This window comes from Sphingobium sp. TomMM35A (assembly GCF_054771735.1).
In genome coordinates this window covers 2,025,902-2,082,106 of the sequence record NZ_BSRC01000001.1, presented here as the reverse complement: position 1 = coordinate 2,082,106, position 56,205 = coordinate 2,025,902, and the positions used below count along the sequence as shown (strand labels likewise).

Here is a 56,205-nt window from a genome sequence, read left to right as displayed (position 1 = left end):
GCCGCAGTCTGCGTCACCACCGGCTGTCCGGGCGCAGCGGCGACAGCCACCGGTGCCGGCGCTGGAGCGCTCGCTGATGGGGCAGGGGACGCGGCATTGCTCGCACTCGCGCTCCCGCGCCCGCCATTGTTTGCCAGTGCGCTGGTCAGCGCCTGTATCTGCGCCTTCAGCTCGTTGATCTGGCGCTGCAACTCCTCATTGCTCTGCGCCTGCGCCACCTCCGGCATCAACGCCAGCATGCTCACTGCCAGAGCCATGCGCTTCCTGTTTGAACCTGTCACCACGAATCCCCTGTCTCAATCGAGGTGCGGCCTATGAAATTTCGATGACAAACAAGTGACAGCTATATTTCGATTGGGTGACACAATGTATCACCCGCCCCAATCAACGTCATCCCAGCGAACGCCCGGATCTCAGATCCCGTCAACCGCACTCCACCGTGACGTGCTCCATCCGGGGCAGGCTGCGCACCCGCGCACGAACCGCCGCCGCATCACCGCCGGGCGCCAGGCTGATGATCGCCGCATGGGCATGCGGCCCGACCCGCCAGACATGCAGGTCATGAATGGTGCCGCCCTCCGCCTCCACCAGCGTCTTGATCCGCTTCATCAGCGCGGGCTCCGCGCTGTCCAGCAGGATGGCGGCAGTGTCCTTCATCAGTCCCCAGGCCCAGCGGGCGATCACCACCGCGCCCAGGATGCCGACCGCCGGATCGAGCCACAACCAGCCCATATAACGCCCGGCAAGCAGTGCCGCGATCGCCAGCACCGACGTCAATGCGTCGGTCAGCACATGCACATAGGCCGCGCGGAGGTTATTATCTTCATGGCCATGCTTATGGACATGTCCGTCCTGATGATCATGGCGGTGCCCATCATGGCCGTGACCATGATCATGGCTATGGTCATGACCCAGCAGCAGCGCGCTGATCAGGTTGATGGCCAGGCCGACCACCGCGACTAGCGTTGCTTCCCCGAACTTTACCGGCACCGGCTCGAAGAAGCGCAGCACGGATTCAACCAGGATGAACAGCGCGGTCACGCCCAGCAGAAGGGCGGACGCAAAGCCCGACAGGTCGCCGACCTTGCCCGTGCCGAAGGTGAAGCGGGGATTGCGGGCATGGCGCTTGGCATAGCTGTAGGCCGCCGCCGCCACCGCCAGCGCGCCGGCATGGGTCGCCATGTGGAACCCATCGGCCAGCAGGGCCATCGACCCGGTGATCCAGCCGAAAGCGATCTCGACCACCATGGTCGCGGCGGTCAGCCATACGACCCACAACGTCCGCCGCGCGTTCTTGTCATGCCCGGCGCTGAGGTAGATATGGTCGAAATAATGGCTTTCCTCCTCGTCCCCATTGACGGGAGAGGGGGGGAGGGCGCTCGATGGCCCATGGTCTCCGTGGTGATGGTTCCCGTGATGGTGGCCATGGTCGTGCATCGTCATTTCCCATACCGCCGGATCAGTGCCAGCATCTCCTCCGACGCAGCCTGCCGCTCCGCGTCGGTCAGGCCGGGGCGGGCGACATGATCGCGCATATGCTGCTCGATCAACTCCTCCATCAGGCTCCCCACCGCGCCGCGCACCGACGCGACTAGCTGCAATGTCTCGGAACAGTCCGCCTCGCCGCCCAACTGCCGCTCGATCGCGCCCACCTGTCCTGCAATGCGCCGCACCCGCGCCAGCAGCTTGTCCCTGTTCTCGATAATATGCATAGGATACCCCCCTATACTATCTCTTCTTTTTCGTCAAACGCCGCCAATTCACCATTTGCTTCATGAATTCGCCCTTCCTAACAGAACAGCATGGCCAAAAGCTTCGACTGCGACCTCGCGATTCTGGGCGGCGGCCTTTCCGGTACTCTCACCGCTCTAGCCTTCACCCGCCTGCGCCCCGACGTGAATGTCCTCCTAATCGAAAGCGGCCAAACGCTCGGCGGAAACCATCTCTGGTCCTTCTTCGACAGCGATGTTCGGCCCGCCGATCGATGGCTGATCGATTCCTTCGTTACCCACCGCTGGCCCCAGGGACACCAGGTCCGCTTCCCCGCCTATCAGCGCCAGCTGGACACCGCCTATAACAGCATCTCCTCCACTCAACTGGACGCCCATGCTCGCCCGTTGCTCGGGGAGCGCGCCCTCCTCAACGCCGATGCGGCCAGCGTCACATCCACCTGCGTCACCTTGAGCGACGGCAGCCAGATCAAAGCCGACGCCGTCCTCGATACGCGCGGCGGCGGCGATCTGTCGGCGCTTGATTGCGGCTGGCAGAAGTTCGTCGGCCAGGTCCTCCGCCTGGCTCAACCCCACGGCCTGGAACGCCCCGTCATCATGGACGCGACCGTTCCCCAGATCGACGGCTATCGCTTCGTCTATCTGCTTCCCTTCGACCAACAGACGATATTCGTCGAAGATACCTATTACAGCAACGACGCCTCACTCGACGTCCCAGCGCTCGCCAGCCGGATTGCCAGCTATGCCCAGGATCAGAACTGGCAGGTCGAAGAAATCGTCCATCAGGAAAGTGGCATCCTGCCAGTGGTGCATGGCGGCGACTTCGATCGCTTCTGGCCAGCGCAGGATGCCGTCGCTCGCGCCGGCGTCCGCGCCGCGATGTTCCACCCGATGACCGGCTATTCACTTCCCGACGCGATCTCCACCGCGCTCTGGCTCAGCGGTCAGCCGCTTGAAACGCTTGGCCCCGCGACCCGCAAACGCGCCAAGGCGCACTGGCAGGCAGGGGGCTATTACCGTCTGCTGGGCAAGATGCTTTTCCGCGCCGCCCAGCCGCATCAGCGCTGGCGCATCTTCGAGCGCTTCTACCGGCTCAACCCGCATCTGATCGGCCGCTTCTATGCCGGGCAGTCCAGTTGGGCCGATCGCATCCGCATCTTGTGTGGACGCCCGCCCGTGCCCATAAGGAGCGCCATGCGCGCCTTGTTGACCCCCTCCGCCTGATGAACCGCAAAGCGATAGTCATAGGAGCGGGCTTTGGCGGCCTGGCTCTGGCGATCCGCCTTCAGTCCGCGGGTGTCGACACGACGCTCGTCGAAGCGCGGGACCGCCCGGGCGGCCGTGCCTATATGTGGGAGCGGGACGGCTTCGTCTTCGATGCCGGTCCCACCGTCGTCACCGATCCCGATTGCCTTGCGGAACTCTGGCGTCTGTCCGGTCATGACATGGCGGAGGATGTCACCCTAGTGCCCGTCACGCCCTTCTACCGGCTGAACTGGCGCGACGGCACCAACTTCGACTATTCGAACGACGAAAATGCCCTCCGCGCCCAGATCGCCAAGCTGAACCCGCAGGACGTCGCAGGCTATCAGCGCTTCCTCGACTATTCCGACGGCGTCTATGAGGAGGGCTATCGCAAGCTAGGCTCCGTCGCGTTCCTCGATTTCGCGTCGATGATCCGCGCCGCTCCGGCGCTGGCCAAGCATCAGGCATGGCGGTCGGTCTATTCGATCGTCTCATCCTATGTGAAGGACGAGCGGCTGCGCCAGGCCTTGTCCTTCCACACGCTGCTGGTCGGCGGCAACCCGATGCAGACCAGCGCGATCTATGCGCTCATCCACAAGCTGGAAAAGGATGGCGGCGTCTGGTTCGCCAAGGGCGGCACCAACCGCCTCGTGCAAGGCATGGCGACGCATTTCGAACGGCTCGGCGGCACGCTGCGGCTGGCTGACCCGGTCGTGCGGATCGAGACCCATGGTGACCGCGCCGTCGCCGTGTCTACTGCTTCAGGCTGGCGCGGAGAGGCCGATGCGGTCGCTACCAACGGCGACCTCATGCACAGCTATCGCGATCTTCTCGGCCACCATCCCCGCGGCCAGAGGCAGGCGGAAAAGCTTGGCCGAAAGCGCTGGTCGCCCAGCCTCTTCGTCCTGCATTTCGGGATCAAGGGCAGCTGGCCCGGCATCCCGCACCACATGATCCTGTTCGGTCCGCGCTATGATGGGCTTCTGACCGACATCTATGATCATGGCGTGCTGCCGAGGGATTTCTCGCTCTACCTCCATCATCCGACCGTCACCGATCCGTCGATGGCGCCCGATGGTCACTCGACCTTCTACGCCCTTGCGCCGGTGCCCCACATGGGCAAGCTGCCGATCGACTGGAAGCAATTCGGCCCCGTCTATGCCGAGCGTATCCTGGACGAGATCGAGCATCGCCTCATCCCCGACATCCGCTCTCGCATCGTCACGCAATTCCATTACGCGCCGCCCGATTTCCAGAGCGACTTGTCCGCCCATCTCGGCAGCGCTTTCAGCCTTGAGCCGCTGTTGACCCAGAGCGCCTGGTTCCGCGCTCATAACCGGGATGACGTGATCCCCAACCTCTACCTCACCGGCGCGGGCACCCATCCGGGCGCAGGCATCCCCGGCGTTGTGGGGAGCGCAAAGGCGACCGCCGCGCTGATGCTGCAAGACCTGCTGTGAAGCGCCTCGCCGTTTATTGCGGCTCGGCTTTGCCTGCGGACCCGGTTTATGTGGAGGCGGCCCGCCAGGTCGGCCGTACCCTTGCCGGGCGAGGCATCGGCGTCGTTTATGGTGGCGGAAGGCTCGGCCTGATGGGTGCGGTGGCCGACGCTGCCCTCGAAGCAGGCGGGGAGGTGATCGGCGTCATCCCGGAAGCCCTCGTCAGGGCCGAAGTCGCGCATCAGGGCTGCACCGAGCTCCATGTCGTCCAGACAATGCATCAGCGCAAGGCACTCTTCACCGACCTGTCGGATGGCTTCGTCACGCTGCCTGGCGGCGTCGGCACGATGGATGAGCTATGGGAGGCGATCAGCTGGGCGCAGCTTGGCTACCATGCCAAGCCTGTCGGTCTGCTCAACGTTGCGGGCTTCTATGACCAGCTTATCGCCTTCAACCAGCATATGATCGCCACCGGATTCATCCGGCCTCAACATGCCTGCATCCTCTCCCATGCCGACACGATCGATGGACTGCTCGAAAAAATGACAGCCTATGAGGCGCATGAGCCGATCTTCGCCATGAAAGCCGACCGGTTGTAATTTTCGTCGCCCTTGCGGCAATCACCGTCGCGAGGCATGTCGGCGGCGTGACCCATCTCGATCGTCCCGCCCTCGTCGCCCATGCGCGCGACAGTATCGCCCGTGGCTCCAAATCCTTTGCCATGGCGTCCAGGCTGTTCGACCGGCAAATCCGCGAGCGGGCCTGGCTCCTCTACGCCTGGTGCCGCAAATGCGACGACATCGCCGATGGGCAGGATCATGGGGGTGTGATGACGGGCGTGGCCGATGGGCAGGTCCGTTTGGCCGCCATGCGAGCGCAGACCGATGCAGCTTTACGCGGCGAAGCTACCGGAGACCCTGCCTTCGACGGCTTTGGCCTCGTCATGCGCGAATGCGCCATTCCTGCGCGCTACGCCCATGACCTGCTAGAAGGCTTTGCCCTGGATGCGCAGGATTGGCGGCCCGTCACCCAAGCCGACATGCTGCGCTACTGCTATCATGTCGCTGGCGCGGTGGGTTGCATGATGGCTGTGCTCATGGGCGTCAGCCCTGAGGATGAAGCCACGCTGGACCGGGCCTGCGACCTTGGTCTGGCATTCCAGCTGGCCAATATCGCCCGCGACATCGGTGAGGATCAGCAGGCCGGCCGCTGCTACCTGCCCCAGCAATGGCTGGCGGAAATGGCGATCCCGCCGGGAAGCCAGATGGAGCTAGCATACCGCCCGCAACTCACCCTTTTGGCGGGCCGCCTCACGAACCTTGCCGCTGACTATGAAGCAAGCGCGCGCCATGGCACCGGATCCTTGCCGCCGCGCGCCGCCTGGGCAGTTCTGGCTGCGGCAGGCATTTATGGCGACATAGCGCGGGAAGTCGCAAGGCGTGGAGAACGCGCTTGGGACGCCCGGGTGATGACGCCCAAGAGCGAGAAGCTGGGATGGGTGTGCCGGGGGGGATTTCAGATGTTCGGCCGTTCGTCCCGCTGGCCCGCATCCGCGCCTCGCCCACCGCATCTCTGGACCCGGCCTAGAGGCTGATCCACAAAAAAAAAGGCCGGCACTTTCGTACCGGACCCAAGGTGTGTTCGCAGGAGGAACATCGTGTGGCGGGCGGGCCATCCTTTGCGGCCCGCTCTTCCGAATAGGATCAGGGGTTGTAGGCGCGCTCGCCATGCTCCCCGAGGTCGAGGCCTTCCAGTTCGACGTCGCGGCTGACCCGCAGGCCGGTGACGGCTTTGGCGACGAAGATGGCGATCGCGGTGCCGATCGATGCCCAGACGATGGTCGTGACGGTGGCCAACAGCTGCGTGACGAGCTGGCTGCTCATCGAGAAGTCAGCGCCGCCCGGACCGCCCAGCGACGGTGAGTAGACGATGCCGGTGCCGATCGCGCCGATCATGCCGCCGATGCCGTGGATGCCGAAGGCGTCCAGCGAGTCGTCATAGCCAAGCTTGGGCTTGATGACCGTAACCATGTAGAAGCAGATGATCGACGCGACCGCACCCAGCACGATGGCACCGAACGGGCCAGAATTCCCCGCGGCAGGCGTCACGGCAACCAGACCGGCGATGATGCCCGAGCAGAAGCCGAGGGCCGAACCCTTGTGACCGTTGATGCGCTCGGCGATCATCCAGAACAGGCCGCCAGCAGCCGTTGCAACGAAGGTGTTGATCATCGCCAGGGCCGCAGAGCCATTGGCTTCCAGAGCCGAGCCTGCATTGAAGCCGAACCAGCCAACCCACAGCAGGCCGGTGCCGACGCCGGTCAGCGTCAGGGAGTGAGGCGGCGTCGGTTCCTTGGGAAAGCCCATGCGCTTGCCGAGGATGAGGCAGGCGACCAGCGCCGAAACACCGGCGTTGATGTGCACGACAGTGCCGCCAGCGAAGTCCAGTGCCCCCATTTCGAAGAACAGGCCGCCCGTAGCCCAAACCATATGGGCGATCGGGAAATAGACGATCGTCAGCCAGACCGCTGCGAACACCATGACCGCCGAAAATTTGATGCGCTCGACAACTGAACCCAGCACCAGCGCGACGGTGATCGCGGCGAAGGTCATCTGGAAGCTGACGAACACATATTCGGGGATGACGACGCCATCGGTGAAGGTGGCAGCCGTCGAATCCGGCGTGATGCCCTTCAGGAAGGCTTTGGACAGGTCGGAAATGAAGCCGTTGCTGGGACCAGCGAAGGCGAGGCTATAGCCGTACATCACCCAGATCAGCATCGCGAGGCACGCGACCGCGCCGATCTGCGTCATGACCGACAGCATATTCTTGGTACGAACCAGGCCGCCATAGAAGAGGGCCAGGCCGGGGAGGATCATGGCCAGCACCAGCACGGTGGAGGTCATCATCCAGGCAGTATCGCCCTTGTCTGGCGTCGGCGCAGCGGCCGCCGCCGTTTGTGCCCAGGCGGGCAGCGCGGCGAAGAGGGAAAGGCCAGCCGCTCCCATCACGCCGGAGAATTTCTTGGCAAAGGTCATTATTCCCCCCTTCTTACAGCGCGGTTTCGCCGGTCTCGCCAGTGCGAATGCGCACGGCCTGACCAACATCGAGGACAAAGATCTTGCCGTCGCCGATCGCGCCGGAATTCGCGGCTGTCTGAACCGCCTCGACTACGCGCGGTGCAAGATCGTCGTCGCAAACGACCTCGATCTTGATCTTCGGAACCATGTTCGTGGAATATTCGGCGCCCCGATAGATTTCGGTTTGCCCCTTCTGGCGGCCGAAGCCCTTCACCTCGGACACCGTCATACCGGCGATGCCCAGCGAGGAGAGTGCCTCGCGGACATCGTCAAGCTTGAACGGCTTGATGATAGCCATGACAAGTTTCATGTCGCCCCCTGTTAATGGTGTGCGACGACATGTCAGCAAGAGCCGTGCCAAATTAAAAAAGCAGCCGTGATCTGGGCTTTTTCGACAAGCGCGATCGTTCAGTCGCTAAAAAAATGGGCAGGTGAGGGGCGCTGCCTAAAAATTGAGCATCCCCTGTTACCAGTCGGCAGCGGCGCGGATCGCATCTTCTTCTTCGGGCAAGGTGGCCCGGCCAAGCACGGCATTGCGATGAGGAAATCGGCCAAAACGAGCGATGACTGCATGATGTTGACGCGCAAACTCCATCGACCGTTCGTCGCCCGCCGCCTCGAACAGGCTAAGCGATAGCGCCTGATCCTCAAGCTCTTCGCTGTGCTGGAACGGCATGTAGAAAAATCTGCGTCCGGCCCCGCCAATCTGGATGTCATAGCCATGGGCAATCGCGCCGCGCGCAACAGCCCGGGCAAGCTCATCGGTCTGGTATTCCTTGGCCGTGCCCCTGAACATATTTCGCGGCAACTGATCGAACAGGAGCACGGCTGCCAGCGCATCGTCGGCTCGCTCCAGGAACGTTTCAGAGGCTAAGGTCCGCTTCTCCTCCCACAAGGAGCGAAAGCGGCTGGTGCATTGCCGGTCCAGCTCCGGATCATGCTTCCACCATCCCTCCTCCCCAACCTGATTGAACCAGAAGTCGAGCAGAGCAGCCGCCCAGTCGGCGGTCACCGCGTCATGGCTGTCGGTGAGCATGTTCATACAGGAAGAAAAGATCATGCAGGCTGCCGGTTCCGCAGCCCGTGGCGCGTTGAGATCAGGTCGCCGTGCCGCCGACCGTCAAGCCTTCCATCAGCAGGGTAGGTTGTCCGACGCCGGCAGGGACGCTCTGTCCCCCTTTGCCGCACATGCCGATACCTTCGTCCAGCGCCCAATCATTGCCGACACCGACCACCTTGGTCAGCGCCGAAGGTCCATCGCCGATCAACGTCGCGCCCTTGATCGGATCACCCAGCTTCCCGTTCTCGACCTTATAGGCTTCAGTGCAGGAAAAGACGAACTTGCCCGACACGATGTCCACCTGTCCGCCGCCAAAGCTCTTGGCGAAGATGCCCGACTTCACACGAGACAGCAGTTCCGCGGGATCGTCCTCGCCACCCTTGATGAACGTGTTCGTCATGCGCGGCATAGGGGCATGGGCGTAGCTTTCTCGCCGGCCGTTGCCCGTGGGTTCAACGTCCATCAGACGGGCATTGAGCCGATCCTGCATATAGCCTTTGAGGATGCCGTCTTCGATCAGGATGTTCTCGCGCGTCGGCGTGCCCTCGTCATCGATCGACAGCGACCCCCGGCGATTGAGGATCGATCCATCATCCACCACCGTGACGCTCGGCGCCGCGACGCGTTCGCCAACCCTGCCGGAAAAGGCGCTGGTGCCCTTGCGGTTGAAATCGCCTTCAAGGCCGTGGCCGATCGCCTCATGCACCAGCACGCCCGGCCAGCCAGGCCCCAGCAGCACCGTCATCTCGCCTGCAGGCGCAGCCACCGACCGCATATTGACCCGCGCCTGCGCGAGCGCTTCGTCAATCGCCCGGTTCCAGATGGCCGGGTCCATGACCTGATCATAGAGATAGCGCCCGCCTATGCCGAAACTACCCGTTTCACGACGGCCATTTTCTTCGAGGATCAGCGAGACGTTGAGGCGCACGAGCGGGCGGATATCGGATGCGGTGAATCCGTCGGCCCGCACGATCTCGACCACCGACCAGCTACCGGCAAGGCTGACCGAAACCTGCGCAACGCGCGGATCACGCGCGCGCGCCGCCGCGTCAATCGCCGCGCACAGCGTAACCTTTTCCGCGAAAGGCACGATCTCGAGAGGATTGGCGTCCGTATAGAGATGCCGGTTCGTCCGCTGCGGCGGCGGGGCAGGCTGACCCTTGGCCGGATCCAGCAAGGTCAGCGTCTCGGCAGCCCGGCGGATCGCCGCCTCGCTGATGTCGTTGGCATGGGCAAAGCCGGTCATCTCGCCCGACACGCCCCGCAGGCCAAAGCCAGCATCGGTTGAATAGTCGGCCGTCTTCAGCCGACCATCGTCGAACCCGAAGCTCTCGCTCGCCCGATATTGGAGATAAAGCTCGCCATCATCGCAATTGGCGAGTGCCTGCGCGGTCAGCTGCCGCGCGCCATCGGGATCAAGCAGGCCCGGCCGGTAAAGAAGGCCGCGCGCATCGGTGAACTGGGAAGCGATGTCCGTCATGCCGCCCGATATAGGGGCGCAGCTTCCCAAGCCCAATCAAATTCGCGATGGCGAAACCCGTTTCACATGCTGGCGCCGGATGGGATGTCAGGCAGGCCCGCGACTTCGGGCGTGTCAGCCGGACCGCCGATCAGGACGAAGCGCCGGTCGCAATAGCCGCAATCGACATAGCCATGCTCGTCAATCTCCAGGAACACGCGGGGGTGGCCCAGAGCAGCGGGGATGTCGCCCGAACCATCGCACGCGACGCGGGGCTTGGTGACTCGAAGAATTTCAGGCGGCTGTATCATGACGCGTTCGATTAGCAGCGGCTCCATCGCACCGCAATATCCGGCACGGCTTTCTGGCAGCGATGGGAATATGGTGGGCGATGACGGGCTCGAACCGCCGACATTCTCGGTGTAAACGAGACGCTCTACCAACTGAGCTAATCGCCCGATGCCGCATCATGGCGATGCAGCCGGAGCGCGCTATCTAGGCCAATCCGCGCGCCGGTCAAGCCTTGATGATAGCGGCCCGTTTACCCGCACAGGAAACGGCGGCTCGCGGTGAACCATCTTGTCAGCGCTTCGGCGGTATCGTCAGTCAGCGCGATGAACACGCGGCGCCCGTCATGCGGGTCTGCCTGCCGGTGGACGATGCCCTTGTCGGTCAGCGTGCGGATCCAGCGCAACGCGGTCGTCGGCGGCACGGCCGAAGCGATGCAGAGGCTCGACACCGACACGCGCTCCTGCTCCAGACGCGCTGCCAACAGGTCGAGCAGCATGTCCCATGCAGGATCGGCGAAAAGGTCAGCAGGCAGGAAATCCTCCCGCAGCCGCCGCGCGCGCAGCATGTCCCGCACCTGCGCCGCGCCGGGCGTTGCTTCCTTGGCGGGCGCTTGCTGCTCGCCCATCGGTTCGACAGCGGGCATGCCGATATAGTCGCTCGCACGATCCGATATGCGGGGGCCCAAGGCAAAGGAAGGCATGGCATGGCGCGGGCGCGCCGTCAGCGCCTCCAACGTCCGGGCGAGGCGGCTGACTTCTTCGCTCAGTTGCTGCAGGCGAACGCCCTCGCTTTCCTGGTTCACCTCATGAAGTGTCCGCTGCGGCGTAGTGCCGCCCGCCGTCAGCAGCGCGGCGGCAAGATCGGCATGATCGGGTGTACAGAGCAGCTGCGTCCGCTCACTTCGCATGCAGGCGAAGGCTAAGTCCACGGTGTCGAGACCTGCGACCAGAATGACGGCCATGTCATTCTGCACCGCCAGCGTCTCCACTTGCACCAGCAGCCGCTCGAGCATGACAGATGGATGGGTGCAGAAGAGCAGAATGACATCGCAGCCCACCTGCATGTCGAGCCGCAGCATCGCCTGATCGAGCGCGACGATATCCAGCAGCCTGAACTGTGCGGCCTGCGCGATCCCGGCGACATCGTCGAGGAAGATATCGTCCGCAAGAATGAGCAGGCCCGCCCGCATATCCCTCACGCGATATATATCTTCGCCAGCGGCAACAAAGTCAGTCCGGGATCGATCCATTTCCACCTGATAAACTCCTGTCCCTGCTTTGTTCCTAACCTACCGCAATATCTCGGTTGCGCCGCTTCTCTCTCCTCCAAATCGGAGCATGCAAGCTTGTTCCTGATGTTGATCGTGCGTTTTGCCGTTGCTTTTCACAGAGTTGAGTACGGCTACCGCCAAAATGGTCCGGCTTTTCCCCGAAATGGCGGGATGACAGACCTAAGGAAACTGCATCCGGAACGGATGATCTTTCCGCTTTTTTGATTTCAGACTGCCGTCCGCCGGGCAAAGTCGATGTAGAGTTCGCGCAAGCGGGTCGCGATCGGCCCAGGGCTGCCATTGCCGATAATGCGCCCGTCTATACGCACGACGGATTGGCAGAGCGTAGACGCGCTGGTGATGAAAGCTTCGCGTGCTCCCACCGCTTCGGCAACTGTAAAGGGGCGATGAACGACGGTCAGTCCACTTTCCTCCGCCAGCGCGGTGATGGCAGAGCCGGTGCACCCCGCCAGCACGGCTTGCGAATATGCGCGCGTGATGATGCCTTCATCCGTCACCAGGAAGGCCGTGGACGACGCGCCTTCGGTGACGAAGCCATCTTCCACCATCCAGGCTTCTTGCGCGCCCGCTTCGGCCGCAATCTGTTTCGCCATGGCTTGGGCCAGAAGGCCCACGCTCTTGATGTCGCGCCTTGCCCAGCGGAGGTCGGGCGTCGTGACCACTGCGATCCCGCTCTGTACAGCCGGAGAGTCGAGGAAGCGCTTCGCCTGCGTGAACATCACCAGAGTGGGCTCCAGACCGGGCGAGGGCAGGAAGTCCCGGCCGGAGTCCGCACCCCGCGTCAATTGCAGATAGATCAGCCCTTCCTGAAGTCCGTTGCGGGCAGCCAGTTCTTTCTGCGCGGCTTCGATCTGTCCGGTTGAAAGGGGCAGCGAAAGACCGATGGCCGCTGCCGAGCGCTCAAGCCTTGCCAGATGCGACGCGCTGTCGATCAGCCGTCCGTCGATGACGGCCGTCACTTCATAGACTGCCTCGGCAAAAAGAAATCCGCGATCGAGTACCGAAACCCGCGTTTCGGCAAGGGGCAGAAACTGACCATTATGATAGGCGATCGACATGAAGCGGCAAAATCCCTCGGCCAACATCGGCGGGTCGCGATGTTGCCGTGGCAGGGCCGTTGGTCAAGCAATGATCATCGGGCAAGGGCCTTCACTCTCTCGCCGATGTCGCGCAAATCCTCGACAAAGCGCGCCCTCTCTTGCGCTTTGCGCGCTTCATCCGGCACCCGCAGCAGGAAACTGGGATGCACTGTTACCCAGGCTTCAACGCCACTCTCTAGCGGGATGGGGGCGCCCCGGGTTCGGCTGATCGTCACCGCCTTTCCCAAGATGGCCCGTGCCGCTGTCGCGCCCATCGCAAGCAGCACGCGCGGACGGATCAGGTCCAACTCCTGATCCAGCCACCAGCGGCAGGCGTTGATCTCCGGCGTATCCGGCGTCTGGTGGATGCGCCGTTTGCCGCGCCTCTCATGTTTGAAATGCTTGACGGCATTGGTGACGTAGATGCTTGCCCGGTCGATCCTTGCCTCTTCCAGCGCATGGTCAAGCAACTGTCCCGCCGGGCCGACGAAGGGCCGTCCCGCAAGATCTTCCTGATCGCCCGGCTGCTCCCCAACGATGACGAGCGCAGCGTCTAGCGGCCCTTCGCCGAACACAGTTTGGGTGGCATCGCGATATAGATGACAGCGCGTGCAGCCTGCCGCTTCCTCGCGCAGGGCCGCCCAGGCGGCTGTCACGTTGCTGGGGCGGGCGGGTGCTTTGGGCGGGGTGGCGATCATGGCCGCCTCCCTTGCCTGCGCTCCGGCGACCAGGCCGGGGATGAGTGCCGCCTCGGGCAGATTGCGCCAATATTTCTTAGGCATCTCCGACAGCATGGCGCGCTGTTTGAGCCTGACTGGATTGAATATTGAGGCATAATAGCTTTTCCACATGTCCTCGACCGGGTCCCCGTCAGGAGCATCTGCCTTCGATGCGCCTGGCCCTTCGCTCAGTCTTTCGCCGTCCCAGAAAATGCTGATTTCGGGCGTCAGGATGGACCAGCGCATCGATGCAAAGCGGCGCACGAAAAAGCCCGCGTTCGCGCGGACGATATGATGGTCGGGTTCAAACCAGGCGACAAAGCGCGCGCCGTCGTCATCCTGCACCTCCCGGAAGCGGACGAAGGCGCGCATCTTGTGAATGTCGCGGCGAACCGCTTTCGCCAGCACCTCCACCCTGCGGACCAGAGGATCGGCCTGGTCATCCATGCGCGTGCGCTGCTCGCGGACATCCAGCAGCAGTGCATAGAGGAGGGCAAAGCGCTCCGGATCGCCATGCAATATGGCGCTTTCCGCCAACTCCAGAAAAGCGCGCGGAACGGAAAATGCGCCACCGCCTTGATTGGCGGGCGGCGGCTTGTCGAACGCCAGCAGCGATCCCGCATCTCCTTCGACCCGCCAATCTATGTCCTGAGGCGGCACGCCAGCCAGAGCGAAACTACGGGCAGCATCGCGCCACCCGTCGAAATCGTCCGGCCCGCTCAGCAGCGCCTGAAACATGGCGAAATCAGTCGGACGATTCCGCCCGCTCCAACTCGGCGGGCTTGCGCCGCGCAAAGGTGGCGGCAAGCTTCACTTCTTCCTCGTCCGTCAGTTCAGCCGCCGCGTCGGGGAACATCTCCTCTTCTTCTTCCTCGATATGGTGCAGATAGCGCTTCTTGAGCTTGGCAAAGGTTTCACGCCATTCCGGACTATTGAAGGTCTGCTCCTCCAATTCTTCCAGATAATCGTCGATTTCCTTATGTTCCGCGACGCTGTGCTGCGCATCTTCGCGCAGGTCGGGACGGGCGAGCATCGTTGCGTAAAGCGTCTCTTCTTCGGCAGCCGCATGCGCGGTCACCTCGACGCGAAACTGCTCGAACAGTTTTTCCAGCCGGTCATGATCATCCTGAGCATCAGCCATCTTCTCGAACAGCTGACGATGGGCATCATGATCCTGCTTCAATTTGTCAAAAATCGTGGCCTTGGCCATGGGCGTGCTCCTCTTGGTCTAGAGGGCACAACGACAGGCAGGACGCTTTGGGTCCGCGGGTCAGCCGAACAGGAAACGGAAGATGATGGCGACAGGAAGCCATAAAAGGCTGCAGGCAATGCTGCTCAGCCACACCTGCGCAACATCCCGGCGGAAGCGCAAGCCCAGACCCGACATCGACAGTCCGCTTTGATCCAGCATCTCCCAGCGGCGCTCGATGCCACGGGCGATCATGGCATATCCGCCGATTGCGGCAATAAGAGCGAGGTGCAGTACCAGCGAGCCGCCCATCCGGGCGACGATAGCGATCTGAATGAGGCAGAAAACAACGAGTGCAGCGGCCAGATGGCTGCTCATGCGCTTGGCATAACGCCCGCCATGAGGCCGTACTGAATCACCATTGAATGCCGTTGCCACCAGCGCTGTCCCCTCGACTTTTATTGTTCTCAAGAAATCACGAAGCGCGGCACTTATCAACAGGGAAAACGGCTGTTCAACCGAAAAGCTCCAACTGTGCCGCGGGAGGAGTGAGCTGCCGCCGCAGATCGACCTTGTCGATCAGGTGCACCGGCCTCCAATCACTCGCGATCAGAAAGGGCCGCAATTTCACGATCGAGCTGGTCAGCCGCGCAACGTCGTCCAGCCGGAGACGGCGCACCCTGCGGCTGGCCAAGATGCGATCGACCGCCTTGACGCCAAGTCCCGGCACCCGAAGCAACAATTCGCGGGGTGCGCAGTTCACGTCCACGGGGAACATGTCCCGATGCGCCAAGGCCCAGGCGAGCTTGGGATCGATGTCGAGTGGCAGATGTCCTGTCTGTGGATCGGTTGCCTGCTCCAAATCCTGCACTGAAAAACCATAGAAGCGCATCATCCAATCCGACTGATACAGCCGATGCTCGCGCAGCAGGGGCGGGCGTTTGAGCGGCAGCACGCTACTGGCGGAAGGGATCGGCGAGAACGCGCTATAATAGACGCGGCGCAACGCATGCCGGTCATAAAGCGAGCGCGCACGCCGGATGATGGCCCGGTCATCCGCTTCGTCGGCTCCTACGATCATCTGCGTCGATTGCCCTGCAGGCGCGAAGCGCGGTGCATGGCGATACCGTTTTTTCGCATCGGTGGTATCTTCGATCGCCGTGCGCAGCCCCTTCATCGCCCCTTCGATGCGCTCGCCATTCTTTTCGGGCGCCAGTCGCCGCAAGCCTTGCTCTGTCGGCAATTCGACGTTGATCGAGAGCCGGTCGGCATAGAGCCCCGCCTGATGGGTCAGTTCCGGGTCGGCATCGGGAATAGTCTTGAGGTGAATATAGCCGCGAAAATCATGCTCCTCCCGCAAGGCGCGGGCAACGCCGACCAACTGCTCCATCGTATAATCGGACGACCGTATGATCCCGGAGGACAGGAAAAGCCCTTCGATATAATTACGCCGGTAAAAGCTGAGCGTCAGGTCGACCACCTCTCGCACGGTGAAGCGCGCCCGGCGAACATCGCTCGACCGGCGGTTGATGCAATAATGGCAGTCGAAGATGCAGCTATTCGTCAGCAGGATTTTCAGCAGCGATATGCATCGTCCGTCAGGCGCATAAGCATGGCATATACCCATTCCTTCGGTCGACCCGATGCCACCTTTGCGCCCGGACATGCTATCGCGCTTCTTCGTCCCCGACGATGCACATGACGCATCATATTTTGCCGCGTCGGCGAGGATTTCCAGTTTCTGCCGGATCGAAAGAACAGCCATGCGTTCACATTATGTTCTTTGTTTGCGCATGTCCTTGATCTAGATTGATCTGGCGCACCTGTTTCTTCAGGTCTTCCAACTCGGATCGATCTTGTCGATCAGCCGGACCATGGCTTGAAAGTCGGGCACGCCCGGCCCTACCGGCAATTGCACCCCCCCGATATCGCGCTGATGGACCGCAATCACCTCTTCCGGAATATCGACCGGCGTCCCTGCCGCGCCCGTGGCGACCTGGATCTCGCAAGCGCGCTGGAGCATCCAGTGCAGGAGGAAAGCCTTGGGCAGGGTATCGGCCATGACCAGCGAGCCATGGTTGCGCAGCATCATCAGCCGCCGTTCGCCCAGATTTGCTATCAGCCGCTCGCCCTCTTCCGGCCGCAGCGTGATGCCTTCGAAATCATGATAGGCGATCCGGGCCGCGAACGCTGCCGCATAGAAATTGGTCGGCCGCAGCCCTTCCCTGGTGGCGCTGACCGCCATCGCGGCAGTGGTATGCGTATGGATGACGCAATGCGCGTCGGGCAGGTGCCGGTGAAAGACGCTGTGCTGCGTGAACCCGGCCCGATTTACCGGATAGGCGCTGCCGTCCAATATGTGGCCGTTGATATCGATCTTGACGAGGTTGGACGCGGTCACTTCCGAATAGAGCAGCCCGAATGGATTGATCAGGAAAGCGCCATCCTCATCAGGCACGCGCAAGGTGATGTGGTTGTAGATCAACTCCGACCAGCCCATATGGTCGAATATGCGGTAGCAGGCAGCGAGCTGCTGGCGTGCCTCCCATTCGGCAGCTGACATCCCGGCAACAGGAACGGCGGTAGCCATGGCGATCCTCCTTTATCTTCTGCCCTGACTATCCACCCCACTGGCGCTCCTGTCGAGTGAAACGGCTTCGGGGTTGAATTTGGCCGAATCTGCTGGTAGGGCGCGCCCCACACGGCGCAGGCTGCCCTGCGACGACTCATCGCTATTAGTTTCGGTAGGCCCGTCGGGAAGGGTTTTGTTTCCGGCGAACCGCCCGTTTTCGACTGGAGTTTGACTGGCTTATGCAAATCATCGTTCGCGACAACAATGTCGACCAGGCCCTGCGCGCGCTCAAGAAGAAGCTGCAGCGTGAGGGCGTGTATCGCGAGATGAAGCTGCGCCGTCACTACGAAAAGCCCTCGGAAAAGCGCGCCCGCGAAAAGGCGGCTGCGGTTCGCCGTGCGCGCAAGCTGGAGCGGAAGCGCGCCGAGCGCGACGGCGTCCGTTAAGACGTTCGTTTCCATGGGGCGGCGGACTGCCGCTCCATCCTTCTGATCATCCGCACCTGCGAGGCTAAGGTCCATGTCCACGACCGCTGTTCCCCTTCGTCCCATCGCCAAGGGGTCGCTGACGCGTCTCTGGATCGGCGTTGCCGCAGTGGCGATCGCCGCCGCTGGCCTCGCCTGGGCCGGACAGCGCGGCGTTGAGCCGTCACCTGCCAGCTATCTTGCCAGCAATGCGGGTGAAGACGGCGTGATCACGACCGACTCGGGTCTCCAGTACAAGGTTCTGGAAGAGGGCACCGGTCCCAGCCCGACCGCTGCGGACGTGGCGCTGGTCGGCTACAAGGGCACGCTGCTCGACGGCACCGTCTTCGATGAAAATGCCCAGACCGCGATGCCCGTCGACGGCGTCGTGCCGGGCTTTTCCGAAGGCCTGCAGAAGATGAAGAAGGGCGGCAAGTATCGCCTGTGGATCCCGCCGCAGCTCGGCTATGGCGAGCAGGCGGCCGGTCCGATCCCGGCGAATTCCGTGCTGGTCTTCGATGTACAGCTGCATGATTTTAAGTCGAAGGCCGACATCATGCGCATGCAGCAGATGATGCAGCAAGGCGCGGTGCCGCCGCCGCTGCCGGGCAACTGATCGATTGGATTGGAAGTCAAAAAGGAGGGCCAGCTAGTCGGGCCCTTTTTCATTTAGCGACGACGATAGCCTTGGCGTCATCGCTGTCATTGATCGCTTTGGACCGCTCCTCCAGGTAAACCTTGATCATCGCGATGATCGGGTCGGCCAGGAACAGGCCCAATATGCCGAACAAGGCGCCGAATATGATCTGCGCGGCAAGAACCAGTGCGGGCGCCAGATCGGTGGCGCGCTTGGCCACCATCGGGACGATCAGATAGCCGTCCACGATCTGCACCACCAGATAAACGCCGAATGCATAAAGGCCCGCATCCACACCCGCCGAAAAGCCGACGAGCACGATCAATACGCCCGAAATGATCGACCCAATATTCGGTAGAAAGGCAAAGAGCCCCGTCAGAATGCCGAGAAGCCCCGCCATCGGCACGCCCCCGGCAAGCAGAAGCAGCCATGTTCCCACGCCCTCGACAGCCATGCCGATCAGCCGCCCGAACATCAGGCGGCGCAACGTCCAGCCCATCTTGTCCGCGACATTGTAGAAGCTGACCCTGCTGTTCATGGGGAGCATCCAGGCGACGCCTCGTTCGTACAATCGCGGATCAACGGCGATGAAGATGGCGAGGACCAGCATCATGACCCCACTCGTCACCGCACCCATCAGCGTGCTGACAGCGGCGGTCACCCGGCCGATCGAACTGAATGCCTGCGTCGCCAGGCTCTTGAAGTCATCAGGCGTGGTGGTGACGCCCAATTGCTGCATCCAGCCGCCGATGCGCGTCACCTGTGCTTCCACGATCGTGCGCATGGCTTGGGCCTGTGCCGCCAGGCTCGCTCCGGTCAGGTAGAAGGTATAGCCCATGAAAAGCAGTGCGGAGAGGAGGACGATCGCCAGCCGCCAGCCGCGGCCAATCGGCAATACCCGGCCGAGCAGGCGCGTGCCTCCGTCCATCATCGTCGTCAGCACCAGCGCGCCCAGTATCAGCATGATTGGTTGTGCCAGCAGAACGACGAGTGCGACCGCCACGGCCATGGCGATCCATACGCCAGCCCGCTTTATCTCATGCTGGACAAGCGGGCTGCGCAACTCGCTTGGGCCTGGCTCCTCGATGTGGACGTTTTTCCCGCTCAATCACCAGCCCCTTTGCGAATACATTATTTCGGGGGTGCAACGCTCTCCGGGCGCAAGCTGTTCCCTGCGCGGCCGCTGCGGAAACCGTGGACCCAAGTCATGGGATTCCAGCTGGAATCACCTTCCAACGAGAAGGTGATGAACTCCGCGCGTCCGCCGATCGCTTCCCAGGGCACAGGACCGCCGAGCCCATTTTCCTCAAGCGGGGCGCGGCTGTCGGCGCTGTTGTCCCGGTTATCGCCCATCAGGAACACATGAGTTCGTGGCACGCGCACCGGACCGTACCAATCCAGCGCGCTGGGTCCCATGTCGATCGTCAGATAGCTTTTGCCGTTGGGCAACGTCTCTTGCCGTACGGGCAACTGGCAATAGTCCCGCCCGTCCGCACCTGTCGTGCGCGCTCCGGGAAACTGGGTGGGGGAGCAAGGGGCGTTGCCATCGATCGGGATCAGGATCGGCTTGATCGCCTTCTGCGGCACCGCGACGCCGTTCAATATCACCTGTCCGCCCCGCACCTCGATAATGTCGCCCGGCAGGCCGATCACGCGCTTGATGTAATCCTCGCGCCGATTGTGCGGCGACACGATGACGATGTCGCCACGGTCGGGCAATCGGCCGAAAATCCGGCCCTTCAGGAAGGGCAGGGGGTGGAAGCTCGGGGAAACATAGGACCAGCCATAAGGGAATTTGCTGACCACCAGCCTGTCGCCCTTCAGCAGCACCGGCATCATCGATTCGCTGGGAATGTAAAAAGGCTTGGCGACGAAGCTGTGAAAGGCCAGCACCGCCAGGATCAAAAGCCCGATGCTCTTCACCTCATGCCACCAATCGACGGAACTCCTGTCCGTCCGTACCGGCGATGCCGCCGCTGGTTCTTCTGTGGCAAGCGGGTCGTTATCGCTCATGGGGGCTGCCGTTGTGGTGGGCGTTTCGGATAGTGGCGGGATAGCCGTCACTGGGGTAGGGCCTCAATGATGACGAATGCCTGCGCCCATGGATGATCATCGGTTAGCGTCAGGTGAATGACCGGCTTGTGACCATCGGGCATCATCGCCTGCAATCGTAGAAGCGCGCCCCCGGTAAGCTCCAACGTGGGCGCGCCGCCTGCGCGATTGACGACGCCGATATCCTTCATGAACACGCCACGGTTGAAACCAGTGCCAACGGCTTTGGAGAAGGCCTCTTTCGCAGCGAACCGCTTTGCCAGCGTCCCCGCCTTGGTGAAGGGCCGCCGGTCCGCCTTGGCCCGTTCAATCTCGGTGAAGACCCGCTGTTCGAACCGCGCTCCGAACCGATCCAGCGAATTCTGGATACGCTCTATATTGCAGAGATCTGATCCAAGGCCGATGATCAACGTACCAAGTCCATCTGCCGCCGCATTTCTCGGATGCTGCTCTCCAGCCCTCTGAATATCGCCTCGCCGATGAGGAAGTGGCCGATGTTGAGTTCGGCGACTTGCGGAATCGCCGCCACGGGGCCGACATTGTCGAAAGTCAGCCCGTGGCCGGCATGGGGTTCGATCCCGTTCTTGGCCGCCAATGCCGCAGCGTCCGACAGGCGCCGCAACTCGTCGGCGCGCTCTGATCCCGACAGATGGGCATAGCGACCCGTGTGAAACTCAACGACTGGCGCGCCAAGGCGCATCGCCGCTTCGATCTGGGCCGGATCAGGTTCGATGAAAAGGCTGACGCGTATCCCGGCGTCGCCCAGCGCGCCGACGATCGGCCTCAGCATCTCGATCTGGCCCGCCGCGTCCAGACCGCCTTCGGTCGTCCGCTCTTCGCGCTTTTCCGGCACGATACATGCGGCATGCGGGCGATGCTTGAGCGCAATGCCCAGCATCTCCTGCGTCGCCGCCATCTCCAGGTTGAGCGGCACGGTAAGCGCCGCCGTCAAAGTGGCGATGTCCTCGTCCCTTATGTGCCGACGGTCCTCGCGAAGATGGGCCGTGATGCCGTCTGCACCCGCCTTCACGGCCAGCAGCGCAGCCTTGACGGGGTCGGGATGCTCTCCCCCCCGCGCATTCCGGATGGTGGCAACATGGTCGATGTTGACACCCAGGCGCAGGTGGGCGGGGGCTTGCTGCATGATGCCTATTGTTTCCGGCTTCCGGGCTTGATTGCGGGAATGGCCGCCAGTTCGGGCGGCACATCCTCGGCTTCATAGACCGGGAAGTTGATGCTGACGAGCGGGTAGAATGGAACGCCCAGGTCCACTTCACCTGCGGATCGATCGACCAGCGCGACTTCCGCGACGACGATGCCGCCTTCGGCTTCCACGGCTTCAATCGCCTGGCGCGACGACAGGCCGGTGGTCACGACATCCTCTACCATCAGCACCTTCTGGCCCGGCGTGATGCTAAAGCCTCGCCGCAGTTCAAACGTGCCTTCCGGCCTTTCGAGAAAGACGGCATCCTTATCAAGCGCGCGGCCTACTTCATGGCCGATGATAAGGCCGCCCATTGCTGGGGAAACGACAAGGTCGATCTCCTGCCGCATTTCACGCGGCAGCTGCTGCACGACGGCCCGGGCGAGGCGGCCTGCGCGCTCGGCGTTCATCAATACGCGCGCGCATTGCAGGTAATTGGCGCTGCGGCGGCCCGAGGACAGGATGAAATGCCCTTCCAGCAAGGCTCCTGCCGCCCTGAATTCTGCCAGTACTTCCTCGTCGGTCATCCGGTTTATCGATCCATCAGCACTTGCCCCGGCCGCTTTGGGCCGTCCGGCACATATCTTTTAACATGGGTAACCATGATCGCGCCCCTGTGCGCGAGGTGCGAGATAGGCGGACGGCCGGGGCGTTGCAACAGCGAAGAAAATCTGCTCCTGCCCGCTTGAGGCAGGAAAAAAGCATGCCTATAAGCCGCGGCAGACCGACCGGGCGGAGGGGGACGTGTATGCGCGCGCCTTCGTTGCAGCGGCGCCAAGGGGTTACGGGGTAAGAAGACGCTTATGAAAATGGTGAAATCGCTCGTTCTCGCCGGGTTGCTGGCCTTTGCGCCTGCATCGGCGTTGAACAGTCAGGCGCTGGCGCAGGATAATTCTGCCGTCGCTGCCGCTGCGGACAATGCTGCCGCCCCGGCCGAATCGGCTGGCAACGCTGCGGCCCCCGCTGCCGAAACTGCGAAGGTAGCCGCGCCTGCCCGGATGAAGCCGACCGAAGGCATCGGCATGCCGCGTCCGGGTGAAATCACCTTGCAGGAACAGTTCAGCCCGACTGGCCACACCGCCCGTTGGTTGCATGACGTGCTGCTCCTGCCGCTGATCACGATCATCTCGGTCTTCGTCCTGCTCCTGATGCTCTATGTCATGGTGCGATTCCGCCGCAGCGCCAATCCGGTGCCGTCCAAGACGTCGCATAACGCCTTGATCGAGGTGCTCTGGACCGTGGTCCCCGTCATCATCCTCCTGGTGATCGCGGTGCCCTCGATCGGCTTGCTGGCCGATCAGTACAAGCCTGCTCCCAAGGATGCGGTTACGGTGAAGGTAACTGGCTACCAGTGGTACTGGGGCTATGAATATCCCGACAACGGCATCCCCGAATTCGTCTCGAACATGCTGCCCAAGGAAAAGGCCGAGGCGAATGGCGAGCCCTATCTGCTGGCGTCCGATACCCGCTTGGTTCTTCCCGCTGGCCGCCCGATCAAGCTGATCATCACCGGCGCCGACGTGATCCATGCCTTCGCCGTGCCTTCGCTCTGGGTGAAGATGGACGCTGTGCCGGGCCGTCTCAATGAGAAGACCTTCACCATTGAGAAGCCGGGTGTCTATTACGGCCAATGTTCCGAACTGTGCGGCGCGCGTCACGCCTTCATGCCGATCGCGATCGAGGCGCTGCCTCCCGCCCAGTTCGACCAGTGGGTCCTCTCGCAGGGTGGCAAGCTGCAAGGTGCTGCCCCGGCGGCTTCCGCCGCTGCTGCTCCGGCAGCACCTGCCGCCGCCCCCGCCGAAAAGCTTTGATGTAAGGGCATAACGCCATGACCACGATTACTGCAGATCATCACGGCGATCATGCTCATGATCATCATGACGCCGATCACAAGCCAGCCTTTTTCCAGCGCTGGTTCATGTCGACGAACCACAAGGACATCGGCACCCTCTACCTGATCTTCGCGATCCTCGCCGGCGTGATCGGCGGCGCGATTTCAGGCCTGATGCGCGCGGAACTGGCTCAGCCGGGCATCCAGTATCTTCATACTTGGGCCCAGATGACCGACGGCCCTTCGGCCACGCTCGACCAGGCCTATCACCTCTGGAACGTGCTGATCACCGCGCACGGTCTAATCATGGTTTTCTTCATGGTTATGCCCGCGATCATCGGCGGCTTCGGCAACTGGTTCGTGCCGATCATGATCGGCGCGCCAGACATGGCCTTCCCGCGCATGAACAACATCAGCTTCTGGCTACTGATCCCGGCCTTTGCGCTGCTGCTTGGTTCGACCTTCGTGCCTGGCGGTACGGGCAACGGTGCGGGCACGGGCTGGACGGTCTATGCTCCGCTTTCCACCAGCGGCTCCGCAGGCCCCGCCGTGGACATGGCTATTCTGTCGCTCCACATCGCGGGCGCCAGCTCCATCCTGGGCGCGGTCAACTTCATCACCACCATCCTCAACATGCGCGCGCCGGGCATGACCCTGCACAAGATGCCGCTATTCGTATGGTCGGTGCTGGTCACCGCTTTCCTTTTGCTGCTCGCGCTGCCGGTTCTGGCTGCTGCGATCACCATGCTGCTGACCGATCGCAACTTCGGCACGACTTTCTATGATGCTGCCGGCGGTGGCGATCCGGAACTGTACCAGCATCTGTTCTGGTTCTTCGGCCACCCCGAAGTGTACATCATGATCTTGCCGGGCTTCGGCATCATCAGTCAGATCGTTTCGACCTTCAGCCGCAAGCCGGTATTCGGTTATCTGGGCATGGCATATGCCATGGTCGCGATCGGCGTGGTCGGATTCGTTGTGTGGGCGCACCACATGTTCACCACCGGCATGTCGGTGAACGTGAAGATGTACTTCACTGCCGCAACCATGGTGATCGCGGTGCCTACGGGCATCAAGATCTTCTCCTGGATCGCGACGATCTGGGGCGGTTCGATCAGCTACAAGACTCCGATGGTCTGGGCTTTGGGCTTCATCTTCCTGTTCACCGTGGGCGGCGTCACGGGCGTGGTCCTCGCGAATGGTGGTGTCGATGACGTGCTGCATGACACCTACTACGTTGTGGCTCATTTCCACTATGTGCTGTCGCTGGGTGCCGTCTTCGGTCTCTTCGCTGGCTTCTACTACTGGTTCCCGAAGATGTCGGGCCGCATGTACAGCGAATTCCTGGGACACCTGCACTTCTGGGTGTTCTTCGTCGGCGTGAACCTGCTGTTCTTCCCGATGCACTTCCTTGGCCTGTCGGGCATGCCCCGCCGCTATCCTGACTATCCGGAGGCATTTGCCTACTGGAACAGCGTGGCGAGCCATGGATATGAGATCATGGCGGTGGGCGTGCTGATATTCTTCGTGAATGTCTTCTGGTCGCTTGCATTCGGTAAGAAAGCGGAAGGCAATCCATGGGGTGAAGGTGCAACGACGCTGGAATGGACGTTGCCCAGCCCGCCGCCGTTCCACCAGTTCGAAACGCTGCCGGTCATCGACTGACGGCTGGTCAGAAGGAAAGCATCCAGCAGGATGCCGGGTAGCGATAAAGATCGCAGGCCCAAAGTTAGCAGTCCCGGCGCCCCTGATGGCGCCGGGCTGCCGCATGAGGAGCATATGGCAAGTTCGCCGTTCATGACCGGGAGCGCCGCTTCCACGATGCCTGCACATTGGCGGGATTTCGTCGCGTTGACCAAGCCGCGTGTAATGACCTTGGTGGTCTTCACGGGCCTGTGTGGGCTTCTTGCTGCGCCGGGCCATATTCACCCCGTGCTGGCCTTCACGGCTATTCTTTGCATTGCGCTCGGAGCGGGAGCGGCTGCCAGCCTCAACCAATGGTATGAGGCGGACATTGACGCCAAGATGAAGCGGACTGCGAACAGGCCGTTACCTGCCGGACGGATGGATCGCCAATCGGCGCTGCACTTCGGCGTCGGCCTCTCATTCTTTTCGGTTCTGCTGATGGGTGTGGCGACCAACTGGCTCGCGGCTGCCATTCTGGCCGTATCGATCCTCTACTATGTTTTTATCTATACCATTTGGCTGAAGCCTCGGACCGCCCAGAACATCGTAATCGGCGGCGCTGCTGGCGCCTTTCCTCCAGTGATCGGCTGGGCGGCGGTGACGGGCGATATCGGGGCTCTGCCGGTCGCGCTCTTCATGCTCACCTTCTTCTGGACGCCGCCGCACTTCTGGGCTCTCGCGCTGTTTGTGAAGACCGATTACTCCGCTGCCAATATTCCGATGCTGCCGGTGGTATCCGGCGAGCTCGCCACGCGTCGGCAAATCTGGTTCTACACAGCTATCATGGCGGCTGCGGCTATGGCGCCAGTTCTGCTGCGCCTTACCGGTTTGATCTACGGCCTCACGGCGCTGCTGGGGACGGGTTTGTTCGTGATATTTGCGTTTGACGTGTTCCGGCGCCGTGAGACTGATCCCAGCCGGATGGGGCCTGAACGGCGGCTGTTCAAATATTCAATCCTTTACCTGTTTGCGCTGTTCGGCGCGGTCGTCGTTGATCGTTGGGTGTTTGCATGACGCCTGAAGAGGAAAAGCAGGTCCGCAGCCGACAGAAGTCGCGTGCCCTTGTGACGGGGCTACTGCTGGCCGCGCTTGTGATTCTCTTTTACGCGATCACGATTGTGAAAATCGGCGGAGGGCATTGATGGCCAGTCTGCCGCCCTCGCCATTCGATCGCGACCGGCGTAACCGGCGTACACTGGTCGTGATGGCCGGCGTGGGATTGGCTATGCTGGGACTCGGGTTCGCTTCGGTTCCGCTGTACCGGATATTCTGCCAGCAGACCGGCTTCGGAGGGACGACCCAGCGAGCAGCCGCTGATGTCAAGTTGCAGCCGGTTGCTGGTCACACATTTTCAATCCGCTTCGACTCCAATGTTCAACCGGGCATGCCTTGGAAATTCTATCCTGAGCATCGCACCGATACCGTCACCGTGGGCGCGCGCGACATGGCGATCTTCATCGCGAAGAACATGTCGGACAAGCCCGTCACCGGCACGGCCAGCTTCAACGTGACGCCTACGCAGGCTGGCGCTTACTTCACGAAAATCCAGTGCTTCTGCTTTACCCAGCAAACTTTGCAGCCGGGTGAGCAGGTGCGCATGCCGGTTATTTATTATGTCGATCCGAAAATCCTGAATGATCCCGACAATAGAGACACGCAGGAAATTACGCTGAGCTACACCTTCTATCCTGTTGAGCAGGACAAGAAGCCGAGCTAAGGCAATCCACGATAACGCGAACGCGAACAGGGAAGAGTACGTCATGGCAGGCGCCAAGCAGCACGATTATCATATTCTACCGCCCAGCATCTGGCCGCTATTCGGTTCCATGTCGGCGCTGGTCATGGCGATGGGCGCGATCATGTGGATGCACCCCGACGCCATGCCTGCTGGTGGCGGATGGGTATTCCTGATCGGCGTCGCGGGCGTGCTGTTCACCATGTACAGCTGGTGGGCCAATGTTATCGCGGAAGCGCATGCCGGTGACCATACGCCGGTCGTGCAGCTGCACCTGCGCTATGGCATGATCCTGTTCATCGCTTCGGAAGTCATGTTTTTCGTCGGCTGGTTCTGGGCCTTCTTCGACTTCTCGCTGTTCCCGAGCCAGCTCGCGCCGATCGAAGGGATGTTCCCGTCCAAGGGCATCGAGGTGATGAACGCTTTCGAGTTGCCCTTGCTCAACACGCTGATCCTGCTCTGCTCGGGCACGACTGTGACCTGGGCGCACCACGCGCTGATCCACGGCGACCGTGAAGGCCTCAAGAAGGGGCTGTGGTTGACCGTCATTCTTGGCCTGCTGTTCTCTTCGATCCAGGCCTATGAATATGCGCATGCCCCGTTCCCGTTCGGCGGCAGCCCCTATAGCTCGGCCTTCTACATGGCGACCGGCTTCCACGGCTTCCACGTTCTGGTCGGGACGATCTTCCTGATCGTCAATCTCGTGCGCGCCTATAAGGGCCACTTCACCCCGCGCCAGCATTTCGGCTTCGAGGCTGCGGCCTGGTACTGGCACTTCGTCGACGTGGTGTGGCTGTTCCTGTTCGTCGCCATCTATGTATGGGGCGGCTGGGGCGCTCCGATGCACGGCGGCTAAGGACTGCACCTTATTCATCAAGCGAACGGCCGGTATCACCCGGCCGTTTTCTTTTGGGCGGAAGATAATTATGCCTACCCTCATGCTTCCCTCCGGCTCCGCTCCGCCCGCTCCATCTTGCCTGCCTCGGCTTTGGGACCAGATGTCTTCTGTGTGCGGAGTTGCTGTACGAAAAGCTCGCCCATTGGCGCTGGTCGAACAAACCATGCCGCAGGCGAGCTGCTGGCGGGTAGCCGGTCGAACACCTTCGTCTCTCGCTTCGCTCTTCCTATGGGGGTTTTGGGAGTGTCCAACACTATGACCTCGCGCCGCATTCCCCTTTTCGCCAGCATCATCGTTGCGGGCGCCGTGTTGGTCATGATCGGTCTTGGCATCTGGCAGTTGCAGCGCCGCGGCGAGAAAGAAGCGATGCTGGCCCTTGCCTCGGCCAATCCAACCAAGCCGACCGTCAGCTTTCCGCAAATGGCGCCTGTTCCCGTCGAACTGCTCTTTCGGCGGTCATCCCTACACTGCCTGAATGTTGTGGGCTGGCAGACCGAAGCGGGCCGGGCGGCCGATGGATCGGTTGGCTATCGCTATATCGCGCAATGTTCGACAGGAGCAGAGGGCCCAGGAGCGCTCGTCGCGCTGGGCGTCGCCAAGCAGCCGGACCTGAAGCCCGATTGGAGCGGCGGGCAAGTCAAAGGCTGGATATCGGAGGAGCCGGACCACCGCACATTGCTGTCACGTTTCGCCGCCAACGCCTTGCCGCTGCGCCCGATGCTGATTGCCGGGAGCGCGCCGCAAGGCCTGAAGCCGATCGCTCCGCCAAGTGTCAAGGATGTCCCGAACAATCATCTGGCCTACGCGATCCAATGGTTCTTCTTCGCCGCCGTCGCGGTGATTATCTATGTGCTTGCCCTCCGCAGGCGGCCCACTCCGCCGCCCGATCCTTCGTAAAGGCTTGCTCCCGGGCCCCGGGCCCGTTACCGCGCTTCCCCATCATGCAATATGTGAGCACCAGGGGAAGCGCGCCTGCGCTGGGTTTCGAGGATGTGACGCTGGCAGGGCTGGCGTCCGATGGCGGCCTCTATGTTCCGGAAAGTTGGCCGCGCTTTTCGGAAGCGGACATAAGGGCGCTCGCTGGCCTTTCCTATGTCGAGACGGCTGTGCGCGTCATGGCGCCCTATGTCGCCGGCTCGCTCAGCGAAGACGAACTGCGCGAGCTGTGCACCGCCGCCTATGGCCGTTTCAGCCATAAGGCGGTTACGCCGTTGGTGCAGTTGGATCATCAGCATTGGCTGCTGGAACTGTTCCACGGGCCGACCCTGGCTTTCAAGGATGTCGCGCTCCAACTGCTGGGGCAGTTGTTCGAGCGGTTCCTGTCCCGCCGCGACGATCATCTGACGATTGTCGGCGCAACCTCGGGCGACACCGGCTCTGCCGCGATCGACGCCGTTGCCGGGCGTGAGAAGATCGACATCTTCATGCTGCATCCGGAAGGCCGCGTATCTGACGTGCAGCGCCGCCAGATGACCACAGTGCGCGCACCGAACGTTCATAACATCGCGATCGAAGGCAGCTTCGACGATGCGCAGGCGCTCGTAAAGGCGATGTTCAACGACCCGGCCTTCTCGACGAAGTTCAACCTGTCGGCGGTGAACAGCATCAACTGGGCGCGGTTGATGGCCCAGGTGGTCTATTATTTCTACGCCGCCGTAAGGCTGGGGGCGCCGGAGCGGCAGGTCGCCTTTTCCGTGCCCACCGGCAATTTCGGCGATGTGTTCGCGGGCTATGTCGCGGCGCAGATGGGTCTTCCGGTTGCCAAGCTGATGGTCGCGACCAATGTGAACGACATTCTGCACCGCGCGCTGGCCGACGGTGACTATAGCCAGGGCCAGGTCGTTCAGACGTCCACGCCCAGCATGGACATCCAGATCAGTTCGAACTTCGAACGCCTGCTGTTCGATGCCGGTGGGCGCGGCGGCCCAGCCTTGGCCGAACAGATGAAAGGGTTCGAAACGAGCCGGGCGATGCGCCTTACGAATGCGCAGAGAGCCGGAGCGGCGAAGCTGTTCTCTTCGGCGCGCGTCGATGGCGACGCGATGAACATGGCCATTCGCTGGGCCTTCGATGGCGCTGGCCAAGTCATCGACCCTCATACCGCCGTCGGCCTAGCCGCTGCGCGCGAGATGGAGGTCGAGGCAGGCGTGCCGATCGTCACGCTTGCGACCGCGCATCCCGCCAAGTTCCGGGAGGCCGTGGAGCGTGCCACCGGGCTTCGTCCGCCTCTGCCTACGCGCATGGGTGACCTGTTCGCCCGTGAGGAGGCCTATGCCAAGCTGCCCGCGACCTTTGAGGCGATCACCGCCTATGTCGCGGAGCGTGCTACGCCGCGAGCATGAAGCTCGACACGCTCATCGGTGAGCCGTGGGCGGACTATGGCCTGATCGATTCGGGTCATGGCCGCAAGCTTGAGCGCTATGGCCGCTATCGCTTCATCCGGCCCGAGCCGCAGGCGATGTGGGCCCCCGCGAGTGCCGACTGGCAAGCCGATGGCGAATTCGTGCCGGGATCGGACGAAGAAGGCGGCGGCCGTTGGTTCTATGATCGGCCGGTGCCTGCCGAAGGTTGGCCGCTCAGCTGGAACGACGTGACGTTCCAGGCGAGTTGCACGCCCTTCCGGCACCTTGGCTTCTTTCCCGACATGGCGCCCGTGTGGAACTGGATGCGCGAGCAGACAGCCGGGCTGGATCAGCCGCAGATCATGAACCTGTTCGGCTATACCGGCGTCGGCACCTTGGCGATGTCGGCCAGCGGGGCGCAGATGGTGCATGTCGATGCATCCAAGAAATCGGTCGCGCAGGCGCGGTCCAACGCCGCCGCATCGGGGATGGAAGACCGCCCGGTTCGCTGGATCGTCGACGATGCCGCCAAGTTCGTGGCCCGCGAGGTCCGGCGGGGGCGGCGCTATGACGGCATATTGCTCGACCCCCCCAAATATGGGCGTGGGCCGGATGGCGAAGTCTGGCGCCTGGAAGAGGATCTGCCCCGGCTGATCGCGGATTGTCGCCGCCTGCTGGATGCCGACAGCCGGTTCCTGTTCCTGACCGTCTATGCCGTGCGCATGTCTGCTTTGGCGATCGGGGAGTTACTGAAGCAGGCCTTTGCCGACCTTCCGGGTGCGGTGGAAGCGGGCGAATTGGCGGTGCGCGAAGAAGCGCGAGGGTTGGAGCTGCCCACGGCTATTTGGGCGCGCTGGCGGCGTTAGGGTGCGTGCTTTGGATCGGCGATTCGCTTAATGGCGTGCACCGTGGGAGGCTCGACTCTTTAAAAGAAAGGGGCTTCGACAAGCTCAGCCCGAACGGGTTAAGTTATTGGGATGGGTCGCGCTCCGCTTCAAATTGAGGCGGATGAAGGCGCCTTCAGCCAAGCCCGACCAGCGGCACGATATCGACAGGGCGGCCATTGCGGCGCAGTTCGACGGTGATGCTCGGGCGGCGACTGGCAGCGTTGCCCAATGGATCACCCTGCCGCACGCTGTCGCCCACTGCGGCGGAGAGGCGCTGCAAGCCAGTGATCAGCGTCGTCCAGCCGCCACCATGATCAAGGATGATGATCTGGCCATAGCCTCGATAAGGCCCTGCAAAGACCACGCGTCCCGCCGTTGGGGCGACGGCAAGCGCGCCGGATTGCGTGGCGATGGTAAGACCGCGCGACCGTACGCCGCTTTCCGACAATTCTCCCATGCCCGTGACGAGTTGACCCATGACCGGTAGGCGATAGGGCGGCGGCCCTCCGGGATCGCGCTGCCGGGCGGGTGACGATGCCATGGCGAGGTCCGGCCGTGCTGGCCGCAGCAGCGGGCCGGGGAGCGCCGCCAATTCCTCGCGCAGGTCGCCCGCAGCCTGGAGCCGGTCCATCAGGTCGACGATGTCGCGCGCGCGTTCGCCCAGCGCCAAGGCGCGGTCGCTCTCCAGATTGGCGTTGGAGCGGTAGTCCTTCTCCGCCAGCCGCTTTTGCGCTTCGAGCGTCCGCAAGGCGGCTTGGCCCGTGCGCAGGTCTGCCTGGCTCTGCGCCAGTGATGCGGCCGCTTGTTCGGCGGTGGCGCGCAGGGCACGGCTGCGCTCCAGCTCGGCGCGCAAGCCAGCGGTTCGTTCCTGGATGACAGGCAGGATCTGGCCGAGAACAGCGCGCATGTGGACAGCGTCATTCAGCGACCCAGGCTGGACAAGCGCAAGGGCGATCGGCCGGCGCGCCATCATCTGCAGGGCTGCCGTCAGCCGGACGACCGGCTCCTGCCGGGCGGCGAGGCGCGCCGCCTGGGCGCGTTGCATCCGGGAGATGATGGCGATGCGCGCCTGCGCTGCCTGAATATCGGCCTCAGCCTGCTGAATGCGCGCGGCCATGGCAGCGGCGCGGCGGCGTGCCTGTTCGGCCTCGTCGCGTGCGGCGGTTGCCTGTTGCTCAAGGCGCCGGGAACGGTCCCGGGCTTGTTCGGATTGGATGCGCGCGGCTTTCAGCGCCGCCTGTTCCTGGCGCAGGCTGGTCTCGCCCGTGCCGCTCAGGATGATGCCCGCTCCGGGCGTGGCAGCCAGGCGCGCTGCGGTGAAGACCACTGCGCTACCGATGACCGCTGCCAAGACCGCTGACCTTTTCACCCCTTGCCCCCTGCCGGGTCGGTTGGCGACCGGCTACATATGAATAGGCGCAAAGGGCCATCCCTGTCGAGCAGTGGCGGCATCAGCCTTCGCGATGATAGGGGTGGCCCGAAAGGATGGAGCAGGCGCGCCACAATTGTTCGGCCAGCATGGCGCGGGCCATCATGTGGGGCCAGGTCATGGCGCCAAAGGCGATCAGCAGGTCGGCGCTTGCCCGGGCCTCATCATCAAAGCCATCTGCTGCGCCAATCAGGAACCGGCATTCGCGGGCCCCCTGATCACGCCAGCCCTCCAGCCGTTTGGCGAAGTCCATGGAAGTGAGCTGGTGGCCCTTTTCATCGAGCAGCACGGTGATTGTACCCGCCGGGGCAAGGGGCAGCTTGCCGCCGCGGTCAGGCAGTTCGGTGATTCTGTGCGGCATGGTCAGCCGCTTCACATAGCGTTCGACCAATTCCGCTTCGGTCGAACGCCCGATCTTTCCGCGCGCGATGATGTGGAGGAGCATGGATCAGGCTCCTAACGGGTCAGCGCGCGCTTGTCGAAGGTCTGCATGCATCGGCGAAACGAAGCCGATGGCGCGCGCCTTCAGGCCGTGCCAGCCACCGGCGCGTCGACAAAGCCCCACATCCGTTCCAGATTGTAGAAGCTGCGCACTTCCGGCCGGAACAGGTGGACGATCACGTCGCCCGCATCGATCAGCACCCAGTCGGCGACCGGCAGTCCCTCGACCCGCGCGGAGCGGCCAGTGGCCTGCTTGATGCGCTCGGCGAGCTTCTGCGCCATCGATGCGACCTGGCGGGATGAACGCCCGCTGGCGATCACCATATGGTCGGCAATGCTGCTCTTGCCTTCCAGGGGGATGGAGATGGTTTCCTGCGCCTGGTCATCGTCGAGCGATTTGAGGACAAGGTCGTGCAGGGCGGCAACGCTGTCGGCATCATGGGCCGGGTCGTTGGCAGGATTAGGTCTGGTCAAAAATGCTCCATTCTAGACAATCAACCGGCGCGTGAGCGGATCGCGCACGCGTGCATGTTCATATTCGCGATGCCAGAGGGGTTTCGCCTGCCGCAGCAGGGTCGCCGATCTTGGATCAGGACGAAAGCGCAGAAGCACAAGCGCCGGCGGTCTCCAATCCGTCCAGTCTGCACTCTGGCGCGCGGGCCGGACGAAACGCCGCAGCCAGGCCATGGCCCCAGAGCCACGGGCAACGCTATCATAGCCGGGACGGGCGATGACGGCAATGGGCATCTGTCGCGCGATACCGCGCCAGTCCTTCCACTGGCCGAACTGGGCAAGATTATCCGCGCCCATCAACCAGATGAACTGGTTGCGGGGGAAGCGCTGCCTGACCACTTTAAGCGAATCGATGGTATAGCGGGTGCCAAGCGCTTGCTCGATCGCGGTAGGGCGGATGGGTGCTCTCCGAGCGGCAACGCGGGCATGGGCGAGCCGCGCGGGGAGAGACGCCATGCCCGCGCGCGGCTTCAGGGGATTGCCCGGTGAGACCAGCCACCAGACCTCATCCAGCCGCAATGCCTTCGCCGCGAACAGCGAAATCGCGCGATGGCCGCCATGCGCCGGATTGAAGGAGCCACCCAGAATGCCGATGCGCGCCATTCAGCTGGCCACGCAAATTATAGGCAAGGCGGAAAAGCGCAGACTACTCACTCTGCTTCCACGAGCGCCCGCGCCTTCCGAACGCCCTTTCGGCCCTCTTGCGCCAACTGCCGTTTCAACTCTTCCGGGCGGGGGGCAATGAGGAAACCGAAGCTGACGCAGCCCTCGCGGGTTTCGACTGCATGGTGCAGCCGGTGCGCCTGAACGATCCGCTTCATATAGGGAGAGCGGGAGACATGGCGATGGGCGATCCGCTGATGGACGAGGATATCGTGAAAGCCGAGATAGATAAGCCCATAGGCGGCGATCCCCGCGCCGCATGCGGTGGCCCAATCGCCCCAGCCCCATTGCACGCCGCCCAGCAGCAGCAGGATCGAAGGCAGCGCAAAGATCACGAAATAAAGGTCGTTCGCCTCCCACATCCCGGTGCGGGCACGATGATGGCTGGCATGGAGGAACCAGCCCGGACCGTGCATCACCCAGCGATGCATGACATAGGCAAAGCCTTCCATCGCAGCGACAGTGGCGAAGAAGATCAGGAACAGCAGGAACGCGGACATGGCGCCCTATATAAGCGCGCGGATAAAGCTGCGCGAGCCTGTAAAACTGCAAAGATGGAAAAGGCCACGGTCGCCGGGACCGTGGCCTTCCCACTGATGATCGGGTATTAGAACGAGGCGGTGATCGAACCCACCACGCCAGCCTTGCTGACGTTGCGGCCGCTGGGGCTGTAGAGCGACTTGTCCGTGTCCACATAGCTGACGCCAAAGGTCAGGTGGCTCCAGGTGTAGGTCGCGCCGATGCTCCAGTCGGTATATTCGTCGCCGATGGTCAGGTAACTTGGGCCAAAGCTGTGGCCGAGATGCGCCGAAACGCCCAGCGGCGTATTGGGAACGCTCGCTGCCAGATCGCCCGCGACATAAAGATTGTCTTCGCGAGTCAGGCCGCCATCGACGGACAGTGCGCGGGATTTGGGCGCGTAGGCGGCGCTGAGCTTCGCCGTCGCCGGGCCGAAAGTGCCCTTGATCGAGGCATAGGGCTCAACGAAGTCGGTGTTGGCGCCGCCCGAGCCGGGATAGTAGTAATAGAGCACACCGACATCGACGGTCGCGGCCTCGAAGGTCCTGGAATAGCCTGCGATCAGGTCGAGTTCCTGGTCACTGCCCGCGGCAACATAGTCATCGATCGAAGAACCCCAGGTCGAGACATAAAAGCCCGATTCATGGGTAACGGTGATGCCGCCTTGCAGGGCAAAGCGCTTGTCCGTCTGCGAAATGCCACGGAAGCGATAGTCGCTGACCACGGCGGCATTGCCGGTGACGGTGAGTTCGGGCGTGGGCTCGTCCTGGGCAAGCGCCGGAACGGACAGAGCAGCGAGAGCGACGGCCGAGAGGCCGAGAATGGACTTACGCATGAGATTCCCCTTGATGGTGTTCTGCGATGGTCCCGCCTGCGTCAGGATCCCGGATTCTCTATTCCCGCGATGGGCCGGACCGGATGACCTGAACAGGTGAGGGCATGCCGCCGCATACCGCGCCGCACAAGGGATTATTGCTGCTTCTTATCTTTTAATTCCGAAATGTTGCTACTCTGCAACAAAGATCGGTGCGGGTCATGCAGGACGCGCTGGGGGTAGGGGATGGTGATGTCGTATTCGCGGAACAGCTGCCATGCGCGGTTCAACACGTCTGATTTCACATTTCCAACGCCGCTTTCGGGGTCGCTGATCCAGACGAGGATGTCATGCTCGACACGGTTCTCGCCAAAGTTGGTCAGCCATACATTAGGCTTGGGATTGCGCAGGACGCGGGGGCTTTCCTGTGCGGCGCGGAGCATGAGGTCCTGGGCGAGCTTAAGGTCGCTGTCATAGCCCACGCCCACCGGAATGCGCACACGGACGTTGCGGTCGGAATAGGACCAGTTCTCCACCTCCTGCGTCATCAGATTTTCGTTCGGGATCAGATGCTCCTTGCCGTCGCGGGTGAGGACGGAGACGGCGCGGACGCCGATCTTGTTGACCCAGCCGAAACTGTCGCCAACCACGATGACGTCGCCCGGCTTGATCGAGCGGTCCATGAGCAGGATGATTCCCGCAAAGAGATTGCCGAAGGTCTTCTGCAAGCCGAAGCCCACGGCGAGGCCGAGCGCGCCGGAAAATACCGCAAAGGCGGTAAGGTCGATGCCGAGCAGGTCGATGCCGATGAAGAAGGCGGCGACTACGGCGCCGATGGCGGCGAGCTTTTGCGCGAGAAGCTTTTGCGTGGCGTCCAGCCCCTTTGCGCGCCCGATGCTCTGCGCGAACAGCCTGTTGGCGAGCCGTACCAGTGCAAAGAGGAGGACACAGATCGCTGCGGTGCTGAACAGGCCGAGCAGCGTTACACGCCGCTTGCCGAGGTCGATGCCGATGCCGTCAAGCATGTCCGCCACCGGAGCAAAGCCGCCGCTGCTGCCCGAAAGAACCGTGACGAACAACAGCAGGGCAAGCGGGACGACCGCCCAGCGGGGAATAGCAAGGCTGCGCAGAATATGCGTGGCTAGCAGGGCGACGGAAAGGGCGAGCGCGGCCCCCAGGATAAGATGGGCAAGGGCACTGATTGGCCACAGCGCGGCGGCGAGGGCGAACAAACTGCTCGACAGCGCGTGGCGGAGGATGGGCCGAAGATGGCCCGCGAGCGCATCGCCCAATGGCCGGACGCGGCGGCGCAGACGTGGGGCCGCTATGTGCGCGATGCCGTCCGCGATCAGGAACAGGATGGCGGTGAGCGTCAGCGCGACCACAGGATGGACGATCGCCGGATTGCCCGGCAGCAAGGCAAGCAGGCCGGGAAAGCCTTGGGTCATCCCCTTGCCTTGCGGAAGCGAGCGAGGCCGGCATCGAGATCGGCGATGAGGTCGGCGGGGTCTTCAAGGCCGATCTGGAGCCGGACGAGCGGGCCTTCGGCCTGCCATGTGGTGGCGGTGCGATAGCGCGCTGGATCAACCGGCAAGGCAAGGCTTTCGAAACCGCCCCAGCTATAGCCGATGCCGAAATGCGCGAGGCCGTCGATCAGGGCTGCGCGGGCGGCTTCGTCCCCGCCGTTGAGGACGAAGCTGAACAGGCCGCTGGAACCGCTAAAGTCGCGGGCCCACTTCTCATGACCGGGGCAGCTCGGCAGCGCAGGGTGGAGGACGCGGGCGACTTCGGGTTGGCCGGAGAGCCAGCGGGCGATCTGGAGCGCGCTTTCCTGGTGCTGGTTCAGCCGGACGCCCAAGGTGCGGAGACCGCGGCTGGCGAGCCAGGCGTCGTCGGGGCTGACCATCTGGCCGAGCAGATAGGCGGTCTGGCGGAGCTTCGGGAAATGATCGGGCGTGGCAGTGACGGAGCCGAGCATGACGTCGCTGTGGCCGACGATATATTTGGTGCAGGCGAGGATGGTGATGTCGACGCCGTGGGAAAGGGCGGGGAAGAAGAAGGGCGTCGCCCAGGTGTTGTCGAGGAGGGTAACGATGCCTTTTGCCTTCGCGAGGGCGGTGATGGCGGGGATGTCCTGAACCTCGAAAGTCAGGCTGCCGGGGCTTTCCAGGAAAATGGCGCGGGTGTTTTCGTTAATGAAATGGTCAATTGAAACGGAATCGGCGAGGGGATCATAGTAGATCGTTTCGATACCGTAACTTTTCAGCATCTGTTCGCAGAAGTTGCGGGTGGGATCATAGGCGCTGTCGACCATCAGCAGCTGGTCGCCTGGCTTCAGGACCGAGAGCAGCGCGCAGGCGATGGCCGCGACCCCGGAAGGGAAGAGCATCGTTCCTTCCGCGCCGGGTTCCATTTCCGTCAGCGCATCGGCGAGGCTCCAGGCGGTTGGCGTCCCCTTGCGTCCATAGAAGAGCCGTTCATGCGTGCTGCTGCGCGCGGCGCTGCGCAGATGGGCGACATCGTCATAAAGGATGGTCGAGGCGCGCCAGACCGGCGGATTGACGATCGCGCCGGGCTGGCCGGGCATGCCGGTCCATTCGGGCTTCCGCCCGGCCTGCGCCAGCTGGGTGAGCGGCTTGCGGTCCTTGCTCATGCGGCTGGACCCGTCGCTTTGGGCGTGGAAGGGTCAAGCCCCCATTCCGACCAGCTGCCGTCATAAAGGGTGACGTCCGTCTTGCCGAGCAGCTCCAGCCCTGCGAGCAGGATGGCCGCCGTCACGCCGCTGCCGCAGGTCGTGATGATCGGGCGCGAAAAGTCGGTGCCCGCGTCGAGAAACAATTGCCGCAGTTGCGCCCCCGTCTTCATGCTGTTGTCGGCGTTGAATAGCGAAGCGGAAGGGATGTTGCGTGAGCCCGGAATATGGCCCGAGGCCATGCCGGGGCGGGGTTCCCTTTCCTCGCCGGTGAAGCGGGCCGCGCCGCGCGCATCGATGACCTGCGCGGCATGACTGTCGAGATTGGCCAGCAGATCCTCCTTGGTGCGGACCTGCCTTTCCCCGCGGCGGGCGGTGGCGTCGCCGCGCGGGATGACCGGCCAGCCGCTTTCGGTGGGGCGGCCTTCGGCGATCCACTTGGGCAGGCCGCCGTCCAGGATCGCGGCCTCGCGCCCCACGCCATAGAGGCGCATCATCCACCATGCGCGGGCGGCGCTGTGCGTCGGGCTGTTGTCGTAGAGGATGACACGGCTGTCCGCATCGATACCGAGCGCGCGGCAGCGTTCGGTCATGAAGGCGTCGCTGGGTAGCATGCCGGGGCGCGGATCATCGGCATCGGCGAGGCTGGGAAGATCGAGATAGGCCGCGCCGGGGATGTGGGCGGCCTCGAATTCGGCGCGCGGGTCGCGCGGCGTGCCGGGCAGGAACAGGCTGGCGTCGAGTATCCTGAGGTCGTCCTTGCCCAGTTCTGCAGCGAGCCAATCGGTGGAGATGAGAATGTCCAATGCGGCCTCTTTCAGTGGTGCGTGACTGCCTTTTTAGGAGGGGGATCGGGGTGTGGGAAGGGTGTTGGGGCTTTTAGCCTCGGCTATTGTTCGGGCGTCATTCCAGCGGCAGCTGGGATCTCGGGAGGGGTGGAGTGATGGAGCCTGAGATCCCAGCCTTCGCTGGGATGACGAGCTATGTGGAGTGCGGAGGGCGTGGCCGGGTCTGAGATTCCAGCCTGCGTTGGGATGACGGCTTCGAGGCAGGCTCAGCTTGCCAGTTCGAGCGCGGTGGCGCGGCTGCCGGGGGTGCGGAACTGGCGGGGGCCTTGATCGACGCGGAAGGGAGTGAGCCGGTCGGCGGGCGGGGTTTTTTCCTGGCCGACGATGAAGGCGCGGCCGGTGCGGCCAGAGCCCGTGGGGCTGGTGCCCGGCTCGTCCGACCAGCGATATTGCGCGTCGAATGCGACGAGCGGGATCAGCAGCGCGCGGTCACCCATCTGCACGGGCGCGATCTGGTCGGGCAGGAGGCGCAACTCGCCGGTCAGGCTGTGGCTGTGCCCTGGTGCAAGCGAGACAGCCGAGTGAGCGGGCAGGCCAAGAGCTCCGGCGAAGAACTGCTGTAGCTGCGCCTGTTGATGGGCATCGGCATTGGCGATGAAGGTGCGGATGAGAATGTCGTCCGCGACGCGCTCACCGCGATTGTGGAGCGTCAGATGGTAGCTGATGGTGGCGCCCATCAGGGACAGGCGGGCGCTGCGCACCTCAAGGCTAAGGTCTATCCACGGCCGATCGGCTGCCGCAGCGGCGGGCGTTGGGGAGGGGGCGTCAGGCCGGGGCGCGGCGGGCGGCGCAACCGGTTTTGCCGCTGCCGGACGGGGCGCAGGCGGGGCCGGGACGGGCTTTGCGGCTGCGGGCGTGGGCGGGGGAGGAGCTGGCGCGGCCTCCGGCTCTTCATAGGTTTGCTGCTCTTCTTCGGAACGACGGCGCAGGAACAGCCAGGCGGCCGCGAGCGCTGCGGCGAGGAGCGCGATGGCGCCAGCGATCCAACCCCAGGAGGCAGATTCGGCGGGCGCACCCAGCGGCGGTTCGCTGGCCGGAGCGGCGGGAACCGGGGAGGGCGCGGCTTGCGGCTCGGCGGGTTGTGCTGGAGCGGGCTGCGGCGCTGGGGCCTGCGGCGTCGATGCCTGGGGCGCGGCGCTGCTGCTTTCGGGCTCGCGCGCCGGGGCGGCGGGTTCCGCAGGCGTTGGGCGCGGCGCTGTGGTGGCGGGGCGCTGCGGTTGGGCCGGGGACACTGGTTGAGGCTGGGGCTGTGCGACGACCGGCGGGGGTGGCGTGATGACAGGCGTGCTGGCTGGTGGCGTCACAGGCGCGCCACGGAACACGTCGAGTTCCGGACCTTGGCGACTAGGATCAGCAGGCGGCGGGGACGTTCGCGGCAGGTTGAAGACAGGATCGGTGCCCCCCTGCTCCTGCGCGAACGAAGGCGTGGCCAGCAGCAGCGGCAAGGCAGTCAAAATGGCAGGACGCATCCCCATGGCAAGCAGCCAAGGCAATGATGACGCTGAACGGGAGGTGAATGGCATGGCGGTATCAGGTTGCGGTGACATTAGGCGTGCAATGGCGTAGATGGCCGGTCATGACCGACATACCCCAAAGCATGACACCGATCCATCTGGGGCAGAGCAGCGCACTGCCTGCGAGCCCAGAGGAGGCGGTCCTCGATTATGTGGCCAATCCTCGGCCCGGCAAGCCCTATCTGGTGCGGTTCACCGCACCTGAATTCACCTCGCTCTGCCCGGTGACGGGACAGCCGGACTTCGCTCATCTGGTGATCGACTATGCGCCCGGCGCGACGATCGTCGAATCGAAGTCGCTGAAACTGTTCCTGGGGGCGTTCCGCAACCACGCCGCTTTCCATGAGGATTGCACTGTCGGGATTGGGGAGCGGCTGTTTGCCGAAATGCAGCCTTTGTGGTTGCGGATCGGTGGATATTGGTATCCGCGTGGGGGGATTCCGATCGATGTGTTCTGGCAGTCGGGCGAGCCGCCCGCCGGGCTGTGGCTGCCTGCGCAGGATGTGCCGGGGTATCGGGGGCGGGGGTAGGCACCCTCATCCAACTTCGCCTAGCCGGCGGCGCCGGCAAGGCTGCGTATCCTTCTCCCGCCAGCGGGAGAAGGACGTCATGATAAAGCCCTCTCCCGCTGGCGGGAGAGGGTTGGGTGAGGGTGGGGTGAGCTATGGCGATAGGGCGTACCAATCCTCACGCGGCAGCATTGCGGCGGAATGCAACGGACTGTGAGAAGCGACTCTGGGCTGCGTTGCGCAATCGGCAACTGGATGGTTTCAAGTTTCGGCGGCAAGCAACGGTAGGCCCCTACGTCGTTGACCTGCTTTGTGCCGAACATCGCCTGATCGTCGAAGTCGATGGTGGCCAGCATGGTGAAGAGGCTGACTTGCCGCGTACGCGCTTTCTGGAGGGGCAGGGTTATGCAATGACCCCCTTCTGGAACCAGAGGTCTTCGAAAATCTGGATAGCGTGCTTGCCAGCATCCGGCAAGCGCTCCCCTATTAAACAACCGCACAACAAAGTTCGATCAACCGCTTGACCCGCGCGCGGAAAGGTTCGATCCCGCAACTATCATGGCAATGGCCGCCCGGGCCATGCCGTTCTCAACGTGTCGGAGTTGCGAACCTGATGTCCTTTTCGAAGCTATCCTCCCTGTTGCTGGCGGCTGCGCCGCTCGCCCTTGTTCAGCCCGCTGTGGCGCAGATGCCTGCGGGACCGGCGCCGGGCATCACGACGCAGTTGCCGCGTGGCGCTGCGCCCCGCCATTATGCGATCGAGGTAGTGCCCGATGCGGCGAACCTGAAGTTCACGGGCAAGGTGACGATCGACATCAATGTCGCGCAGGCGATGCCGGTGCTGGTGCTGAATGCCGCTGACCTTTCCATCGGCAGCGTCACGCTGACCCCGGCGAAGGGCAAGGCGATGACCGGTTCGGCCAAGGTCGACGCCAATGCGCAGACGGTGACGCTGGATTTCGGCAAGCCGGTGCAGCCGGGCGCGTACAAGCTCGACATCGCCTATGGCGGCGTCATCAACACGCAGGCGAACGGGATGTTCGCGCTGGACTACAAGGATAATGCCGGGGCGCAGAAGCGGGCGCTGTTCACCCAGTTCGAGGCGCCCGATGCGCGGCGGTTCGTGCCGAGCTTTGACGAGCCGAGCTACAAGGCGACGTTCGATCTGTCCGCGATCGTGCCGACGGGGCAGCTGGCGGTCAGCAACATGCCGGTCAAGGCGTCGCAGGATCTGGGCGGGGGAAGGACGCGGGTGACGTTCGGCACTTCGCCGAAAATGTCGTCCTATCTGCTGTTCTTCGGGCTGGGCGAACTGGAACGCGCTACGAAGATGGCGGGCGCGACGGAAGTGGGCGTCATCACCGGCAAGGGGAATACCGGCAAGGCGCAGTTGGCGCTGGATGCGTCGGCGGCGATCCTGCCCTGGTATAATGACTATTTCGGCGTGCCATTCCCGCTGCCCAAGCTCGACAATGTTGCCGGGCCGGGACAGAGCCAGTTCTTTTCCGCCATGGAGAATTGGGGCGCGATCTTCACCTTCGAGCGCGCGCTGCTGGTCGATCCCAAATTCACGTCGGAAGGGACGCGGCGGACCATTTATTCGATCGTCGCGCATGAGATGGCGCATCAATGGTTCGGCGATCTCGTCACCATGGCCTGGTGGGACGATCTGTGGCTGAACGAGGGTTTTGCGAGCTGGATGGCGACCAAGGTCACCGACAAGCTGCAACCGGAATGGGAAATGCTGCTGACCCGCGTCGGCGGGCGCGAGCGGGCGATGGCGCTGGATGCGCTGGCGACGACCCATCCGGTGGTGCAGAAAATCCATACGGTGGAAGAGGTCAACCAGGCGTTCGACGACATCACCTATGAAAAGGGTGAGGCCGTCATCACGATGCTGGAAGGCTTTGCCGGTGAGGATGTGTGGCGCGCGGGCATTCGCGGCTACATGAAGGCGCACGCCTATGGGAATACCGTGACGGACGACCTGTGGAAGGCGGTCGAGGGCGCGGGGGCCAAGGGGCTGGTCGGCATCGCGCATGACTTTACCAGCCAGCCGGGCATTCCGCTGGTGAAGGTGGAGAGCGCGCAGTGCCGGGGCGGATCGACCGTGCTGGCGCTCAGCCAGGGCGAGTTCAGCCGCGACCGGAAGGACAAGGCGCCTCTCCGCTGGAACGTGCCGCTGATGGCGCAGACGATTGGCGGCGCGGCGCAGCGGCTGATCCTGAACGGCACGGCTTCGGTGACGCTGCCGGGGTGCGGGGCCTATGTGATCAATGCCGGGCAGACGGGCTATTATCGCTCGCTCTATCCGGAGGCGAATGTGAAGGCGCTGGCGGCGGGCTTTACCCGGCTGTCGTCGATGGACCAGATCGGGCTGTTGGCCGACAATTTCCAGCTGGGGCTGGGCGGTTATCAGCCGATCGGGCTGGCGCTGGACATGGTGGACGCGGTGCCCGCCAATGCGAGCCCGGCGGTGCTGGCCGAGGTGCCGGATTATCTGAGCAGCGCCTATACGATGCTGGATGGCGATCGGGTGGGCCAGGCGCGGGTCGCCGCCTATGCCTCGCGCAAGCTGGGGCCGGTGCTGAAGAGCGTCGGATTTGATGCGAAGCCCGGCGAAGGGGCGCAGGTGCCGGTGCTGCGGTCGGCGCTTGTTTCGACTTTGGGCAGCATGGGTGACAAGGCGGCGCTGGCCGAAGCGCGGCGGCGCTTTGCCGAGCCAGCGCTGATGGAAGGGCCGCTGCGCAATGTGTGGCTGCGTATCATCGCGCAGAATGCTGATGCTGCGACCTGGGACAAGCTGCGGGCGATGGCCAATGGCGCGACGAGTGCGCTCGATCGGAGCACGCTGTTCGCTTTGCTGGGCGCGGCGAAGGATGAGGGGCTGGGGCGCAAGGCGCTCGACCTCGCCATGACCGATGAGCCGGGGAAGACGACGAGCGCGGCGATCATCTCGGCGGTGGGTGCGGAGCATCCGATGCTGGCGGTCGATTATGTGCTGGCGCACCGGCAGCAATATGAGGCGCTGATCGACGTGTCGGCGCGCAGCCAGGCGATCGCTCGGCTGGGCAGCGGGTCGGCTGACCCGGCAATGGCGGCGAAGCTGGACGCCTATGCGACCCAATATCTGACGCCGGAATCGCGCAAGGTGGTGGACCGGTCGATCTCCGCCATCAGGACGCGGATCGAGACGCGGGCGCGGTTGAAGCCTGCGTTGCTTGCCTGGTTTGTGAGGAAGTGAGTGGGGAGAGCTTAGCTGCTCGCTGACGCTCGCCCCACCCCTAGGCTCAGGACCCATTGATTGGCTGAGGGCGATGTGATTCAGGCTCCGCGAGGAGACTGAGCATGAGCGACCTGTATTGGCTGACGGACGAGCAGATGGCGCGTCTTTCGCCCTATTTTCCCAAGAGCCACGGCAAGCCCCGGGTCGATGACCGGCGCGTGCTGAGCGGGATCATCTTCGTCAACCGCAACGGGCTGCGCTGGCGTGATGCGCCCAGGGAATACGGTCCGCACAAGACGCTCTACAACCGCTGGAAACGGTGGGGCGAGATGGGCGTGTTTGGCCGGATGATGGAGGGGCTGTCTGCCCAGAGAGCCGATCCCCAGACCGTCATGATCGATGCTACCTATCTCAAGGCCCACCGCACGGCTTCCAGCCTTGGGGTAAAAAAGGGGGCCTCGGCCGCCTGATCGGGCGGACCAAGGGCGGCATGAATACCAAGCTTCACGCCGTCACCGATGCCAACGGCCGCCCTTTGAGCTTCTTCATCACGGCAGGACAAATCAGCGATTACACCGGCGCGGCAGCCCTGCTCGATGATCTACCCAAGGCGCAGTGGATGCTGGCTGACCGGGGCTATGACGCCGAATGGTTCAGGGATGCGCTCGAACAAAAGGGCATCACGCCTTGCATTCCGGGCCGGAAATCCCGTTCTTTTCCCGTCAAATACGACAAGCGCCGATACAAACGCCGAAACCGCATCGAGATCATGTTTGGTCGCCTGAAAGACTGGCGCCGTGTGGCAACCCGCTACGACCGCTGCCCAACCGTCTTCTTCTCCGCCCTCGCTCTCGCAGCCACCGTGCTCTTCTGGCTGTGATCAACGAGTCCTGAGCCTAACCCCTCCCGCATGCGGGAGGGGGATTTTGTATGTCAGCGAAGGTCGAGCGCCTTGGCGATGTCGTCCCAGGCGAGGAGCTTGAAGTTTTGCGCGGCGGCGGCGTTGTGGCCGTCCTGCGCGACGAAGATGCCGCCGGGATAGGCCGGGCCGAAATCGCCGAGCATCAGGTCGATGCCGTCGGTTTCCTCGGCCCCGCCAATGGCGCCGTCGATGATGCGGAAGCGGCCGACATAGCTGTCGTCGGTCAGACGGTAGACCGCATAGGCATTGTCGCCCTGGCTGGACACGATGACATAGCCGTCCCGATCCCCGACCGGAGCGATGGCGACGCCTTCTGCATCCATGACGATGTTCTTGCCGTCCGCCGCAGCGATCTTCACAGGCGTGGTGGAGCCGGTGGCTCGAGCGTCAAAGCGCCAGAGGCCGACATCTTCTTCCGCGACATAAAGGATGCCGGTGCGGTCATCGACGGCGCAGCCTTCCGCCTGGGTGCCGAGCTTCATCGTCCGTACGGTCCGGCCTGTGGCAGTAGCGGCCGAGGCATCGACCGCGACCTGATGGATAGTCCCGTCCTTCAGTACGATGAAGGCGTAGACGGCGTCTGACGCGCGGTAGAGACAGACGCCATAGGCCTCGCCCTTGCCGCCATCGACCTTGCCCAGCGCGGTCAGCTTTGCCGTTGCGGGATCGAGGCTGAAGAGCGCGAGCTTGGCGTTCGCCATGTCATTGCGGTCGCTGGCGACGACGAGGATGCCGGGTTTGCCCCCGATCGTCACGCCATCGCGCAGGTCGACATTGTTGACCCGTCCCCCGTCAAGGAAGCTGCGGGTCTTGCCGTCGAGGCCATAGACATAAAGCCCCGCCTTCTTGTCGGTGCCGACGATGAGGCTCTGCGCCGGGTTCGCGGCATTGCGCCAGATCGCGGGATCGTCGGCGGCGTCCGCATTGGCCGTGCCCACGGGGGTGGTTTCCCCCCGCGCCGTCGCGGAGACGGCGGGGGAGGCATTGGCGATACGCACGGCGATGGGGGCTTCCGCCTCGCCGGTCGCGCAGGCGGCAAGGGCGAGGAGAGGCAGGGTGGAGAGAATGGTCTTTTTCATGGATCAGAAGCTCGCCGAGATGCCGAATTTCGCCGTCCAGTTATATTCCTCGAACTGGAGCAGGCGCTTGCCTCCTGCGAAATTCTGATAGGCGAAATAAGGTTCGTTGGTGACGTTGATCCACTCGGCAAAGACGCGGACGCCGGGAACGATGCGATATTTGGCGCTGAGGTCGATCTGGAAATGATCGTCGACATAGCGGTCGGTTTCCGCCGCATCGGTGATTTCATCCAGATATTTGTCACGATAGGCGCCCGCCGCGCGTAGCGAGATCGGACCCTTTTCATAGCCGATGACGACGTTCAGCGTGTTCTTGGACGAGTTCAGCAACGGGATCGATCGCGGATCGCTGATGTCGCCATCGTTGAGGACGGTGCCCTTGGCATCGGTGTAGGTGTAGTTGACGTTCAGCAGCAGGCCGTCGAGGGGGGCGGGCAGGAAGCTGAAGACCTGGGCGTAGGACAGTTCGAACCCCTTGATCTTGCCCTTGTCGCCGTTGATCGGGATCGTCAGTTCTTCATAGTCGATGCCGTTGAAGGTGCCGGGCGTGGTGAGCCGCTGCGACACGACGAAATTCTTCACCGATTTCCAGAAGAAGCCGCCTGTCAGCGCCGCATTGGTGCCGAAATACCATTCCGCCGACGCGTCGATATTCCAGGCGCGGTAGGGTTTGAGGTGCGGATTGCCGGTGGTCGCTTCGTCATCTTCGTTGATGTCGAAGCGGGGCGCTAGGTCGGACAGCTTGGGCCGCACCAGGCTCTTGTAGCCGCCAAGGCGCAGGACGAGGTTGCGCACCGGTTCGTAGCGTAGCGTCAGGCTCGGCAGCCAGTCGGTATAGCTGCGCACGAAACGGTTGGGCGTGACGGTCACGGTGTCGCCATCCGACTGGGTGGTGAAGGCGTTGATGTCGTTGCGCGTCTGCTCCATGCGCACGCCGCCGATGACGCGCAGCTTGTCGCTGTCCCAGCGGCCGAGCAGGTAGGTGGCGAGGATATCTTCCTTTACGCCATAGTCGGACGATGCAGACGCCAGCGCCGTATCGACTTCGTTGAGGACGAAATTGTCGCGGTTGGCGTTGAAGAAGTTGGTTGGGCCGGTGTGGCTCGGCAGCGGCAGGATGTCCTGGATGCGGTAGGTCTGGCCGCCCAGCACGTCCGCCAGCGTGTAATCGCCATCATAGTCGTCATAGACGTCAGACTGGAGGTTATAGCTCTTCTTGCGCCAGCGCGCCTTCATGCCGGTCTGAACGGTGAAGGTGCCATTGTCAGAGGTGAAGGCACGGGAGATGTCGCCGCGCAACGCATATTCGCGATCGCGCGCGTCCGATAGGGTCGTGCGCTCCAGCTCGTTGAAGCCGTAGCTTTCCGGGTCGAAGAAGGCATCGCTATTGCCCGTGACCGTTAAGCGCGGCTTTTGGGGATTAGAATAGTCGAAGCCGACATTGACGCCATCGTCATTGAAACGGGCGCGGAAGCGGGTGGGATCGATCGAACCATTTTCCCGCTCGCTCGCTTCCGACCAGCTGCCGGAATAGGTGATCTTCCATGGGCCAGTGTTGGTCTCGCCACCAAGGGTGAGCGACTTGATCTTCTGCCGTTCGAAGCGGTCTTTCATGCGGCGGCGGACTTCGATGCGGCCGTCCTCGTCCGAAAATTCCGCGCTGGTGGCGGTCGAGGAACGGGGTGCTTCGTCCATGATCAGGATCACGTCGCCACGATATTCCTGATCGTCGAACTGGCTGTAGAGGCCGCGCGCATAGAGCTTCGTCGTGTCGGTCGCGAGCCAGTCGAGGCTGAGCGATCCGCCGATGCGCTTTCGCTGCACGTCATAGTCGCGATACTGGACTTCGGCGGCATAGGCATTGCCTTCGTCCGTCACATCCCAATCAGTGGCTTCGATATTGTCGCTTTCGAACTTGCGCTTGTAGTAGCTGAAGCCGCCCGCGATGCCGAAGCGATCGGACAGGCGCGTCGAAAAATCGAAGCTGCCCTTGGGCGTCAGCGCGTCGGCGAAGTCGTTATAGCTGCCTTCCAGCTTGACCGAGTAGAGGTCCTTCTTGCGATCGAAGGCGCTGGTGGTGTTGATTTCAATCGATGCGCCGATCGTGTCGGCATCCATGTCCGGCGTCAGCGACTTCTTGATTTCAATGGATTCGATGAGTTCGGACGGGATGACGTCCAGCGCGACCTGGCGCGTGTCGCTTTCCGGGGCGGGAAGGCGGGTGCCGTTGATGGAGGCGGCGTTGAGCGCGGGATCAAGGCCACGGACCGACACGAAGCGGCCTTCGCCCTGATCGTTCAGGATGTTGACGCCCGGAAGGCGGCGGATCGATTCGGCAACATTCTGGTCCGGGAACTGGCCGATGGCGTCGCGGGTGAGGACGCTTTCCACGCCGTCGGCGGCGCGCTGGCGGGACAGGGCCGATGCCTGGTTGGCGACCTGGCCGACGACGATGATGGAACTGTCGATGTCCGAACCGATGCGGATGTCGGCATCGGCATCGCCGGTCGAGGGCACGGTGACGGTGGTGCGCACTGGGTCCGCGCCGACATAGCGTGCCTCGATCGTGTAGGTGCCGGGTGCGACGTCGGGGAAGCGGTAGCTGCCGTCGCGACCGGCTTCGGCGACGCGGCCCAGCTCGACAATGCGCAACTGCGTGGATTGGAGGGCGCGGGTGCCGGTGCCGTCGAGTACGGTGCCGCTGATGGTGCCTGCCAGAGCGGCGGCAGGCGCCGTCAGGGCAAGAGCGATGGCTGCGCGGCTGGCGCCACGGAAAAAGCGGTTCATGGTGGAAATCTCCCTGTTGCCAAGGGAGATCGGCCCCCGCCGTCCCCCTTCTGGTCGAGGGGGTCAGTGAGATATTTTCCTTACACTGGCATGCCGGTTCGGTGACAGTTTGATGATGTTAGTGTGGCAATATGTTACATCGATGCCTGCCGCCGCAGCCGGGCGTACAGGCCGCCGATGACGGCCGCGAAGAGGATGAGCGCGAGCGGCACGGCGAGCGGGTTTTCCGTCACCAGCGCGAGCGGCGCGTCGCTGTTGGTGGCCGCGACGATCCCGGCGAAGGCGACGCCGAACAGGCTTTCGCCGACGATGAAGCCGGTGGCCATCAACACGCCCATGCGCTCGGCGAAGTCCGGGCTCGGCTGACGGCGCGCCCAGCGATTGTAGAAGTGGCCGATGACCGCGCCGACCGGAATGAGCAGGGTGAGCGCCATCGGCAGGTAGATGCCCATGCCGACCGCGAGCGGCGGCAGGCGCAGCTTGCCAGCCTTGCCCAGCAGTTCGTCGATGCCGACGACCACGGCGCCGATCAGCGCGCCGGTGCCGATCAGGCCCCAGTCCAGATCGCCCCCTAGCACCCCCTTCGCCAGTGCGGAGATCAGCGCGGCTTGAGGCGCGGGGAGTGCGGTCGCCTTCGCCCCCGGCGCGCCTGCAAAGCCGAAGGCGCTGTTGAGGAGGTCGAGCACCGGGGGAATGACGAGCGCGCCGAAGATGACGCCCAGCACCAGCGCCACCTGCTGCTTCCAGGGGGTCGCGCCAACCAGCTGGCCGGTCTTCAGATCCTGGAGGTTGTCGTTCGAAATGGTGGCGATGCCGAAGACGATCGCGGTGACGAACAGGGCGTAGGCGATGAGGGCTTGGCTCTGTTTCGGATCGCCGCCCGAGCCGTAGATGGCGGCGAGGATCAGTGAAGCGCCGAGGACGGCGAGGATGACGACGCCCGAAATCGGGCTGTTCGATGCGCCGATCAGGCCCGCCATATAGCCGCAGACCGATGCGATGACGACGCCCGCGACCAGGATATAGGCGAGGGTCAGGATGAGGATCGGCGCGGGATTGAGCGCGATCGGCCCGCCCTGCGCGAAATACCAGAGCAGAACGGCTATGGGTGCGAGCGAGGCGAGGATGGTGCCGCCGACAATGCCGATGGGCAGGTCCCGCTCGGTCAGTTCAAGCAGGCTGCCGTCGCCAGCTTTGCGCTTGCGCGCTGCCGCCATGGCGGATCGGATGCCGCTGATGATCGGACCCAATATCTTGAGCAGGGTCCAGATCGCGGCGACGCCGATCGTGCCGGCGCCGATGAAGCGCGCCTTCATGCGGAAGGTGGTGCCGACGACTTCGGCGATGTCGGCTCCGGCGGGCAGCGGCGCGGTGAGCCAGGGGACGAGGCCGACCCAGCTGATCAGCAGTCCGACGAACATCGCGACGCCGACCGACAGGCCGACCAGATGGCCGACGCCGATCAGCGCCATGGAGAAGCTGGTAGAGAGTGACGTCGCGCCTACGCCGAATTTGAAGAAGGTGGCGGCTTCTTCCGCGATCAGTTTCGTCTTGGCGATGATGGAGAAGGAGGCGGCGGCGAGGGCGCTCATGATGATGGCGGAAAGGCCGCGCTTATTTTCTTCGAGGCCCTCGCGCGAGCCCGCGCCCACTTTAAGCACTTCGGCGGCGGCGACGCCTTCGGGGTAGGGGAGGTCGGAGCCGGTGACGAGGGCGCGGCGCAGCGGCACGGAATACATGACGCCCAATATGCCGCCCAAGGCAATGGTGAAGGCGGACAGCCAATAGGGGAAGCCCTGCCACCAGCCGATGATGACGAGGCCCGGCAGCACGAAGATGATCGCGGACAGCGTGCCCGCCGCTGACGCGATCGTCTGGACGATGTTGTTTTCAAGGATCGTGCCGGTCGCGAACAGGCGCAGCACCGCCATGGAGATGACGGCGGCGGGGATGGAGGTCGCGAAGGTGAGGCCGATCTTCAGCCCCAGATAGACGTTCGCCGCGGTGAAAAGGAGCGTGATGAGCGCGCCCAGAATGACGCCGCGAAGGGTGAGCTCCGCCATGGGAGTAGGCGTGGGTGTGGCCTTGGCCGAATCAGTGGTCACCAGCATCATCCCCCTCTGGGTGTCTTTTACCGGTGTACGGTAATAATGTTGCTTAGCCGTGGATCAATTGGAAAGTGACAGCGGGCGCGGTGAAGGTGCTGCCGCCATCTCCATCCGGTCCAGCCAGCCATCGACCAGCCTGTTCCACCGGCTGTAGCCTCGCCCGTTCATGTGCAGGCCATCGGGTCCGAACAGCGATGCGTCGGGCAGGCCGTCATGGGCAAGCAGGCTGCTGCCGACATCGAGATAGTCGAAACCGCCCACCCGGCTGCGCGCCGCAACGGTCATGTTGACCGCGGCCATCTTCGGCCAGAGCGTCCACCGGATCGGCGAGGGTTTGAGCGAGAGATAGGCGATGCGCGCCTTGGGGTAATCGGCGCGCAGCTTCTTGAGCAGCGCGAGTATGTTGCGGGCGACGATGTCAGGCGTGGCTCCGGCCGCAAGGTCGTTCTCGCCGATATAGACGAGGACGGAGCGGGGTTCTGCCTTGGGGAAGAGCCGAGGATAGTGGCGCAGCACATCGGGCGTCGTCGCCCCGCCGAAGCCGCGATTGACGGTGCTTCTGTCGGGAAAGCTTGCCTGCGTATTCCAGAGCCTGATGCTGGAACTGCCGAGGAAGAGGACCGCGCCCGGCGCGCCGCTATTGGCTTCGTTCGCCTTCGCGAAAGCGGCGACTTCATTGGCGAAGGGGAAGGTGGGATCGGCGTTGACCCGGAGTTCGTCAGGGGCGCTCTCGGCCGGTGCCTGCGCAGCCGCGATGCCGGTCAGGCCGGGCAGCAGAGCAATGGCGGCGGCAATCCGCCACCATGCGCCCGTAAAAGGCCACGCCTTAGTGGCGATGGAGCGGGCGCAGCTGATATTTGCCGTTGGCATAGGTCCCGAACATCCCCGCGATCGCCGGATGATCCACCGGCTCCCCGCTGTCGTCCGCGAGCAGGTTCTGCTGGCTCACATAGGCGACATAGCTGGTTTCCCCATTTTCAGCGAGCAGGTGGTAGAAGGGCTGGTGCTTGTCGGGCCGGGACTGTTCCGGGATCGCCTGATACCATTCCTCGCTGTTGGCGAAGACGGGATCGATGTCGAACACGACGCCACGGAAACCGAAGTGGCGATGCTTCACGACATCGCCGATGCTGAAATGCGCATGGACAACGGGGGGCGCGCTGACATCAGCCCCGAAAATTGCAGTGGTGTCGGTCATGAACAGCAATTTAGGACGCCCGCGCGGTCTTACAAGAAAAATACGGACCTCTCCGCTTGGCAAGCCGGTCATCATTCGCTAATGGCCGCCGCTCGACCGGGTCGGCGCAGGCCGCACCTTCTGCGGAGAGGTGGCAGAGTGGTCGAATGCACCGCACTCGAAATGCGGCGTGCCGGCAACGGTACCGAGGGTTCGAATCCCTCCCTCTCCGCCATTAACCTTCACAAGCCACTGATTCTGTAAAGCTTTTTGCGAACCGCCGCGTCTCGACCCACATGACGTCCCACATTTGTTCGTTGGGGTGCAGATCGACGCTTTGTCCACGTGAGGGATTCCCATCACGGGGTTGGCAAGCTATTCGACGCTGCGATGTGCGCCCCAATGCGTCTGTTACGAGCTGGAAAGTTAGATATGTCCAACGAGAGAACGACAGAAGACATTGTAAGAGATCATTTCAAGAAAGATCCTCTTTTTCCAGCAATTAAATTTGATGAACAACGGGCGAGTACCGCGAAGGCTAAAGCATGCCTAAAGACAGCGTCTAAAAACAAAAGTGGAAAGATAGGATTCCCCGAATTTGTAATTTCATTTCCCGCTCTACCGGACGATATCTTGGTAGTGGAATGTAAAGCCGATATTTCTAAGCACCAGAGCGAGCTAAAAGACAAGCCTGTTGAGTATGCAGTCGACGGGGCCCTGCACTACTCTGGCTGCCTTTCCACAGAATTTAATGTAATATCAATTGCAGTATCCGGTACAGACATCTCCTCGTTGAAGGTTTCTTCTTTCTTCCAGCGCAAGGGGGAAGAACATGTATCGGAAATTGATAGCAAGCTCCTCGATATATATTCATATTTGGTGAAGTTTAGGGATGATATTACTGCGAGCAATATCGAGAGTGGAGAAATAACTAAAACGGCAATAAGCCTAAATTATGAACTAAACGATTACTCGATCGTCGAGTATGAGCGTTGTACTATTGTCAGCGCGATTTTGCTCGCACTTCAGAATGAGAGTTTCAAAAAAGCCTATAAGGCCAGCGCTCGTTCTGCAAAGCTAGAGCCGACTCCCGAGCGGATCACGAATTTGATCCTGACGAGCATCAAAGACGTTCTAATCGATAACAAAATTGATTCGCAGCGCATTGATGCGATGATGGGGGAATATAAGCGTATTGAGGCGCAGCCTATCGCGAAGGCCGCATTGATCAAGAAAAAAAAGGCGTCATCAGAAGAAGCTAACTACGTACTTCGCGACATAGCTGAAAAGCTAGAGAAATCTATTCTTCCCCTCATTACGATGGGAGATAAAGGATATGACGTACTAGGCCGCTTCTACAGAGAATTCATCCGTTACGCTGGAACGGATAAGAAATCAGGTTTGGTTCTCACACCCCAACACATCACTGAGCTTTTCTGTGATCTCGTTGATTTGAATGTTGATGACGTCGTGCTCGACTCGTGCTGTGGAACCGGAGGATTTCTGATCGCTTCTATGAAGCGAATGCTTGGACTGGCTGGAGGCGACCAAAAGAAGCGAGCCCATATAAAGGAATGCCAGCTGGTGGGTGTGGAGAAGAGGACGGATATGTTCACCTTCGCATGCTCGAACATGATGATGAGCGGCGACGGAAAATCGCACATCTACCAGGGCGACTCTTTTTCGCCAGCCTCTTTGAACATGATCCGTCGATTGAAACCTACAGTTTCGTTCCTAAATCCCCCTTATGACGTGGGCGAAGACGGCCAATTAGAATTCATTGAAAATGCGCTTAGTTGCTTAGAGCCTGGTGGGCGGTGTGCCGCAATTGTACAAATGAGTTGCGTGACTTCGTCAGGGAGCAGCGCGAAGATTGTTCGCGAGCGCCTGCTTAAGAAACACACGTTGCTCGGCGTCTTGTCCATGCCAGACGACTTGTTTCACCCTGTCGGTGTCATAACTTGCGTCGTGCTAATGCGTGCTCACGCCCCGCACCCAGTATCGTTCAAACCGTACTTTGGGTTTTACAAGGATGATGGTTTCGTAAAAACTAAAAAGCTGGGCAGAATCGATGCGGGTAATTGGAATTCGATTAGAGACAATTGGATAGATAGCTATACTAATCGTACATCAGCGCCGGGGTTTAGCATCTTGAATAAGGTAACCGCTTCTGATGAGTGGTGTGCTGAAGCTTATATGGAGACAGACTACAGCACCCTAACTGCCGCTGATTTTGAAAAAACGCTAAGAGATTATATCGCATTTCAGGTGGCAAATGGTTGATCTTGTCCCCCTACAAGAGCTTTTCGATATCAAGTATGGAAATCAGCTTGATAGAAACAAGCTCAAGAACGATCCTGACGGGGTAAATTTTGTATCACGGTCATCCGCGAATCTTGGGATCGATGGCAAGGTGGAGCGCATCGCAGGGGTCGCGCCACATGCTGCCGGAACTATCACAGCGACGATGGGTGGAACATATCTACTGTCATCGTTCATTCAGCCTGAACCATTCTATACGGGCCAAAATATCAAGGTTCTCACGCCTAGGTTCGAGATGACCTTTGAGCAAAAAGCCTTCTACTGCTTAGCTATCGCTCATAATCGCAGACGCTACACTTCCCATGGTCGAGAGGCCAATAAAACCTTCGACAAGCTACTTGTTCCCCGACTTGGATCTATTCCAGCTTGGATAGAAGAAGTGCAGGTCAGTGCACCGGCACCGTGCGCAAGTGGCGCCGCAGAATGTTTGCGTGACCTATCCACGTGGAAGCCTTTTTCGCTGGAGTCACTATTCACAATCGAACGAGGTCGAGGGCCGCGCAAAACCGAAATATGTCTTGAAGGAAACATACCCTTCATAACCTCAATCGACAGTAATAATGGGCTTACTGGATACGTAAACGGCTCCCCTGAGCACGCCGGACGGGTCATCACGGTGAACCGAAATGGCAGCGTAGGTGAGGCTTTCTATCAAGAGAGGCCATTCTCTACGACCGAAGACGTCCATATCTTTGTGCCGAAGTTTCATATGACGCCTTTGGTGGCTTTATTCATGACCACCTTGATTCGACGCGAGCGTTATCGTTTCGGATATGGAAGGAAATGGGGACTGGAACGTATGAACAAATCGACGGTTCGGCTACCAGTGGAGTCGAATGGTGGACCTGACTGGCCATGGATCCACAAATTTATGGCGTCGTTGCCATATAGTGCGCATGTTGAAGCTTAAGAAGCTGTCTCGACCCTATGGGATCGAAGTTTAGCTTTCCCTCTGCCTGATATCCAGTATCCGCTTCACCTGCGCGGCGCTCCAAGAACCCCCGCGAGGGGCTGTAATGCCAGCTTCATTTAGCTTGTCTGCCAATGCACGAAGAGTGGTTTCTCCTCCCGCTTGGAAGCATTCGATCTGACGAAGCACCTTGGCAGCACGTGCAACAGATGCTTTTGACCTAACGATAGCGCTCGCGGCAGGCCCTCTGCGAAGATCTGCTAGATTCCCCCTGTTACCGCCCAACATTGTTCCTCGGGCCTTCGCTGCCGCCAAAGCCTCTTTGGTCCGCTTAGAGATCGCTTTCCGTTCCGCTTGCGCGACAGCAGCCATAATATGGATCGTAAGCTCATTCGCTTCGGGCATATCAGCAGCGACAAACCTTGCTCCACTATCTTGAAGAGCAGCTAGAAAGGCGACGTTTCGACTTAGCCTATCCAGCTTCGCGACGACGAGTGTTGCTCCGGTCAGTTCGCACATTGCTAAAGCTGCCTCTAATTGCGGCCTGCCATCTAGCTTTCCAGATTCGATCTCAACGAATTCGCTGATCAAATCCCACGCTCCGCCATTCAGGTAGTCAGCCACAGCCCTGCGCTGGGCTTCTAACCCAAGGCCGCTGCGCCCCTGCTTGGCACTGCTGACACGAAGGTACGATACAAATCTGCCCTGGGCCATCGGTTGTTCCATGAGTCGCTACGTTCGTTGCTACTAATGTAACAAGTTACGACGTTGGTGCAATCACAGACTGCTGCTCAACAGGTCGAGCTTTATACAATAGCTTGGCAGGGAATTTCCCTCGGTGC

At 62.3% G+C, this 56,205-nt stretch carries 56 protein-coding genes and 2 tRNA genes (1 of these 58 running past the window's edge); 21 read left to right on the top strand and 37 right to left on the bottom strand.

Translation table 11 applies throughout. The features are described 5' to 3' along the window. The 3 genes from ACYU8T_RS10495 to ACYU8T_RS10485 form a co-directional block, all read right to left on the bottom strand. On the bottom strand, positions 1-257 hold the beginning of the coding sequence (locus ACYU8T_RS10495) for a porin (RefSeq protein WP_097092472.1). It extends 1,177 nt beyond the left edge of the window; 257 of the gene's 1,434 nt are visible here — the first part of the coding sequence; the start codon lies at positions 255-257; the stop codon falls past the left edge of the window. A gap of 166 nt (positions 258-423) precedes the next feature. After that, positions 424-1,443 carry a CDF family Co(II)/Ni(II) efflux transporter DmeF gene (dmeF, locus tag ACYU8T_RS10490; RefSeq protein ID WP_461159384.1) on the bottom strand — a complete coding sequence of 340 codons (1,020 nt, stop codon included), beginning with the start codon at positions 1,441-1,443 and terminating at the stop codon, positions 424-426. Then, on the bottom strand, positions 1,440-1,712 hold the full coding sequence (locus ACYU8T_RS10485; protein ID WP_461159383.1) for a metal/formaldehyde-sensitive transcriptional repressor: 273 nt from the start codon (positions 1,710-1,712) through the stop codon (positions 1,440-1,442). Before ACYU8T_RS10485 ends, dmeF begins: the two co-directional genes overlap by 4 nt. Positions 1,713-1,802: 90 nt before the next feature. Here ACYU8T_RS10485 and crtY point away from each other — a divergent pair, with 90 nt between their 5' ends. From crtY to ACYU8T_RS10465, 4 genes are all read left to right on the top strand, one after another. Continuing rightward, on the top strand, positions 1,803-2,954 hold the full coding sequence (gene crtY / locus ACYU8T_RS10480; RefSeq protein WP_461159382.1) for a lycopene beta-cyclase CrtY: 1,152 nt from the start codon (positions 1,803-1,805) through the stop codon (positions 2,952-2,954). Then, positions 2,954-4,435 carry a phytoene desaturase gene (locus ACYU8T_RS10475; protein WP_461159381.1) on the top strand — a complete coding sequence of 494 codons (1,482 nt, stop codon included), beginning with the start codon at positions 2,954-2,956 and terminating at the stop codon, positions 4,433-4,435. Before crtY ends, ACYU8T_RS10475 begins: the two co-directional genes overlap by 1 nt. Then, positions 4,432-5,013, top strand: coding sequence for an LOG family protein (locus tag ACYU8T_RS10470; protein ID WP_461159380.1), 582 nt, complete (start codon positions 4,432-4,434; stop codon positions 5,011-5,013). Before ACYU8T_RS10475 ends, ACYU8T_RS10470 begins: the two co-directional genes overlap by 4 nt. Positions 5,014-5,108: 95 nt before the next feature. Then, the gene (locus ACYU8T_RS10465) at positions 5,109-6,008 is read left to right on the top strand and encodes a phytoene/squalene synthase family protein (protein ID WP_461159794.1); all 900 of its coding nucleotides are present in this window, start codon (positions 5,109-5,111) and stop codon (positions 6,006-6,008) included. A 109-nt stretch (positions 6,009-6,117) separates the two neighbouring features. Here ACYU8T_RS10465 and ACYU8T_RS10460 read toward each other — a convergent pair whose 3' ends face one another. The 13 genes from ACYU8T_RS10460 to ACYU8T_RS10400 form a co-directional block, all read right to left on the bottom strand. After that, positions 6,118-7,452, bottom strand: a complete 1,335-nt coding sequence (locus tag ACYU8T_RS10460) for an ammonium transporter (protein ID WP_461159379.1) — start codon at positions 7,450-7,452, stop codon at positions 6,118-6,120. 13 nt (positions 7,453-7,465) lie between these two features. Further along, positions 7,466-7,804, bottom strand: a complete 339-nt coding sequence (locus tag ACYU8T_RS10455; RefSeq protein ID WP_097092464.1) for a P-II family nitrogen regulator — start codon at positions 7,802-7,804, stop codon at positions 7,466-7,468. A gap of 156 nt (positions 7,805-7,960) precedes the next feature. Beyond that, positions 7,961-8,536 carry a DUF924 family protein gene (locus tag ACYU8T_RS10450; protein ID WP_461159378.1) on the bottom strand — a complete coding sequence of 192 codons (576 nt, stop codon included), beginning with the start codon at positions 8,534-8,536 and terminating at the stop codon, positions 7,961-7,963. Positions 8,537-8,591: 55 nt separating this feature from the next. Further along, a complete protein-coding gene (gene tldD, locus ACYU8T_RS10445) occupies positions 8,592-10,034 on the bottom strand; it encodes a metalloprotease TldD (protein WP_461159377.1) in 1,443 nt (480 codons plus the stop codon). A gap of 62 nt (positions 10,035-10,096) precedes the next feature. Beyond that, positions 10,097-10,324 (bottom strand): zinc-finger domain-containing protein, encoded by a 228-nt coding sequence (locus tag ACYU8T_RS10440; RefSeq protein ID WP_461159376.1) that lies wholly within the window; start codon positions 10,322-10,324, stop codon positions 10,097-10,099. A gap of 71 nt (positions 10,325-10,395) precedes the next feature. Continuing rightward, positions 10,396-10,471, bottom strand: a tRNA-Val gene (locus ACYU8T_RS10435). An 83-nt stretch (positions 10,472-10,554) separates the two neighbouring features. Then, positions 10,555-11,553 carry a winged helix DNA-binding protein gene (locus tag ACYU8T_RS10430; protein WP_461159793.1) on the bottom strand — a complete coding sequence of 333 codons (999 nt, stop codon included), beginning with the start codon at positions 11,551-11,553 and terminating at the stop codon, positions 10,555-10,557. Between the two features lie 248 nt (positions 11,554-11,801). Continuing rightward, positions 11,802-12,653: a D-amino-acid transaminase gene (locus ACYU8T_RS10425; protein WP_461159792.1), complete on the bottom strand. Its 852-nt coding sequence runs from the start codon at positions 12,651-12,653 to the stop codon at positions 11,802-11,804. A gap of 74 nt (positions 12,654-12,727) precedes the next feature. Next, positions 12,728-14,131 (bottom strand): UdgX family uracil-DNA binding protein, encoded by a 1,404-nt coding sequence (locus ACYU8T_RS10420; RefSeq protein WP_461159375.1) that lies wholly within the window; start codon positions 14,129-14,131, stop codon positions 12,728-12,730. Between the two features lie 7 nt (positions 14,132-14,138). Next, the gene (locus tag ACYU8T_RS10415) at positions 14,139-14,603 is read right to left on the bottom strand and encodes a hemerythrin domain-containing protein (protein WP_097092458.1); all 465 of its coding nucleotides are present in this window, start codon (positions 14,601-14,603) and stop codon (positions 14,139-14,141) included. 60 nt (positions 14,604-14,663) lie between these two features. Next, entirely contained in the window at positions 14,664-15,020 is a 357-nt protein-coding gene (locus ACYU8T_RS10410) for a hypothetical protein (RefSeq protein ID WP_461159791.1), read from the bottom strand. Between the two features lie 76 nt (positions 15,021-15,096). After that, complete coding sequence (locus tag ACYU8T_RS10405; protein WP_461159374.1) at positions 15,097-16,347, bottom strand: putative DNA modification/repair radical SAM protein; 1,251 nt, start codon at positions 16,345-16,347, stop codon at positions 15,097-15,099. Between the two features lie 66 nt (positions 16,348-16,413). Further along, positions 16,414-17,172, bottom strand: a complete 759-nt coding sequence (locus tag ACYU8T_RS10400; RefSeq protein ID WP_461159373.1) for a class II aldolase/adducin family protein — start codon at positions 17,170-17,172, stop codon at positions 16,414-16,416. A 221-nt stretch (positions 17,173-17,393) separates the two neighbouring features. On the opposite strand from ACYU8T_RS10400, the gene rpsU reads away from it, so the two are divergent. Together rpsU and ACYU8T_RS10390 are read left to right on the top strand one after the other, a co-directional pair. Beyond that, on the top strand, positions 17,394-17,600 hold the full coding sequence (gene rpsU / locus ACYU8T_RS10395; protein ID WP_004208618.1) for a 30S ribosomal protein S21: 207 nt from the start codon (positions 17,394-17,396) through the stop codon (positions 17,598-17,600). Between the two features lie 73 nt (positions 17,601-17,673). Next, positions 17,674-18,234: an FKBP-type peptidyl-prolyl cis-trans isomerase gene (locus tag ACYU8T_RS10390; RefSeq protein ID WP_097092455.1), complete on the top strand. Its 561-nt coding sequence runs from the start codon at positions 17,674-17,676 to the stop codon at positions 18,232-18,234. Positions 18,235-18,283: 49 nt separating this feature from the next. Here the strand turns inward: ACYU8T_RS10390 and ACYU8T_RS10385 are convergent, their stop codons facing one another. From ACYU8T_RS10385 to pyrE, 5 genes are all read right to left on the bottom strand, one after another. Continuing rightward, on the bottom strand, positions 18,284-19,318 hold the full coding sequence (locus tag ACYU8T_RS10385; protein WP_461159790.1) for an AI-2E family transporter: 1,035 nt from the start codon (positions 19,316-19,318) through the stop codon (positions 18,284-18,286). 68 nt (positions 19,319-19,386) lie between these two features. After that, the gene (gene lepB, locus ACYU8T_RS10380) at positions 19,387-20,268 is read right to left on the bottom strand and encodes a signal peptidase I (RefSeq protein ID WP_461159372.1); all 882 of its coding nucleotides are present in this window, start codon (positions 20,266-20,268) and stop codon (positions 19,387-19,389) included. A 47-nt stretch (positions 20,269-20,315) separates the two neighbouring features. Next, on the bottom strand, positions 20,316-20,717 hold the full coding sequence (acpS, locus tag ACYU8T_RS10375) for a holo-ACP synthase (protein ID WP_461159371.1): 402 nt from the start codon (positions 20,715-20,717) through the stop codon (positions 20,316-20,318). Further along, positions 20,714-21,451 (bottom strand): pyridoxine 5'-phosphate synthase, encoded by a 738-nt coding sequence (locus tag ACYU8T_RS10370; RefSeq protein WP_461159370.1) that lies wholly within the window; start codon positions 21,449-21,451, stop codon positions 20,714-20,716. The genes acpS and ACYU8T_RS10370 overlap by 4 nt, the downstream gene beginning before the upstream one ends. 5 nt (positions 21,452-21,456) lie before the next feature. Beyond that, the gene (pyrE, locus tag ACYU8T_RS10365) at positions 21,457-22,038 is read right to left on the bottom strand and encodes an orotate phosphoribosyltransferase (RefSeq protein ID WP_097092450.1); all 582 of its coding nucleotides are present in this window, start codon (positions 22,036-22,038) and stop codon (positions 21,457-21,459) included. A 276-nt stretch (positions 22,039-22,314) separates the two neighbouring features. On the opposite strand from pyrE, the gene coxB reads away from it, so the two are divergent. From coxB to ACYU8T_RS10325, 8 genes are all read left to right on the top strand, one after another. Beyond that, complete coding sequence (gene coxB / locus ACYU8T_RS10360; RefSeq protein WP_097092449.1) at positions 22,315-23,322, top strand: cytochrome c oxidase subunit II; 1,008 nt, start codon at positions 22,315-22,317, stop codon at positions 23,320-23,322. A 17-nt stretch (positions 23,323-23,339) separates the two neighbouring features. After that, positions 23,340-25,007: a cytochrome c oxidase subunit I gene (gene ctaD, locus ACYU8T_RS10355; protein WP_097092448.1), complete on the top strand. Its 1,668-nt coding sequence runs from the start codon at positions 23,340-23,342 to the stop codon at positions 25,005-25,007. A 114-nt stretch (positions 25,008-25,121) separates the two neighbouring features. Next, complete coding sequence (locus tag ACYU8T_RS10350; protein ID WP_461159369.1) at positions 25,122-26,042, top strand: heme o synthase; 921 nt, start codon at positions 25,122-25,124, stop codon at positions 26,040-26,042. A gap of 127 nt (positions 26,043-26,169) precedes the next feature. Further along, positions 26,170-26,745, top strand: coding sequence for a cytochrome c oxidase assembly protein (locus ACYU8T_RS10345; protein WP_097092446.1), 576 nt, complete (start codon positions 26,170-26,172; stop codon positions 26,743-26,745). Between the two features lie 43 nt (positions 26,746-26,788). After that, a complete protein-coding gene (locus ACYU8T_RS10340; RefSeq protein ID WP_097092445.1) occupies positions 26,789-27,619 on the top strand; it encodes a cytochrome c oxidase subunit 3 in 831 nt (276 codons plus the stop codon). 297 nt (positions 27,620-27,916) lie between these two features. After that, complete coding sequence (locus ACYU8T_RS10335) at positions 27,917-28,558, top strand: SURF1 family protein (protein ID WP_461159368.1); 642 nt, start codon at positions 27,917-27,919, stop codon at positions 28,556-28,558. 44 nt (positions 28,559-28,602) lie between these two features. After that, on the top strand, positions 28,603-30,003 hold the full coding sequence (gene thrC, locus ACYU8T_RS10330; protein WP_461159367.1) for a threonine synthase: 1,401 nt from the start codon (positions 28,603-28,605) through the stop codon (positions 30,001-30,003). Next, on the top strand, positions 30,000-30,869 hold the full coding sequence (locus tag ACYU8T_RS10325) for a class I SAM-dependent methyltransferase (RefSeq protein WP_461159366.1): 870 nt from the start codon (positions 30,000-30,002) through the stop codon (positions 30,867-30,869). The genes thrC and ACYU8T_RS10325 overlap by 4 nt, the downstream gene beginning before the upstream one ends. 154 nt (positions 30,870-31,023) lie before the next feature. Here ACYU8T_RS10325 and ACYU8T_RS10320 read toward each other — a convergent pair whose 3' ends face one another. The 10 genes from ACYU8T_RS10320 to ACYU8T_RS10275 form a co-directional block, all read right to left on the bottom strand. Next, positions 31,024-32,259, bottom strand: a complete 1,236-nt coding sequence (locus tag ACYU8T_RS10320; RefSeq protein WP_461159365.1) for a murein hydrolase activator EnvC family protein — start codon at positions 32,257-32,259, stop codon at positions 31,024-31,026. Positions 32,260-32,341: 82 nt separating this feature from the next. Continuing rightward, complete coding sequence (locus tag ACYU8T_RS10315; protein WP_461159364.1) at positions 32,342-32,764, bottom strand: 23S rRNA (pseudouridine(1915)-N(3))-methyltransferase RlmH; 423 nt, start codon at positions 32,762-32,764, stop codon at positions 32,342-32,344. An 80-nt stretch (positions 32,765-32,844) separates the two neighbouring features. Next, complete coding sequence (gene rsfS / locus ACYU8T_RS10310; protein ID WP_097092439.1) at positions 32,845-33,234, bottom strand: ribosome silencing factor; 390 nt, start codon at positions 33,232-33,234, stop codon at positions 32,845-32,847. A gap of 12 nt (positions 33,235-33,246) precedes the next feature. Next, on the bottom strand, positions 33,247-33,876 hold the full coding sequence (locus ACYU8T_RS10305) for a nicotinate-nucleotide adenylyltransferase (protein WP_461159363.1): 630 nt from the start codon (positions 33,874-33,876) through the stop codon (positions 33,247-33,249). 47 nt (positions 33,877-33,923) lie between these two features. Then, positions 33,924-34,436, bottom strand: coding sequence for a sterol desaturase family protein (locus tag ACYU8T_RS10300; protein ID WP_461159362.1), 513 nt, complete (start codon positions 34,434-34,436; stop codon positions 33,924-33,926). Positions 34,437-34,543: 107 nt separating this feature from the next. Further along, the gene (locus ACYU8T_RS10295; protein ID WP_461159361.1) at positions 34,544-35,290 is read right to left on the bottom strand and encodes a TorF family putative porin; all 747 of its coding nucleotides are present in this window, start codon (positions 35,288-35,290) and stop codon (positions 34,544-34,546) included. 134 nt (positions 35,291-35,424) lie between these two features. Next, positions 35,425-36,717 (bottom strand): mechanosensitive ion channel family protein, encoded by a 1,293-nt coding sequence (locus ACYU8T_RS10290; RefSeq protein WP_461159360.1) that lies wholly within the window; start codon positions 36,715-36,717, stop codon positions 35,425-35,427. Continuing rightward, positions 36,714-37,922, bottom strand: coding sequence for a cystathionine beta-lyase (gene metC, locus ACYU8T_RS10285; protein ID WP_201515765.1), 1,209 nt, complete (start codon positions 37,920-37,922; stop codon positions 36,714-36,716). Before metC ends, ACYU8T_RS10290 begins: the two co-directional genes overlap by 4 nt. Beyond that, on the bottom strand, positions 37,919-38,767 hold the full coding sequence (gene sseA / locus ACYU8T_RS10280) for a 3-mercaptopyruvate sulfurtransferase (RefSeq protein WP_461159359.1): 849 nt from the start codon (positions 38,765-38,767) through the stop codon (positions 37,919-37,921). The genes metC and sseA overlap by 4 nt, the downstream gene beginning before the upstream one ends. A 248-nt stretch (positions 38,768-39,015) precedes the next feature. Beyond that, positions 39,016-40,332: a hypothetical protein gene (locus ACYU8T_RS10275; RefSeq protein WP_461159358.1), complete on the bottom strand. Its 1,317-nt coding sequence runs from the start codon at positions 40,330-40,332 to the stop codon at positions 39,016-39,018. 53 nt (positions 40,333-40,385) lie between these two features. Here ACYU8T_RS10275 and queF point away from each other — a divergent pair, with 53 nt between their 5' ends. From queF to ACYU8T_RS10255, 4 genes are all read left to right on the top strand, one after another. Further along, positions 40,386-40,853, top strand: a complete 468-nt coding sequence (queF, locus tag ACYU8T_RS10270) for a preQ(1) synthase (RefSeq protein WP_201515762.1) — start codon at positions 40,386-40,388, stop codon at positions 40,851-40,853. Positions 40,854-40,987: 134 nt separating this feature from the next. Then, positions 40,988-41,356, top strand: coding sequence for an endonuclease domain-containing protein (locus tag ACYU8T_RS10265; RefSeq protein ID WP_461159357.1), 369 nt, complete (start codon positions 40,988-40,990; stop codon positions 41,354-41,356). An 89-nt stretch (positions 41,357-41,445) separates the two neighbouring features. Beyond that, complete coding sequence (locus ACYU8T_RS10260; protein ID WP_461159356.1) at positions 41,446-44,076, top strand: M1 family metallopeptidase; 2,631 nt, start codon at positions 41,446-41,448, stop codon at positions 44,074-44,076. A 104-nt stretch (positions 44,077-44,180) separates the two neighbouring features. Next, positions 44,181-44,938 (top strand): IS5 family transposase gene (locus ACYU8T_RS10255; protein WP_461159136.1). Its coding sequence is split into 2 segments (ribosomal slippage): positions 44,181-44,502 and positions 44,502-44,938, totalling 759 coding nucleotides; the frame shifts between segments, so codons are not numbered across the junction. Positions 44,939-44,991: 53 nt separating this feature from the next. Here the strand turns inward: ACYU8T_RS10255 and ACYU8T_RS10250 are convergent. From ACYU8T_RS10250 to hspQ, 5 genes are all read right to left on the bottom strand, one after another. Then, entirely contained in the window at positions 44,992-46,059 is a 1,068-nt protein-coding gene (locus ACYU8T_RS10250; RefSeq protein WP_461159355.1) for a phytase, read from the bottom strand. Between the two features lie 3 nt (positions 46,060-46,062). Next, positions 46,063-48,846 (bottom strand): TonB-dependent receptor, encoded by a 2,784-nt coding sequence (locus tag ACYU8T_RS10245; RefSeq protein WP_461159354.1) that lies wholly within the window; start codon positions 48,844-48,846, stop codon positions 46,063-46,065. 134 nt (positions 48,847-48,980) lie between these two features. Then, a complete protein-coding gene (locus ACYU8T_RS10240; protein WP_461159789.1) occupies positions 48,981-50,909 on the bottom strand; it encodes an OPT family oligopeptide transporter in 1,929 nt (642 codons plus the stop codon). Positions 50,910-51,014: 105 nt separating this feature from the next. Further along, positions 51,015-51,824: a GDSL-type esterase/lipase family protein gene (locus ACYU8T_RS10235; protein WP_461159353.1), complete on the bottom strand. Its 810-nt coding sequence runs from the start codon at positions 51,822-51,824 to the stop codon at positions 51,015-51,017. Continuing rightward, complete coding sequence (hspQ, locus tag ACYU8T_RS10230) at positions 51,781-52,152, bottom strand: heat shock protein HspQ (protein WP_097092914.1); 372 nt, start codon at positions 52,150-52,152, stop codon at positions 51,781-51,783. The genes ACYU8T_RS10235 and hspQ overlap by 44 nt, the downstream gene beginning before the upstream one ends. Positions 52,153-52,276: 124 nt before the next feature. Here hspQ and ACYU8T_RS10225 point away from each other — a divergent pair. The 3 genes from ACYU8T_RS10225 (at position 52,277) to ACYU8T_RS10215 (ending at position 55,363) form a co-directional block, all read left to right on the top strand. Further along, a tRNA-Ser gene (locus ACYU8T_RS10225) sits at positions 52,277-52,366 on the top strand. A 197-nt stretch (positions 52,367-52,563) separates the two neighbouring features. Further along, positions 52,564-54,414 carry an HsdM family class I SAM-dependent methyltransferase gene (locus ACYU8T_RS10220; RefSeq protein ID WP_461159352.1) on the top strand — a complete coding sequence of 617 codons (1,851 nt, stop codon included), beginning with the start codon at positions 52,564-52,566 and terminating at the stop codon, positions 54,412-54,414. Continuing rightward, on the top strand, positions 54,407-55,363 hold the full coding sequence (locus tag ACYU8T_RS10215) for a restriction endonuclease subunit S (RefSeq protein ID WP_461159351.1): 957 nt from the start codon (positions 54,407-54,409) through the stop codon (positions 55,361-55,363). Before ACYU8T_RS10220 ends, ACYU8T_RS10215 begins: the two co-directional genes overlap by 8 nt. A gap of 30 nt (positions 55,364-55,393) precedes the next feature. Here the strand turns inward: ACYU8T_RS10215 and ACYU8T_RS10210 are convergent, their stop codons facing one another. After that, positions 55,394-56,089, bottom strand: coding sequence for a recombinase family protein (locus tag ACYU8T_RS10210; RefSeq protein WP_461159350.1), 696 nt, complete (start codon positions 56,087-56,089; stop codon positions 55,394-55,396). Positions 56,090-56,205 lie beyond the last annotated feature (116 nt).

Coding starts and splice junctions, on each gene's coding strand:
- dmeF (WP_461159384.1), bottom strand. CDS start 1,443: ATGACGATGCACGACCATGGCCACCATCACGGGAACCATCACCACGGA.
- ACYU8T_RS10485 (WP_461159383.1), bottom strand. CDS start 1,712: ATGCATATTATCGAGAACAGGGACAAGCTGCTGGCGCGGGTGCGGCGC.
- crtY (WP_461159382.1), top strand. CDS start 1,803: ATGGCCAAAAGCTTCGACTGCGACCTCGCGATTCTGGGCGGCGGCCTT.
- ACYU8T_RS10475 (WP_461159381.1), top strand. CDS start 2,954: ATGAACCGCAAAGCGATAGTCATAGGAGCGGGCTTTGGCGGCCTGGCT.
- ACYU8T_RS10460 (WP_461159379.1), bottom strand. CDS start 7,452: ATGACCTTTGCCAAGAAATTCTCCGGCGTGATGGGAGCGGCTGGCCTT.
- ACYU8T_RS10455 (WP_097092464.1), bottom strand. CDS start 7,804: ATGAAACTTGTCATGGCTATCATCAAGCCGTTCAAGCTTGACGATGTC.
- ACYU8T_RS10450 (WP_461159378.1), bottom strand. CDS start 8,536: ATGAACATGCTCACCGACAGCCATGACGCGGTGACCGCCGACTGGGCG.
- tldD (WP_461159377.1), bottom strand. CDS start 10,034: ATGACGGACATCGCTTCCCAGTTCACCGATGCGCGCGGCCTTCTTTAC.
- ACYU8T_RS10440 (WP_461159376.1), bottom strand. CDS start 10,324: ATGATACAGCCGCCTGAAATTCTTCGAGTCACCAAGCCCCGCGTCGCG.
- ACYU8T_RS10430 (WP_461159793.1), bottom strand. CDS start 11,553: ATGGATCGATCCCGGACTGACTTTGTTGCCGCTGGCGAAGATATATAT.
- ACYU8T_RS10425 (WP_461159792.1), bottom strand. CDS start 12,653: ATGTCGATCGCCTATCATAATGGTCAGTTTCTGCCCCTTGCCGAAACG.
- ACYU8T_RS10420 (WP_461159375.1), bottom strand. CDS start 14,131: ATGTTTCAGGCGCTGCTGAGCGGGCCGGACGATTTCGACGGGTGGCGC.
- ACYU8T_RS10415 (WP_097092458.1), bottom strand. CDS start 14,603: ATGGCCAAGGCCACGATTTTTGACAAATTGAAGCAGGATCATGATGCC.
- ACYU8T_RS10405 (WP_461159374.1), bottom strand. CDS start 16,347: ATGGCTGTTCTTTCGATCCGGCAGAAACTGGAAATCCTCGCCGACGCG.
- ACYU8T_RS10400 (WP_461159373.1), bottom strand. CDS start 17,172: ATGGCTACCGCCGTTCCTGTTGCCGGGATGTCAGCTGCCGAATGGGAG.
- rpsU (WP_004208618.1), top strand. CDS start 17,394: ATGCAAATCATCGTTCGCGACAACAATGTCGACCAGGCCCTGCGCGCG.
- ACYU8T_RS10390 (WP_097092455.1), top strand. CDS start 17,674: ATGTCCACGACCGCTGTTCCCCTTCGTCCCATCGCCAAGGGGTCGCTG.
- lepB (WP_461159372.1), bottom strand. CDS start 20,268: ATGAGCGATAACGACCCGCTTGCCACAGAAGAACCAGCGGCGGCATCG.
- ACYU8T_RS10370 (WP_461159370.1), bottom strand. CDS start 21,451: ATGCAGCAAGCCCCCGCCCACCTGCGCCTGGGTGTCAACATCGACCAT.
- pyrE (WP_097092450.1), bottom strand. CDS start 22,038: ATGACCGACGAGGAAGTACTGGCAGAATTCAGGGCGGCAGGAGCCTTG.
- coxB (WP_097092449.1), top strand. CDS start 22,315: ATGAAAATGGTGAAATCGCTCGTTCTCGCCGGGTTGCTGGCCTTTGCG.
- ctaD (WP_097092448.1), top strand. CDS start 23,340: ATGACCACGATTACTGCAGATCATCACGGCGATCATGCTCATGATCAT.
- ACYU8T_RS10350 (WP_461159369.1), top strand. CDS start 25,122: ATGGCAAGTTCGCCGTTCATGACCGGGAGCGCCGCTTCCACGATGCCT.
- ACYU8T_RS10345 (WP_097092446.1), top strand. CDS start 26,170: ATGGCCAGTCTGCCGCCCTCGCCATTCGATCGCGACCGGCGTAACCGG.
- ACYU8T_RS10340 (WP_097092445.1), top strand. CDS start 26,789: ATGGCAGGCGCCAAGCAGCACGATTATCATATTCTACCGCCCAGCATC.
- ACYU8T_RS10335 (WP_461159368.1), top strand. CDS start 27,917: ATGACCTCGCGCCGCATTCCCCTTTTCGCCAGCATCATCGTTGCGGGC.
- thrC (WP_461159367.1), top strand. CDS start 28,603: ATGCAATATGTGAGCACCAGGGGAAGCGCGCCTGCGCTGGGTTTCGAG.
- ACYU8T_RS10325 (WP_461159366.1), top strand. CDS start 30,000: ATGAAGCTCGACACGCTCATCGGTGAGCCGTGGGCGGACTATGGCCTG.
- ACYU8T_RS10315 (WP_461159364.1), bottom strand. CDS start 32,764: ATGCTCCTCCACATCATCGCGCGCGGAAAGATCGGGCGTTCGACCGAA.
- ACYU8T_RS10305 (WP_461159363.1), bottom strand. CDS start 33,876: ATGGCGCGCATCGGCATTCTGGGTGGCTCCTTCAATCCGGCGCATGGC.
- ACYU8T_RS10300 (WP_461159362.1), bottom strand. CDS start 34,436: ATGTCCGCGTTCCTGCTGTTCCTGATCTTCTTCGCCACTGTCGCTGCG.
- ACYU8T_RS10295 (WP_461159361.1), bottom strand. CDS start 35,290: ATGCGTAAGTCCATTCTCGGCCTCTCGGCCGTCGCTCTCGCTGCTCTG.
- ACYU8T_RS10290 (WP_461159360.1), bottom strand. CDS start 36,717: ATGACCCAAGGCTTTCCCGGCCTGCTTGCCTTGCTGCCGGGCAATCCG.
- metC (WP_201515765.1), bottom strand. CDS start 37,922: ATGAGCAAGGACCGCAAGCCGCTCACCCAGCTGGCGCAGGCCGGGCGG.
- ACYU8T_RS10275 (WP_461159358.1), bottom strand. CDS start 40,332: ATGCCATTCACCTCCCGTTCAGCGTCATCATTGCCTTGGCTGCTTGCC.
- queF (WP_201515762.1), top strand. CDS start 40,386: ATGACCGACATACCCCAAAGCATGACACCGATCCATCTGGGGCAGAGC.
- ACYU8T_RS10265 (WP_461159357.1), top strand. CDS start 40,988: ATGGCGATAGGGCGTACCAATCCTCACGCGGCAGCATTGCGGCGGAAT.
- ACYU8T_RS10260 (WP_461159356.1), top strand. CDS start 41,446: ATGTCCTTTTCGAAGCTATCCTCCCTGTTGCTGGCGGCTGCGCCGCTC.
- ACYU8T_RS10250 (WP_461159355.1), bottom strand. CDS start 46,059: ATGAAAAAGACCATTCTCTCCACCCTGCCTCTCCTCGCCCTTGCCGCC.
- ACYU8T_RS10245 (WP_461159354.1), bottom strand. CDS start 48,846: ATGAACCGCTTTTTCCGTGGCGCCAGCCGCGCAGCCATCGCTCTTGCC.
- ACYU8T_RS10240 (WP_461159789.1), bottom strand. CDS start 50,909: ATGGCGGAGCTCACCCTTCGCGGCGTCATTCTGGGCGCGCTCATCACG.
- ACYU8T_RS10235 (WP_461159353.1), bottom strand. CDS start 51,824: ATGCCAACGGCAAATATCAGCTGCGCCCGCTCCATCGCCACTAAGGCG.
- hspQ (WP_097092914.1), bottom strand. CDS start 52,152: ATGACCGACACCACTGCAATTTTCGGGGCTGATGTCAGCGCGCCCCCC.
- ACYU8T_RS10220 (WP_461159352.1), top strand. CDS start 52,564: ATGTCCAACGAGAGAACGACAGAAGACATTGTAAGAGATCATTTCAAG.
- ACYU8T_RS10215 (WP_461159351.1), top strand. CDS start 54,407: ATGGTTGATCTTGTCCCCCTACAAGAGCTTTTCGATATCAAGTATGGA.
- ACYU8T_RS10210 (WP_461159350.1), bottom strand. CDS start 56,089: ATGGAACAACCGATGGCCCAGGGCAGATTTGTATCGTACCTTCGTGTC.